Origin of the sequence: Dyadobacter sp. OTU695 (assembly GCF_038440355.1) — a bacterium.
Taxonomy (GTDB): Bacteria; Bacteroidota; Bacteroidia; order Cytophagales; family Spirosomataceae; genus Dyadobacter.
On the sequence record NZ_JASATN010000009.1, the window covers coordinates 230,687 to 287,654 of the forward strand.

The 56,968-nt window shown below is 48.8% G+C and carries 54 protein-coding genes (2 of these 54 cut by a window edge); 27 read left to right on the forward strand and 27 right to left on the reverse strand.

Translation table 11 applies throughout. The features are described 5' to 3' along the window. Positions 1–519: the start of a deoxyguanosinetriphosphate triphosphohydrolase gene (locus AAHB90_RS18245; RefSeq protein WP_342086630.1), read on the reverse strand. It extends 828 nt beyond the left edge of the window; only the first 519 of its 1,347 coding nucleotides appear in the window; it begins with the start codon at positions 517–519; its stop codon lies off the left edge, out of view. 144 nt (positions 520–663) lie between these two features. On the opposite strand from AAHB90_RS18245, the gene AAHB90_RS18250 reads away from it, so the two are divergent. Genes AAHB90_RS18250 through AAHB90_RS18275 form a run of 6 tightly spaced genes read left to right on the forward strand, consistent with a single transcriptional unit; the run spans position 664 to position 4,374 of the window. Beyond that, positions 664–1,716, forward strand: coding sequence for a DUF3500 domain-containing protein (locus tag AAHB90_RS18250; RefSeq protein WP_342086631.1), 1,053 nt, complete (start codon positions 664–666; stop codon positions 1,714–1,716). 51 nt (positions 1,717–1,767) lie between these two features. Next, complete coding sequence (locus tag AAHB90_RS18255) at positions 1,768–2,004, forward strand: hypothetical protein (RefSeq protein WP_342086632.1); 237 nt, start codon at positions 1,768–1,770, stop codon at positions 2,002–2,004. Beyond that, positions 1,989–2,288, forward strand: coding sequence for a type II toxin-antitoxin system RelE/ParE family toxin (locus AAHB90_RS18260; protein WP_342086633.1), 300 nt, complete (start codon positions 1,989–1,991; stop codon positions 2,286–2,288). The genes AAHB90_RS18255 and AAHB90_RS18260 overlap by 16 nt, the downstream gene beginning before the upstream one ends. A gap of 6 nt (positions 2,289–2,294) precedes the next feature. After that, positions 2,295–2,960 (forward strand): pseudouridine synthase, encoded by a 666-nt coding sequence (locus tag AAHB90_RS18265; RefSeq protein ID WP_342086634.1) that lies wholly within the window; start codon positions 2,295–2,297, stop codon positions 2,958–2,960. 50 nt (positions 2,961–3,010) lie between these two features. Further along, on the forward strand, positions 3,011–3,382 hold the full coding sequence (locus AAHB90_RS18270) for a YccF domain-containing protein (protein WP_342086635.1): 372 nt from the start codon (positions 3,011–3,013) through the stop codon (positions 3,380–3,382). Continuing rightward, a complete protein-coding gene (locus tag AAHB90_RS18275; RefSeq protein ID WP_342086636.1) occupies positions 3,379–4,374 on the forward strand; it encodes an NAD(P)H-quinone oxidoreductase in 996 nt (331 codons plus the stop codon). The genes AAHB90_RS18270 and AAHB90_RS18275 overlap by 4 nt, the downstream gene beginning before the upstream one ends. On the opposite strand, the gene AAHB90_RS18280 is transcribed toward AAHB90_RS18275, so the two are convergent. Next, the gene (locus AAHB90_RS18280; RefSeq protein ID WP_342086637.1) at positions 4,349–5,011 is read right to left on the reverse strand and encodes an alpha/beta fold hydrolase; all 663 of its coding nucleotides are present in this window, start codon (positions 5,009–5,011) and stop codon (positions 4,349–4,351) included. The two genes, AAHB90_RS18275 and AAHB90_RS18280, sit on opposite strands and share 26 nt — an antisense overlap. Before the next feature lie 163 nt (positions 5,012–5,174). Further along, positions 5,175–7,139, reverse strand: coding sequence for a TonB-dependent receptor plug domain-containing protein (locus AAHB90_RS18285; protein WP_342086638.1), 1,965 nt, complete (start codon positions 7,137–7,139; stop codon positions 5,175–5,177). A 67-nt stretch (positions 7,140–7,206) separates the two neighbouring features. Between AAHB90_RS18285 and pdxR the strand changes: the two genes are divergently transcribed. From pdxR to AAHB90_RS18305, 4 genes are all read left to right on the forward strand, one after another. After that, entirely contained in the window at positions 7,207–8,694 is a 1,488-nt protein-coding gene (pdxR, locus tag AAHB90_RS18290; protein ID WP_342086639.1) for a MocR-like pyridoxine biosynthesis transcription factor PdxR, read from the forward strand. Between the two features lie 84 nt (positions 8,695–8,778). Then, entirely contained in the window at positions 8,779–10,131 is a 1,353-nt protein-coding gene (locus AAHB90_RS18295; RefSeq protein ID WP_342086640.1) for a D-arabinono-1,4-lactone oxidase, read from the forward strand. A 61-nt stretch (positions 10,132–10,192) separates the two neighbouring features. Beyond that, on the forward strand, positions 10,193–10,867 hold the full coding sequence (locus tag AAHB90_RS18300; protein WP_342086641.1) for a TetR family transcriptional regulator C-terminal domain-containing protein: 675 nt from the start codon (positions 10,193–10,195) through the stop codon (positions 10,865–10,867). A 2-nt stretch (positions 10,868–10,869) separates the two neighbouring features. Further along, on the forward strand, positions 10,870–12,171 hold the full coding sequence (locus tag AAHB90_RS18305) for an ABC1 kinase family protein (protein ID WP_342086642.1): 1,302 nt from the start codon (positions 10,870–10,872) through the stop codon (positions 12,169–12,171). Positions 12,172–12,201: 30 nt separating this feature from the next. Here AAHB90_RS18305 and AAHB90_RS18310 read toward each other — a convergent pair whose 3' ends face one another. Further along, the gene (locus tag AAHB90_RS18310; protein WP_446717914.1) at positions 12,202–13,344 is read right to left on the reverse strand and encodes an AI-2E family transporter; all 1,143 of its coding nucleotides are present in this window, start codon (positions 13,342–13,344) and stop codon (positions 12,202–12,204) included. A gap of 23 nt (positions 13,345–13,367) precedes the next feature. Further along, entirely contained in the window at positions 13,368–13,820 is a 453-nt protein-coding gene (locus AAHB90_RS18315) for a GNAT family N-acetyltransferase (RefSeq protein ID WP_342086644.1), read from the reverse strand. Positions 13,821–13,955: 135 nt separating this feature from the next. Here AAHB90_RS18315 and AAHB90_RS18320 point away from each other — a divergent pair, with 135 nt between their 5' ends. Beyond that, positions 13,956–14,903, forward strand: a complete 948-nt coding sequence (locus AAHB90_RS18320) for a 3',5'-cyclic-nucleotide phosphodiesterase (protein WP_342086645.1) — start codon at positions 13,956–13,958, stop codon at positions 14,901–14,903. Positions 14,904–14,932: 29 nt separating this feature from the next. Here the strand turns inward: AAHB90_RS18320 and AAHB90_RS18325 are convergent, their stop codons facing one another. The 4 genes from AAHB90_RS18325 to AAHB90_RS18340 form a co-directional block, all read right to left on the reverse strand. Next, positions 14,933–15,832 carry a DUF72 domain-containing protein gene (locus AAHB90_RS18325; RefSeq protein ID WP_342086646.1) on the reverse strand — a complete coding sequence of 300 codons (900 nt, stop codon included), beginning with the start codon at positions 15,830–15,832 and terminating at the stop codon, positions 14,933–14,935. 78 nt (positions 15,833–15,910) lie between these two features. Further along, positions 15,911–16,426 (reverse strand): phosphoheptose isomerase, encoded by a 516-nt coding sequence (locus AAHB90_RS18330; RefSeq protein WP_342086647.1) that lies wholly within the window; start codon positions 16,424–16,426, stop codon positions 15,911–15,913. 238 nt (positions 16,427–16,664) lie between these two features. Next, on the reverse strand, positions 16,665–17,876 hold the full coding sequence (locus AAHB90_RS18335) for a glycoside hydrolase family 130 protein (protein ID WP_342086648.1): 1,212 nt from the start codon (positions 17,874–17,876) through the stop codon (positions 16,665–16,667). 28 nt (positions 17,877–17,904) lie between these two features. After that, the gene (locus AAHB90_RS18340; RefSeq protein WP_342086649.1) at positions 17,905–19,734 is read right to left on the reverse strand and encodes a sodium:solute symporter family protein; all 1,830 of its coding nucleotides are present in this window, start codon (positions 19,732–19,734) and stop codon (positions 17,905–17,907) included. Positions 19,735–19,963: 229 nt separating this feature from the next. Here AAHB90_RS18340 and AAHB90_RS18345 point away from each other — a divergent pair, with 229 nt between their 5' ends. Next, entirely contained in the window at positions 19,964–20,848 is an 885-nt protein-coding gene (locus AAHB90_RS18345; protein ID WP_342086650.1) for an AraC family transcriptional regulator, read from the forward strand. A gap of 117 nt (positions 20,849–20,965) precedes the next feature. On the opposite strand, the gene AAHB90_RS18350 is transcribed toward AAHB90_RS18345, so the two are convergent. The 4 genes from AAHB90_RS18350 to AAHB90_RS32820 all read right to left on the reverse strand — a co-directional run bounded on the left by AAHB90_RS18350 (position 20,966) and on the right by AAHB90_RS32820 (position 23,173). Next, positions 20,966–22,033 (reverse strand): branched-chain amino acid aminotransferase, encoded by a 1,068-nt coding sequence (locus tag AAHB90_RS18350; RefSeq protein ID WP_342086651.1) that lies wholly within the window; start codon positions 22,031–22,033, stop codon positions 20,966–20,968. Between the two features lie 143 nt (positions 22,034–22,176). After that, positions 22,177–22,737: a cob(I)yrinic acid a,c-diamide adenosyltransferase gene (locus AAHB90_RS18355; protein ID WP_342086652.1), complete on the reverse strand. Its 561-nt coding sequence runs from the start codon at positions 22,735–22,737 to the stop codon at positions 22,177–22,179. Between the two features lie 9 nt (positions 22,738–22,746). Further along, a complete protein-coding gene (locus AAHB90_RS18360; protein ID WP_342086653.1) occupies positions 22,747–22,905 on the reverse strand; it encodes a hypothetical protein in 159 nt (52 codons plus the stop codon). Beyond that, positions 22,883–23,173 (reverse strand): BrnT family toxin, encoded by a 291-nt coding sequence (locus AAHB90_RS32820; RefSeq protein WP_446717913.1) that lies wholly within the window; start codon positions 23,171–23,173, stop codon positions 22,883–22,885. Before AAHB90_RS32820 ends, AAHB90_RS18360 begins: the two co-directional genes overlap by 23 nt. A 109-nt stretch (positions 23,174–23,282) precedes the next feature. Here AAHB90_RS32820 and AAHB90_RS18365 point away from each other — a divergent pair, with 109 nt between their 5' ends. The 3 genes from AAHB90_RS18365 (at position 23,283) to AAHB90_RS18375 (ending at position 25,713) form a co-directional block, all read left to right on the forward strand. Further along, a complete protein-coding gene (locus tag AAHB90_RS18365; protein ID WP_342086654.1) occupies positions 23,283–23,795 on the forward strand; it encodes a hypothetical protein in 513 nt (170 codons plus the stop codon). Between the two features lie 8 nt (positions 23,796–23,803). Then, positions 23,804–25,075, forward strand: coding sequence for an S-adenosylmethionine:tRNA ribosyltransferase-isomerase (locus AAHB90_RS18370; RefSeq protein WP_342086655.1), 1,272 nt, complete (start codon positions 23,804–23,806; stop codon positions 25,073–25,075). Positions 25,076–25,155: 80 nt separating this feature from the next. Further along, complete coding sequence (locus AAHB90_RS18375; protein WP_342086656.1) at positions 25,156–25,713, forward strand: Uma2 family endonuclease; 558 nt, start codon at positions 25,156–25,158, stop codon at positions 25,711–25,713. Positions 25,714–25,718: 5 nt separating this feature from the next. On the opposite strand, the gene AAHB90_RS18380 is transcribed toward AAHB90_RS18375, so the two are convergent. Continuing rightward, the gene (locus tag AAHB90_RS18380) at positions 25,719–27,500 is read right to left on the reverse strand and encodes a family 43 glycosylhydrolase (protein WP_342086657.1); all 1,782 of its coding nucleotides are present in this window, start codon (positions 27,498–27,500) and stop codon (positions 25,719–25,721) included. A 148-nt stretch (positions 27,501–27,648) separates the two neighbouring features. Here AAHB90_RS18380 and tyrS point away from each other — a divergent pair, with 148 nt between their 5' ends. Beyond that, positions 27,649–28,944, forward strand: a complete 1,296-nt coding sequence (tyrS, locus tag AAHB90_RS18385) for a tyrosine--tRNA ligase (protein WP_342086692.1) — start codon at positions 27,649–27,651, stop codon at positions 28,942–28,944. Between the two features lie 26 nt (positions 28,945–28,970). Here the strand turns inward: tyrS and AAHB90_RS18390 are convergent, their stop codons facing one another. Beyond that, complete coding sequence (locus tag AAHB90_RS18390) at positions 28,971–30,191, reverse strand: NAD(P)/FAD-dependent oxidoreductase (RefSeq protein WP_342086658.1); 1,221 nt, start codon at positions 30,189–30,191, stop codon at positions 28,971–28,973. A 495-nt stretch (positions 30,192–30,686) separates the two neighbouring features. On the opposite strand from AAHB90_RS18390, the gene AAHB90_RS18395 reads away from it, so the two are divergent. Then, the gene (locus tag AAHB90_RS18395; RefSeq protein ID WP_342086659.1) at positions 30,687–30,962 is read left to right on the forward strand and encodes a hypothetical protein; all 276 of its coding nucleotides are present in this window, start codon (positions 30,687–30,689) and stop codon (positions 30,960–30,962) included. Positions 30,963–30,965: 3 nt separating this feature from the next. Here AAHB90_RS18395 and AAHB90_RS18400 read toward each other — a convergent pair whose 3' ends face one another. Beyond that, positions 30,966–31,781: a metallophosphoesterase family protein gene (locus AAHB90_RS18400; protein WP_342086660.1), complete on the reverse strand. Its 816-nt coding sequence runs from the start codon at positions 31,779–31,781 to the stop codon at positions 30,966–30,968. 121 nt (positions 31,782–31,902) lie between these two features. Between AAHB90_RS18400 and AAHB90_RS18405 the strand changes: the two genes are divergently transcribed. Further along, positions 31,903–32,355 (forward strand): regulatory protein RecX, encoded by a 453-nt coding sequence (locus AAHB90_RS18405; RefSeq protein ID WP_342086661.1) that lies wholly within the window; start codon positions 31,903–31,905, stop codon positions 32,353–32,355. Positions 32,356–32,483: 128 nt separating this feature from the next. Here the strand turns inward: AAHB90_RS18405 and AAHB90_RS18410 are convergent, their stop codons facing one another. After that, the gene (locus AAHB90_RS18410; RefSeq protein ID WP_342086662.1) at positions 32,484–33,479 is read right to left on the reverse strand and encodes a ribonucleoside-diphosphate reductase small subunit; all 996 of its coding nucleotides are present in this window, start codon (positions 33,477–33,479) and stop codon (positions 32,484–32,486) included. Between the two features lie 255 nt (positions 33,480–33,734). Here AAHB90_RS18410 and AAHB90_RS18415 point away from each other — a divergent pair, with 255 nt between their 5' ends. Then, positions 33,735–34,529 carry an FkbM family methyltransferase gene (locus tag AAHB90_RS18415; RefSeq protein ID WP_342086663.1) on the forward strand — a complete coding sequence of 265 codons (795 nt, stop codon included), beginning with the start codon at positions 33,735–33,737 and terminating at the stop codon, positions 34,527–34,529. 143 nt (positions 34,530–34,672) lie between these two features. Continuing rightward, positions 34,673–35,608: a glycosyltransferase family 4 protein gene (locus AAHB90_RS18420; protein WP_342086664.1), complete on the forward strand. Its 936-nt coding sequence runs from the start codon at positions 34,673–34,675 to the stop codon at positions 35,606–35,608. Here AAHB90_RS18420 and AAHB90_RS18425 read toward each other — a convergent pair. Together AAHB90_RS18425 and corA are read right to left on the reverse strand one after the other, a co-directional pair. Then, a complete protein-coding gene (locus AAHB90_RS18425) occupies positions 35,595–36,581 on the reverse strand; it encodes a glycosyltransferase family 2 protein (protein WP_342086665.1) in 987 nt (328 codons plus the stop codon). The two genes, AAHB90_RS18420 and AAHB90_RS18425, sit on opposite strands and share 14 nt — an antisense overlap. Positions 36,582–36,964: 383 nt before the next feature. Then, a complete protein-coding gene (gene corA / locus AAHB90_RS18430) occupies positions 36,965–37,909 on the reverse strand; it encodes a magnesium/cobalt transporter CorA (RefSeq protein WP_342086666.1) in 945 nt (314 codons plus the stop codon). Between the two features lie 114 nt (positions 37,910–38,023). Between corA and AAHB90_RS18435 the strand changes: the two genes are divergently transcribed. The 4 genes from AAHB90_RS18435 to AAHB90_RS18450 are packed head-to-tail and all read left to right on the forward strand — an operon-like array spanning position 38,024 to position 40,451. Then, entirely contained in the window at positions 38,024–38,461 is a 438-nt protein-coding gene (locus tag AAHB90_RS18435) for a DUF6934 family protein (RefSeq protein WP_342086667.1), read from the forward strand. 5 nt (positions 38,462–38,466) lie between these two features. After that, entirely contained in the window at positions 38,467–38,628 is a 162-nt protein-coding gene (locus AAHB90_RS18440; RefSeq protein WP_342086668.1) for a hypothetical protein, read from the forward strand. Between the two features lie 37 nt (positions 38,629–38,665). Then, on the forward strand, positions 38,666–39,853 hold the full coding sequence (locus AAHB90_RS18445; protein ID WP_342086669.1) for an MFS transporter: 1,188 nt from the start codon (positions 38,666–38,668) through the stop codon (positions 39,851–39,853). After that, positions 39,843–40,451, forward strand: coding sequence for an IMPACT family protein (locus AAHB90_RS18450; protein WP_342086670.1), 609 nt, complete (start codon positions 39,843–39,845; stop codon positions 40,449–40,451). The genes AAHB90_RS18445 and AAHB90_RS18450 overlap by 11 nt, the downstream gene beginning before the upstream one ends. On the opposite strand, the gene AAHB90_RS18455 is transcribed toward AAHB90_RS18450, so the two are convergent. The 3 genes from AAHB90_RS18455 to AAHB90_RS18465 all read right to left on the reverse strand — a co-directional run bounded on the left by AAHB90_RS18455 (position 40,448) and on the right by AAHB90_RS18465 (position 45,779). Next, a complete protein-coding gene (locus tag AAHB90_RS18455; RefSeq protein ID WP_342086671.1) occupies positions 40,448–40,612 on the reverse strand; it encodes a hypothetical protein in 165 nt (54 codons plus the stop codon). The two genes, AAHB90_RS18450 and AAHB90_RS18455, sit on opposite strands and share 4 nt — an antisense overlap. A gap of 110 nt (positions 40,613–40,722) precedes the next feature. Continuing rightward, positions 40,723–42,486 (reverse strand): RagB/SusD family nutrient uptake outer membrane protein, encoded by a 1,764-nt coding sequence (locus tag AAHB90_RS18460; protein WP_342086672.1) that lies wholly within the window; start codon positions 42,484–42,486, stop codon positions 40,723–40,725. 35 nt (positions 42,487–42,521) lie between these two features. Then, positions 42,522–45,779, reverse strand: coding sequence for a SusC/RagA family TonB-linked outer membrane protein (locus tag AAHB90_RS18465; RefSeq protein ID WP_342086673.1), 3,258 nt, complete (start codon positions 45,777–45,779; stop codon positions 42,522–42,524). A 315-nt stretch (positions 45,780–46,094) separates the two neighbouring features. Here AAHB90_RS18465 and uvrA point away from each other — a divergent pair, with 315 nt between their 5' ends. After that, complete coding sequence (uvrA, locus tag AAHB90_RS18470; RefSeq protein WP_342086674.1) at positions 46,095–48,947, forward strand: excinuclease ABC subunit UvrA; 2,853 nt, start codon at positions 46,095–46,097, stop codon at positions 48,945–48,947. Between the two features lie 157 nt (positions 48,948–49,104). Here uvrA and AAHB90_RS18475 read toward each other — a convergent pair whose 3' ends face one another. Together AAHB90_RS18475 and AAHB90_RS18480 are read right to left on the reverse strand one after the other, a co-directional pair. Further along, positions 49,105–49,842: a LytR/AlgR family response regulator transcription factor gene (locus AAHB90_RS18475; protein WP_342086675.1), complete on the reverse strand. Its 738-nt coding sequence runs from the start codon at positions 49,840–49,842 to the stop codon at positions 49,105–49,107. Further along, positions 49,839–50,909: a sensor histidine kinase gene (locus AAHB90_RS18480; RefSeq protein ID WP_342086676.1), complete on the reverse strand. Its 1,071-nt coding sequence runs from the start codon at positions 50,907–50,909 to the stop codon at positions 49,839–49,841. Before AAHB90_RS18480 ends, AAHB90_RS18475 begins: the two co-directional genes overlap by 4 nt. Before the next feature lie 356 nt (positions 50,910–51,265). Between AAHB90_RS18480 and AAHB90_RS18485 the strand changes: the two genes are divergently transcribed. Further along, positions 51,266–54,178: a TonB-dependent receptor domain-containing protein gene (locus tag AAHB90_RS18485; RefSeq protein WP_342086677.1), complete on the forward strand. Its 2,913-nt coding sequence runs from the start codon at positions 51,266–51,268 to the stop codon at positions 54,176–54,178. A 64-nt stretch (positions 54,179–54,242) separates the two neighbouring features. Here AAHB90_RS18485 and hemC read toward each other — a convergent pair whose 3' ends face one another. From hemC to AAHB90_RS18500, 3 genes are read right to left on the reverse strand one after another with little or no spacing between them, the layout of a single operon-like run. After that, positions 54,243–55,175, reverse strand: a complete 933-nt coding sequence (gene hemC / locus AAHB90_RS18490; RefSeq protein WP_342086678.1) for a hydroxymethylbilane synthase — start codon at positions 55,173–55,175, stop codon at positions 54,243–54,245. A 33-nt stretch (positions 55,176–55,208) separates the two neighbouring features. Then, on the reverse strand, positions 55,209–55,568 hold the full coding sequence (locus AAHB90_RS18495; protein ID WP_342086679.1) for a helix-turn-helix domain-containing protein: 360 nt from the start codon (positions 55,566–55,568) through the stop codon (positions 55,209–55,211). Continuing rightward, on the reverse strand, positions 55,546–55,752 hold the full coding sequence (locus AAHB90_RS18500; protein ID WP_342086680.1) for a type II toxin-antitoxin system HigB family toxin: 207 nt from the start codon (positions 55,750–55,752) through the stop codon (positions 55,546–55,548). The genes AAHB90_RS18495 and AAHB90_RS18500 overlap by 23 nt, the downstream gene beginning before the upstream one ends. Before the next feature lie 184 nt (positions 55,753–55,936). Here AAHB90_RS18500 and AAHB90_RS18505 point away from each other — a divergent pair, with 184 nt between their 5' ends. Continuing rightward, positions 55,937–56,968, forward strand: partial view of a DUF2652 domain-containing protein gene (locus AAHB90_RS18505; RefSeq protein ID WP_342086681.1) — the 5' portion only. Its footprint extends 48 nt past the window's final position; the window shows 1,032 of its 1,080 coding nt (coding positions 1–1,032); its start codon is at positions 55,937–55,939; the stop codon falls past the right edge of the window.

The following is a 56,968-nucleotide window of genomic DNA, read 5'->3' on the forward strand; positions in this document are numbered from 1 at the left end:
CTTGCCCGCATACGGATGCGTGAGAATGCGGACCGCATTGGCATTGCCCTCAAAGTGTGCAAGATCGGCCCATTGCGCTTCGCTGACCTGATTTTTATATTTCAAACCATCACCGTCCGTAAAGTAATGCGAAATGGCCGCCTCGCCCGAATGCCCGAATGCGGGGTTGCCAAGATCGTGTGCAAGACAGGCGGCCGAGATGATATTGCCGATCTCGCTGATCAGCGGCAACTCGTCGTCGATATGATGGTTCCTGGTTTTGAGATCATTGTAAAACATCCGCCCGAGCGACTTGCCTACGCTTGCCACTTCGAGGCTGTGGGTAAGCCTGTTATGGACAAAAATGCTTCCTGGAAGGGGGAAAACCTGGGTTTTGTTCTGCAACCGGCGAAAGGGTGAAGAAAAGATCAGCCTGTCGTAATCGCGCTGGAACTCCGAGCGTGCCTCTGTCGGATCGGAATTGTATTTGTCTTCGCTGCCCCAGCGTTTCGCCGAGAGCAATTGTTCCCACTTCATCATATTGATTCAAATAAACGGCAAAACTAATGGCTTTCGGGGAAATTGCGCAGGGAAGATCGGGTAATACCAATTTCAGGTAGAAACCGTCCGCACGCAGGCTTTTAGTGGAGTGATAAACAGGGATTTATTTCAAACCGAAACAATATGAAAAAGCTAGTATGGTGTTTGTATGCAGGAATTATTGCAACTGTTTTGACCGGCTCATCTGCGTTGGCTCAGAAAAGCGACGAGCTCGCCCGTGAAATGCGCGGGACGGTAACTACTTTCCTGAAATCCCTTACTCCCGAGCAGCGGCAGGAAACGGAACTCCCCTACGCCGACCTGGCGCGTTTCGACTGGAATTTTACGCCGCGCGCCCGTAAAGGTATTACTTTCAAAACCATGACCGCTGCCCAGCGAAAGGCCGCGATGGCAATGGTTCGCGCCGTACTTAGCCAGGAAGGTTACATCAAGGCCGAGCAAATTATTGATCTGGAAAATGTACTACGGGTGGTAGAGTCCCGGCCTGCCAACGATACTTACCGCGACCCTGAGAACTACGCATTCCTCGTGTTCGGCACGCCGGGCAATGAGCCCTGGGGCTGGCGGGTGGAAGGGCATCATTTGTCGCTGCATTTCTCGTCGGTCGACAACCAGGTTACCTATACGCCCAGCTTTTTTGGAAGCAACCCCGGCCAGGTAATGGCCGATGTGCCACAGAAAGGCAGGCGGATCCTCCAATCTGAACAGGATTTGGCCTTCGAGCTGCTCCACAGCCTGGATTCTCAGCAACTCACAAAAGCAAATCTCGGCGCGAAAGCGCCCAACGAAATATTTACATCCAATACCAGAAAAGCTTCGCTCGCCAAAATGGAAGGCATTGCGATGGGCGAGTTGAATGCTGCTCAAAAAGCTGCATTTAAAAAACTCATTATGGCCTACCTGCAACGGTATCACGTCACGCTCAAAAACCAGCAATGGGCGGAGCTTGAAAAGAGCGGACTTGATAAAATCCACTTTGCCTGGCTCGGCGACCAGCAACCCGAAATCGGTACCGGTCACGGCCATTACTACCGCATCCACGGCCCGACTTTCCTGATCGAATTTGACAACACACAGAATGGCGGTAATCATATTCATTCCGTGGTAAGGGATTTGACGAGTGACTTCGGGGAAGATTTGTTGCAGGCGCATTATGAGGCAGGGCACAAGAAGTGAGGAAGCACAAAGGAAAAACTCGTATATTCGGATAAAACAAATACGAAAAAGATGTCAGCAACAGGGTTGAAAGAGCGATTGATCGACAGGATCAAAGAGATCGATGATGAGGAAATTCTGGCCGAAGCGTACCGGTTGTTGGGAACGGATTCCGATTTGGAAGAGCCCTACAAATTAAATACAGGGCAAAGGGCGGCCATCGACGAAGCACGTGAACAAATAAGAAAAGGGCAATACTTGACCAATAACCAAGCCAACAAAGAGATAGACGAATGGCTAAACAAGTAATCTGGTCTGCCAGAGCACACACTGATAGAAAGGAAATATTGGAGTATTGGATTCATCGGAATAAATCCAAAACGTACAGCCGAAAGCTCAATCACCTCTTTAATGAGGCTGTTCAACTGGTAGCAATGTATCCGAAAATAGGTAAGCGAACTGATGTTGAGTTCGTTCGTATCAAGATCGTTCGCGACTATTTTATCATTTACGAGGAAACCGACTCGGACATACATATTCTGACGATTTGGAATAGTCATCAGGATCCGAAAAATTTGGAGTGGGAATTTTAACTATCTATGACTCCAACACCGCACCGTTACTTCATTATCAATAAGCCGCCCAATATGGTTTCTCAGTTCGTCAGCTCGCATGAGGTGCGGTTGCTGGGGACGCTGGATTTTGAGTTTCCCGAGGGGACGCATGCGATTGGCCGGCTGGACAGCGCTTCGGAAGGATTGCTGATACTTACTACCAATAAAAGAGTTACTAACCTGCTTTTTCTGGGCGAGGTGCCGCACAAGCGTACTTATTGGGTGAATGTAGGCCATATTGTTCCGCCCGAAACGGTAGAATTGCTACGTACGGGTATACCCATACGTGTGAAAGGTGGAGGCTATTACACGACCGCTCCGTGCGAAGTGGAAATTATCGACCGGCCAGCGGTTTTAGGTAAACATAAGAATGAAACTCAGCCCGAAGTCCCGAATACCTGGCTGAGCATTACACTTACGGAGGGCAAGTACCATCAGGTCCGCAAGATGGTGCGAACGGCCAATCACCGGTGCAAACGCCTCATCCGCGCCAGTATCGAGGATTTGGAGCTGGGTGATCTGCCGCCAGGCGGGGTCAGGGAGATCGGGGAAACGGAATTTTTCAGGTTGTTGAAAATAGAAAACTGGAAATCACCGATTTCGCCCGGTGATTTTCTGGTGGAGCCGTCTATCGAAAATCCTGCATACTAGTTGTCCGTAGCGCTAGTTTTAATCCACATTCACATTAAACTGATCGCGTCATGAATCTCATTGGAAACATTATCTGGCTTATTTTCGGCGGATTTGTCGTTTTTATCGAATATATGGCGGCCGGGCTGGCGCTTTGCCTCACCATCGTCGGTATTCCATTCGGGATCCAATGTTTCAAAATCGGCATCATGACGCTCTTTCCATTTGGCCAGCATGTGCGGGAAGTGCCTGGGAATTCAGGTTGCTTATCGATGGTTTTCAACATTATCTGGATTTTCCTGGGAGGAATCTGGATCGCGGCTACCCATTTGATTTTCGGGGTCTTGCTGGCTATCACCATAATCGGTCTGCCTTTCGCGAAGCAGCATTTCAAGTTGATGAGCCTCTCTTTTACGCCTTTTGGTAAGGAAATTTATTCATGAAAGCGATCGTGATAACCGGGCCCGGCGCACCGGAAGTGCTGCAAATTCGGGAGCGAGAAAGGCCGCAACCGAAGGGTACGGAAGTGCTGATCAAGGTATACGCGGCGGGGATAAACCGGCCCGATGTCTTCCAGAGAAAAGGAAATTATCCTCCTCCACCGGGCGCGCCGCAGGACATTCCAGGCCTGGAAGTGGCCGGGCTGATCGAAGAAATTGGTGCCGGTGTGACCGCATGGCAGCCGGGCGATCGGGTGTGCGCATTGCTCGTGGGCGGAGGCTACGCGGAATATGCGCTCGCACAAGCGGCACATTGCTTGCCCATACCCGATGGATTCGACCGTTGTTTCGCCGATGCGGCTTCATTGCCCGAAACGGTGTTCACGGTTTGGCATAATGTATTCCAAAGAGGGCGATTGCAGGCGGGAGAGCGGTTTTTGGTACATGGCGGCAGCAGTGGTATCGGCATTACCGCCATTCAGCTAGCCAAGGCATTCGGGGCAGAAGTGTTTACCACGGCAGGTTCTGATGAAAAATGCGCGGCGTGCGAGGCATTAGGAGCTGATATTAGTATTAACTATAAAACTGCCGATTTCGAAGAAGTGCTGAGAGAGCTGGGCGCCGACGTGATCCTCGATATGGTCGGAGGCGATTATATTCCCAAAAACCTGCGATTACTGCGCGAAGAAGGCCGGTTGGTTTTTATCAATACCATGAAAGGCAGTAAGGTCAAAGGCGCCGACGAGGTGGATTTTGGCTTGATTATGCGGAAGCGGCTGACCGTCACCGGCAGCACGCTGCGAAACCGCGACCATGCATTCAAAGCGGCATTGACCGCCGAAATTCAGAAACACGTGTGGCCAATTTTGGAAAAAGGCCTCTTCAAGCCGGTGATCGCACGGACGTTTCCGCTGGCCGAAGCCGCGCAAGCACATGCATTCATGGAAACGAGCGACCATATCGGCAAAATCATTCTGGTGAATGAATGGTCGTGAGCCGGTGGTTGAGAATTTTTGAAATCTGGTCGGCCTGGGCGTAAACCATTAGATGGCCACCTCCTTCAATGATAATATCTGGTTTTACGATGAGGATCGGGATCAGCTTATCGGCCGTTCCGTGAATGTGGAACAGGTTTTCGACACGATCTTTACGGTCCCAGCCGCTCATCCGGACCAAGGCCCATTTCAGGAACTTGCCGTCGGTATCGTGCAGGATTTTTTTGAGCAGTTTTTTCAGTTCCGGCGTATCGGCGCCAAAATAGTTGTAGGTAATGCGGTTAGCCGATTTTAACAGAGGTACCGACAAGGGCGACATCAATAAAAAACGGATCATTACCTGATAAAACTTCGAAAGCGGAACGCCTGTCGACATGCTCGAAATAAGCGTAACCTGTTCCGGGCAGGCAATGTCGGCGATTTCCGAAGCAACAACCCCGCCGAAAGATAACCCCACGAGTTGAAAAGGCTGGGAGGTGTCGATTTGCTTGCTCAGCCGGGCTGCATAATGTTGCAACGACTCCTTTTTCAAGGGCCTGACCCATTTGATATACTTCACATTCAGCCTCGGATCAAGTTTGAGTTTGGCAAACACACGCTCGTCGGCACCGAGGCCGCTGATAAAGTAAACATTCATTTTCCTTGCGGGAAGATCAACCGCGGTGCTATCAGCAGCGGTGACAGCTGTTGGGCTTGTAAATGAAAGAAGTGACAATAGAAGACAGGAGTTACGTATACTCGAAAACATAAATGGGTGCTTTCAATTTGAATATACGAACTCCTGCAAAAACAATGCCGCGTTACTTCACAAAATTGAAACGTACACCGCCCATCAGCCATCTGCCGGGCATTACGGAGCCAAGTATATCGCTGTATTGCTTGTCAAATGCATTATCTGCCTGAACAAACACGGCCAGCTGACGTTTCAGGAAGGCATATTCGGCCCTGACGTTGAGTAAAAAGTAATTTTTTGAAATAGCGGCTTCGATGGCCAATGCTTCACGTTCCGCCCGTTTTTTGTACAATCCATTTACGCTCATGGAAAAATTGCCGACCTGGTAAATGGCCGAGAAGTTGGCGAGGAATTTGGCGTGCGACGAAAGGTAAAAAGACTGGACCTGGCTCTTGTTGTCGCTGTCGAGCCAGGTAAGACCTGCGTTGAAAATCAGCTTCTGGTTATCAGAAATGGCGTTTGCCGATTGTATATCGAGTTCGAAACCGGTTGTATTCACCTCGGCGATGTTTAATGCGAGTCCGAATGTACCGGTCGGCGAGAGGTTATCCTTACGTGGCATTTGCGCGTAGGGTGTCGTCACGTAATCGATCAGGTCTTTCTGGCGGCGCTGGAAAAACGTACCCGAAACTTTAAGTTGTGAGGTGGGGCTGCTGGTAAGGAACCAGTCGGCACCTGCTTCGTAGCTGAACGATCGCTCGGCCTTCAGGTCGGGGTTGCCGACGCTGCCACCGGTGACGAGTTTTTTTGCGTAGTTATTGAAACGTTCCGTGAAATCGGCATCGCGGATGGTTTTGCCGGCGCTTGCCCGCAGCTGCCAGCTTGATTTTTTGTAGGATAAATTGATTTGGGGTGAAACTTCGGTGCCAATGCTTTCACGCCAGTCCATGCGAACGGAAGGCGTTACGGTAAAATGCTCACCAACACTTTGCACGACTGAAACGAATGGTGCGAGCTGGTTCAGCGTGTGGTTGCCGCGGTCGTTGGATTTAATGTTGCGCTGCTGGAAATTGACGCCTGCGATCAGGTTCGTACCGGGAGTAAGCGCTTGCTGTAAAGTAGCCAGTCCCTGCCATAGTTTCGATTTGCTGCTGTTCGCGATGGAATGCGGGTTAAAAAGGTAGGTGTCCTGCACCGATTTATATCCCCCATCGATTGAAAAGGCTGTTTTGTTCTTTTGGTAGCTTAACCTGACCTGGTTCCACGACATTTTGACCTTTTCGCTGGCTGTGTCGGATTTCAGTACTGTGTAGAAGTTCTGAGCTGCGAAATCCCGGTGGTCGTAAGCGCTGCGAACAGCCAGGTTCCAGCTGGGAGAAATCGCGTAACTCAGCGATAATGAGGCGGTATTGTTATGGAAATAACCTTTAATGCCCCGCTGCTGAACACCGGATGCATTGTTTGATAAAAATCCGCCTGAAACTGCCAGCCTGTTGCGCTGTACAAACGCGCCCACATTGGCGTTGAACAAGCCATATTCACCGACACCGATACCGCCGTTTACCTGGGTTTTCTGAACGCCGTTGTCTTCTCCGGCACCCGACATCCGGGCTGCATTCAGCCGAGCTGCGAATGTTTTGGAAATCACGTGAATAACCCCGCCAACGGCGTCGGAACCGTACAAGGCCGACGAAGCGCCTTTCAAAACTTCGATCCGCTCGATTTCGGCGGGTGAAATGGGGATGTAGCTATTGAAATGGCCGGTATTGGGATCGTTGAGGCGAATGCCGTCAAGGATTACCAGCACTTGCTGGAATGTGCCACCACGCAGAACGATGTCGCTTTGCGAACCTTGTGGGCCGCGTGCCTGTATTTCAACGCCCGGCACGTAGCGGAGCAGGTCATCGATGCTGTGCACAGGCAATTGCTGAAAGTACTCGCCTTTGATGACTGCAATATTCCGGCCCGTTTGCGAGGCCCGCTTTTCCACAAGCGAAGAAGTGACCGTCACCGGGTCAAGCGATATTTCCTGGGCCAGGGCCAGGTTTGCGATGAATAGTAAAAGAAGGGTACCTGAGTAATGTAGTTTCATAGGGGGAATGATTTCGATACAAAACTATTATCTTGCCGGCCCGTTTATATGCTCCGGTTTAAATCTAATGAGTAGTCCGGTTGAAATACCTTTCAAAAATGTAATCCTGCTGGACCGTGCGTCCGGCACGCCTGTTTACTTACAAATCGCGCACCAGATGATCAACGCCATTCAACGTGGCGTGCTCGTCACGGGTGTGCAACTGCCTGGTACACGGGTGCTTGCGGAGATGTTGGATGTGCACCGTAAAACCGTCGTAGCCGCCTACAACGAACTCGACGCCCAGGGGTGGATCGAGATGCTGCCCAACCGCGGAACTTTCGTGACGCGGAGGAGTCCGGTCATCCGGGGCAGCGCATTGCCCGCGAACGTGAGCGATCTGAAACAATATCCCCGGCAGACCGGCTTTGCATTTGAGGAAAGCATGCTGCTCGACAGGCCTGTTTCGCTTTCCCGCGTGGACCTCGAATTCACCGACGGCCTGCCGGATGTCCGGCTCGCGCCTATGGATAAGCTTGCGAAGGCCTATTCCAGTGTTTTGAGAAGGAATAACAACCGGAAATACCTTACCTACTCGCATGTGGAAGGAAACATGTGGTTCCGGGAGCGGTTGGCGACTTACCTGAACAACACCCGCGGCCTGCATATCGGCGCGGAGAATATCATCACGACTCGTGGCATCCAGATGGGTATTTACCTGGCTTCGACCTTGTTGCTGAAAAAGGGCGATAATGTTGTCGTGGGTGATCTGAGCTATTATGTTGCTAATATGATCTTCCAGCAGGCAGGTGCAAATATCCTTTCGGTGCCTGTCGATGATCAGGGTATTTCGGTGGAAGCGGTGCGGCAGCTTTGTGACCACACACCGATCCGGATGCTGTACATCACCCCCCACCACCATTATCCGACGACCGTCACACTGAGCGCAGAGCGGCGGGTGGAGTTGCTGAATTTATCGGTGAAATACGGGTTTATTATCCTGGAAGACGATCACGACTACGATTTTCATTACAACAGCAGCCCGGTACTTCCGCTGGCGAGTGCCGACGGGGCGGGTATGGTGGTGTACGTAGGTTCGTTTTGCAAGGCACTGGCGCCGGGGCTGCGTTCGGGCTATGTGGTAGCGCCGCAGAATCTGATCAGGGAACTGGGTAAAATGCGACGGATCATCGACAGGCAGGGTGATTTAATGATGGAACAAGCATTAGCCGAACTGCTCGACGAAGGTGAGATCCAGCGTCATATCAAGAAAGCCCAAAAGGTTTACCACCAGCGGCGCGATTTGTTTACCGAATTATTGGAAAGCGATTTTAATCCTTACCTGACATTTAAAGCGCCACCAGGCGGGCTGGCAATCTGGACCGAATGGCGGCGCGACATTAATCTCATGCGTGTGAGTAAGGAGTGCCTGCGTGAAAACCTGCATTTACCGCAGACACTGCTTTTTCAGACAGGCCGCCTCAGCGCCATGCGGCTGGGGTTCGGTAATTTCAACGAGAGCGAGTTGCGGGAGGCTATCTCCATTCTAAAAATGGCCCTGGAAAAGACGGGCTAATAACATTGGGCATCGGTTGGAATGCTGATTTATTCAATTAATTTGGGATAAATTCCTATTCGTGCACTTCAACCTGGCTACCGCATGAACAAACGTACTTTCATCAAACTTTCATCCGCATTAATGACGGCTCCCTTACTTTCCCCGCTGAGCGGCTGGGCTCATGGCGACAAGCTCCGCAACTGGGCGGGCAACCTGGAATACAGCACAGAAAAGCTGGATTCCGGCAAGAATTTGCAGCAGGTTCAGGCGATCGTCAGGAAATACCCCAAACTAAAAGTGCTCGGCACGCGACATTGTTTCAACGACATTGCGGATACGAAAGACCAGTTTATTTCGGTGGTGGATGCGGAAGTGCAGATGCAATTGGACACCAAAAATAAAACTGTGACCGTGAATGGCGGGCTGAAATATGGCCAGTTGGCGCCCTACCTCCACGAAAAGGGCTTTGCATTGCATAATCTGGCTTCGCTGCCGCACATTTCCGTCGCGGGGGCCTGTGCTACCGCTACGCACGGGTCGGGGGAAAAGAACGGGAACCTGGCTACGGCGGTGTCGGCGATGGAGATGGTAACTGCGGATGGTGAGGTCGTAAAATTGAACCGGGAGAAAGACGGGGAGAAGTTCAACGCGGCTGTCGTTCATTTGGGGGCATTGGGAGTTGTGACGAAGCTTACGCTCGATGTCCAGCCTACATTTTTCATGGGTCAGGTTGTGTACGAGAATTTGCCATTGAACCAGTTGAAAGAGCATTTTGATGAAATAGAATCCAGGGGGGACAGCGTAAGCCTGTTTACAAACTGGGCTACCGATGACATCACGGAAGTTTGGATTAAGTTTAAAACAAATAGTAACAAACCTTTGAAAGCATTACCGGAGAAGGAAATGTTCGGGGCGAAACTGGCCACCAAAAACATGCACCCAATCCCCGAACTTTCTGCCGAAAACTGCACGGAGCAAATGGGCGTGCCGGGACCGTGGTACGAGCGGATGCCGCATTTTAAAATGGGTTTTACACCCAGCAGCGGCAAAGAACTGCAAACGGAGTACTTTGTGCCGCGGAAGAATGCAGTGGATGCGATTTTAGCCATTTCCAAAATGGGCAGCCAGATCAGCCCGCATCTGTTTACCTCCGAAGTACGGACCATTGCCGCAGATAACCTTTGGCTGAGCCCCTGCTATAAACAGGATTCGGTTGCGATCCATTTTACATGGAAACAGGATTGGCCGGCCGTGAGCAAGCTGTTGCCGGTGATCGAAAAGGAACTGGCACCTTTTAATCCGAGGCCGCATTGGGGCAAGTTATTCACCATCTCGCCGGGTTTGCTGGAAAAACGATATGAAAAACTGCCGGAATTTAGGGAGCTTGCTGCGCAAATGGACCCGAAAGGGAAGTTTCGTAATGCGTTTTTGAATTTGAATGTGTTTTCGAATTAAATAGCTGCCAGAAGCGTTTACCTAACGTGACTCATCTTCCATAAGTAAACAAATACTTCTGATGGCTACCAAAACGAAGGCGCTACCACCAGCAAGCGTGGACCTCACTGCCGACAAGATTACCGAGTTATACATGCATTACTGCCTGGAAAACCACAAGAAGCCGGAATCGGTGTACCTGTTTTCCAAAGAGCACGGTTTCGCTGAAAGGGATTTCTACAAATTCTTCACTTCCATCGATTCGCTTGAAAAGCGCGTTTTTGTGAGTTTTCATAACCTGGCCGTGAACCTCATCAGCCAGAGCGGCGAGATCGAAGGAGCAGGTTTTCGGGACAAACTTTTAGCTTATTATTTCACATTGGTTGAAATCCTGACTGCCAACCGGAGCTATGTGGTTTTTGCATTGAAGGAGGAAAAGAACAAGCTGAACGGTATTCTGAAGTTGAAAGAATTCCGCAAGAGTTTTAAAGAATACATCCATGAGATCAGCGATGGCTACCTGAAAACCAGGAGCGAGCGCATCCGGAAAGCACAGCAAGATGCGCTGGAAGAGGGTGCGTGGATTCAACTCTTGCTTACTTTGAAATTCTGGATCGATGATGAATCCGTTGGTTTTGAAAAGACGGACCTTTTCATCGAAAAATCGATCCGAGCTACATTCGACCTGATCGATACCACGCCGTTGGAAAGCGTGATCGATTTCGGGAAGTTTCTCATTAAAGAAAAATTGAAGTAGGAATGGAGACAATTGACAGCATACCTACTTCTAAAATACGACGTGCCACCCGGCTTATTTCGACAGGCGTCAAGATCGGGGGAAATTACCTGAAATATTACGGCGAGAAGATCACCAGCCCGGAAACGGCCAGGGATAATCTCAATAACAACAATGCCGAGGATATTTACGATAGCCTCAAAAGTTTGAAAGGCAGTGCTTTGAAACTCGCTCAAATGCTGAGTATGGAGAAGAATTTCCTGCCGCAGGCTTACGTAGAGAAGTTTTCGCTTTCGCAATTTTCAGTACCGCCACTTTCGGCGCCACTGGTCGTGAAGACGTTCCGCAAATATTTCGGGAAGTCACCGCTGGAACTGTTTGATACTTTCAACCCCAATGCGATCAATGCAGCGAGTATTGGCCAGGTGCATAAAGCTACGCATCTTGGCAAAGAGCTGGCTGTGAAGATCCAGTACCCGGGTGTTGCGGAAAGCATTTCGTCGGATCTGGCGCTGGTGAAGCCCATTGCGATGACAATGTTCAACATTCAGGCCAAGGATTCGGACAAGTATTTCAAGGAAGTGGAAACGAAGCTGACCGAGGAAACGAATTACATTCTTGAAATAGCCCAGAGCACCGAAATCGCCGAGGCTTGCGAGCATATCCCGAACCTGCGGTTCCCGAAATACTACCCGGAATTTTCTAGCGAGCGTGTGATCACGATGGACTGGATGAGTGGCAAGCATTGGTCGGAGTTTTGCAAGACAAATCCTGACCAGGACACCGCTAACAAGATCGGCCAGGCATTGTGGGACTTCTACATGTTCCAGGTGCATCAGCTCCGTAAAGTCCACGCCGATCCGCATCCGGGTAATTTCCTGATCGACGAAAACGACAACCTCATCGCCATTGATTTTGGTTGTATTAAAGAAATCCCCGAGGAATTCTACGTACCTTATTTTGAGCTTGCCGAGCCGGAGAATCTGAACAATCCCGCGGTTTTTCATGCCAAACTGGTCGAACTTGAAATTCTGACGGACAAGGACACTCAAGCCGAAACCGTTTATTTCTCGAATTTATTCCGGGAGATACTCGCATTGCTCACGCAGCCGTTCCATTCCGAAGTATTCGATTTTTCGGATGAGGAATTCTTTTTGAAACTGGCCGCATTGGGCGAGAAATATGCCAATGATAAAGAGCTGCGTAAAATGAATATGAATCGCGGATCCAAACACTTTATTTACATCAACCGCACATTCTTCGGACTGTTCAGCCTGTTACATGACCTTAAAGCGGTGGTGGATACCAAGCAATTTGTAAGCTGACACCCGTAATCATAACCAGTCGTGATAATTTCACGGCTGGTTTTCTTCGTCAGGGTTGTCGGCTGCCGGGCCGCCGGGCGACTTTTTCAGGTTTACGAAACGGAAAAGGTTGTTATTTGCCTGCTCGGGCGTCTGGTCACCGAGCAAAATACCCCAGGGTTCCAGTCCCGGTACCCGATCAAAAATGACTTTCATCATCGCTATTGCCGGAATCGAAAGGAACATTCCCGACAAACCCGCGAGCGCCCCGCCTACGAGCACACCTACGATCGATACCAATGCATTGATCCGCACTTTGGAACCGACTATGAACGGGACGAGAAAATTATTGTCGATCACCTGCACGGCGATGAATACACCTACAACACCGAGTAGCACATCGACCTGGGGATGGCTGATAAATGTGACCATTACTGCCAGAGCGGTAGCCACGAGGCCGCCAATGTACGGCACCAGGTTCAGGATCGCCGCCATCACACCCAGTAAAATGGCATACTGCACGTTCAGTACGAGCAAACCGGCGGAATTCAGCACGGCCACCGCGGTGGTTTCGAGCAGCAATCCGACCATGTAACTCTGGATGATCGATTTAATTTGTCCCAGGATTTCCAGCACGCGATGCTTTTGTTCTTCCGCGAAAAGGACTACCGAAAAATGGATCAGCATGGCCCGGTAATAAAGCAATAGAAAAGTGTAAATAGGAATGAGGATCAAAGTGCCGAGCGGGCCTGTTACCGCGCCGAGTGTTTCCGGACCCTGAAACGTTTCCAGCGTTTTACTCTGCGCATTTTTCAAATATTCGGCTTGCTGGCGGTAGCTCACACTGTATTCCCGGCGAATCCACCGGCGCGCGTCGCGGTACACGTGATCGATATTCCTTTTCAACTTGGGCCATTCATCCGAGAAATCGGCAACCTGCATCGAAATGAGCACGGTAACTGCCGAAACGATCAATACGGCAATGGTTAGTGCCAATGTGATGGCGATCAGTTTTGGTATTCCTATTCGCATAAGCCACTGTTCAAGCGGCCTGAGCAGAACAGCCAGCAAGCCTGCGAGTGCTAACGGAACGATAATGTCCTGGCCCAGGTAAATTGCAACCATGATGATGCCGATAGCCAGGAGGGTCAGGGAGAATTTTTGGTAGAAGGGAGGAGAAGAAGTTTCCACTATGTGTCAGTTCGCGTAGTAAAAGGTTAAGATAGGATTTTCCCCAAACAAACACTCCGCGATTCTTCCGGAAATTCCCCGAAATGCGGTATGTCGTTGTATCCTAACTTCCGGTACAACGCAATGGCCTCTGGCTGGCCTTTCCCCGTTTCGAGGATGATGGTGTCGTAACCTAGCTCTTTTCCCCAATTTTCAAGCGCTTCAACTATGAGCGAAGCAATGCCTTGGCCGCGGAAGCCGGGCGTCACAAACATGCGTTTGAGCTCAATGCGCCCGGCGTCGAATTGCTTGAAACAGCCGCAGGCGACGGCGACGCCATTTTCGTAAACCAGCACGACGGTTGACAGACCGGTAATGCGGTTATATTCTTCGTAATCCTCTTTTTTGGTGTTATAAATGCTGCAGAGTTCGGTATCGAGCTCATTGGTGAGATTTTGAAAATCGGGGTTATCGCTGGTGGTGCGGATGATTTCGGGCATCGGCTCAGGTATTTAAACTTTCGAGTGTGCGAAGATAGGCATTTGCATTGTTCGACTTTTATTTGACGATCTTCCGAAACGCGATGTAGTTTTGCGTCGCGGGCGTTTCAGGGCCGTTTTAATCCTTCGAAGAATATGCGAAAAATAATTGCCGCTTTCCTGTTATCAGTCCTGTCTCCGCTGGCGTTTGCGCAAAAGGGTTTTAAAGTAGTTCCGTTAGGTGTGAAGGGCGGTACCGCGGATGGGAACCTTTCCGCATACATGCTTGCCCCCGCGGGCTCGGATGCTTATGTGTGCCTGGACGCAGGAACAGTAAGTAACGGTATTGACAAAGCGATCGGGAAGAATGCTTTCGACGTGAATGCGGAAACGGTTTTGAGAAAATATATCAAAGGCTACCTCATTTCGCATCCTCATCTGGATCATATTTCGGGAATGATCATCAATTCGGTGGATGATACCGTGAAGCAGGTTTATGCGATGGAGCATTGCATTAGCGTGATGAAAGCGCATTACTTCAACTGGCAGAGCTGGCCCAATCTGACGAACGACGGTAATGCACCCGCGCTGAACAAATTTCGTTATCAGCCAATGCGCGAGAATGTGGAAACGCCGGTTGTGGGAACAGAAATGACCGTCAGGGCCTTTCCGCTGATCCATTCCAGGCCGTATCTGAGCACTGCTTTTCTGATCAAAAGCGGGGAGTCTTATGCGCTGTATTTCGGCGATACCGGGCCCGACAGCGTCGAGAAGACGGACCATATGCAGTGCGTCTGGACGGTCGTGGCGCCGCTGGTGAAGTCAGACCAGTTGAAAGGAGTCTTTCTGGAAGTTTCCTACCCAGATGCGCAGCCCGACCGCCAGCTGTACGGGCACCTGACGCCGAAATGGTTCATGAAGGAGTTCGGGGTGCTGGCAGAACTGGCTGGAAAAGAGCATTTGAAAAACCTGAATGTGGTCGTTACGCATATTAAACCAACCGGAAATAACGAAGAGACAATACGCAGGGAATTAAATGCCGAGAATGCCCTTGGGCTGCGGCTGATTTTCCCTGAACAAGGTGTAAAATTCGAATTGAAATAATAGCAAAAGGCGGGACGACCCGCCTTTTGCTATTTGAATAAGGTAACCTGCCCGCTCGCTACTCTCGGGTCGTAGGGCACTTGCAGTTCCATTCCCAGTTCTTTGTTCAGTTTTTGGATCAAATACGAGGAGAGCAAAGGTGATGCTTCCTCATGGTTCTGGTGGACAAAGAAATAGATATTCTGAATCCCTTCCTCGGTCCACAGTTTCAGCCTTTCGAACCAATCATCGAGGCGGGTGTAATCCGAATCGACATTGGCGCCGTTGTAGCGGATGAATGCGGTGGGGGTTGTGAGCCGCATGTGCAGCAAATCGCGCCGCCCGGCCGAATCGGTCACGATATGCGTGATGTTTTTCTTTTCCAGCAGACTGTAAAGATCTTCGCTGTTAAAAGAGCCGTCGTACCAGCCCGTATGGCGCAATTCGAGTGCCAGCGGAAAGCCCGAAGGCCATTCTTCGAGATAGGCCTTCAATATTTCCCAGTTTTTAGGGCCGAAATTGTCGGGCATTTGCAGGAAGAGCATACCGAGTTTATCCTGCAAATGGGCAATGCCGTCGAGGTATATTTCGGTCGGTTCCTTCGCGTCTTTCAGCCTCTTCCAATGGCTGATACCCTGATGCAGCTTGGGAAAGAACTTGAAACCCGCCGGTGTCTTGGCATACCAGGTTTCGATAGTTTCGACCGGGAAGTTATTATAAAAGGTCGCGTTCAGTTCAATGCTGTTGAATTGCGTCGCGTAATACGCCAATTCGTCTTTGGTACCTTTTGGGTAAAAACCCTTAAGGTCGGTTTTGTTCCATTTGGCGCACCCGATGTAAATCCCCGGTTTTCCGGCTTTCGCCGCATTCAGCAATGCTTTGTTGGCGGGAGCTTCCGGCGGCAAACTGAAATCGATGTTATCGGGATTTTCAACTTTTCCGAATTTCATGACTGGCTTGGGTTAGGATGAATAATTACAAACCTGGCAAGCCAGTGAGACTTGCCAGATGTTTGAATGATGACGGGATTATCTTCCGAAATCATCCTGAACACGAACGATGTCGTCTTCGTCGGATGGGTTGGAAGGATCTGTATGCTGCCAGATTTCAGCCACGAAACCCCATTCGTTGACGCCCACCAGGCGGTGGCGCTCACCTTTTTTGAGGTTAATGACCGTACCGATCGGCAATTGCTGCAATTCGGTTTCTTCGTCGGTATCGCTGATCACAATGCCGGCGCTTCCACCGATCACTTTCCATATTTCGGCGCGGCGGTGGTGATATTGCCACGAAAGGCGTTTGTTGGGAGCCACTACGAGAATTTTAGGGCTTAATTTTTCATAACCTGCAAAGTCGGCCAGAGACAAATGCGGGAAAAATGTGGAGATGAATTTCGGTGCCTGGGTTTCGTCGAGCACAAAGAAACCACCCCATGGACGTGAATGGTCTTTCGCTACAACCGTGAAGCCTTGCTCATCAATAAACTGTTGTACTTTTTCGAAAACCTCATTTTTATCGGCATCGGCCGTAAACGATTGTATCATAACAATAGTAATTAGTGAATCAGGTGAATTTCAAAATTAGGATAAAAAACAAAAAGATGCCCCAAAATATTCAGGGCACCTTTTGAATTAAATCTACTAATTTATACTATTTGTCCCACCATACCTTCGTGGTAAAGTCATCGGGTAAAGTAGCGCCTGTCTGGGATTAAGTTCAAATTTTACTTGAATGATCTTTCATCAGCGTTCGGCGGCTTATATACGTCGTTGTTCGGGTGCCTTAAGACATCGAAATCTTGCCGCTCTCTGAATAGCCAACGGAGAGAAATCGAAGGTTCCGCCGGATCAGCGCGGCGAGGGTGTTGCGGGAAGTGGCGGTAGTGAGACCATCGGATGGCGTATGGAGAACGTAGTCGAGAAGCCGTTCTACCGATGTGGTGGCAACATGCAGCCGCGTGTCGGAAGCGCCATAGTAAATGAATACAGAGCCGTCGTCATCAACGATCCAGCCGTTTGAGAATACAACATTGGAAACATCACCGATGCGTTCGGCACCTTCGGGCGCGAGAAAATAGCCTCCGGGCTTGCAAATGACTTTTGCAGGATCGGCAAGGTCCGTCATGAACAGGTAAAGCACATAACGCAAGCCGGCGGCGGTTTGCCTCACGCCGTGGGCGAGGTGCAGCCAGCCGAGCCGGGTTTTAATAGGGGCAGGCCCCTGGCCGTTTTTCGCTTCGTAGACTGTGTGGTATCTCTTCGGGTCTATCACGGTTTCGGCGGTTATCTGCGCATGCTCGATCTGGGAAGCCAAACCAAGTGCGATGCCTCCACCTCGTCCGGCCTCGATGAACGAATCCTGCGGACGGGTATAGAACGCATATTGGCCGCCGATAAACTCGGGGTGCAAAGCCACGTTCCGCTGCTGGGGTGATGGCGTTTTCAGGTCCGGAAGCCGTTCCCAGGTACGCAGGTCCCGTGTACGTGCGATCCCGCATTGCGCGATTGCCTGCGATTCGTTGCCCGGGGCGGCGCAGGGGTCTTTACGTTCGGTACAAAACAGCCCATAAATCCAGCCATCTTCATGTGCAGTGAGCCGCATATCGTAAATATTGACGTCCGGGTCGGAGGTTTGGGGCATATCAAGCGGAAATTCCCAAAATTCGAATCCGCCAGTACCGGTAATGCTTTCAGCGACTGCAAAAAACGACTTCCGGTCGTAACCTTCAACCCGCACGATTAGCAGGTATTTTTCATTGAGCTTAATGGCCCCGGCATTAAAAACCGCATTGATCCCAAACCGCTTCATGAAATAGGGATTACTGCCGGGGTCGAGGTCGTATTCCCAGAAAACCGGTACGTGTGCTGCCGTGAGTACGGGGAATTTGTAGCGGTCGTAAAAACCGTCGCCAGAGTCCAGCATTTGGTTGGGTGTTTCGATCAGTCGCCGCCTTTCACTTTTGATGCGCTGAAAACGCTCTTCGAAGATAGTCATGGTTGACTTTGTCAGAATTGTTCGATAATCACCGGTGGGGCAGATGTTTGTACCAGGTCTTCCAGAGAATAGCAGAGAGTATCAGAAAAACAGCCGTCGAAATGAAAGTTTCGGCTGGCATTTTAAGAATACCAAAGACTGGTACGGCCGTGATGGCGGTTTGCGCGACGATACCGGCGGCAACGTTGAAAAGATCTCTTGTAAACTGCCTGTTAGGTAAAAACAACGGGTCGCTTTTACGGACTTCCTCGCGGACCGGTCCCCAGAATCCCCAGGGGTTTACTGTCCGGTAAAATGTTTTGAGGACTTCCATATCGGCCGGTTTCGTAGCCAGTGACCCCACTACTGCCGCAACAGCCGAAATAGCCAGAATGAGCGGGAAGTAGTAGAGCGGCAAAGCTCCTGCAAAAATATACGGGCAAGCCAGTGCGCAAACGATACCGGCGGCCATTCCCCAGAAAAAGCCGGCACTGTTGAACCGCCACCAGTACCATTTGAGCACATTGGAGGCAATATATCCTCCGTACAAGGCTGACACGATCCATTGTAGAATGCTGTTGACATCCTTGGCCAGCAACCCTAGCAGAATACTGATGGTCACGATCACAATGCCGGAAAGGTAACTTACGCGACTGATCTGCCGGTTACTTGCATTAGGATTGAAAGACCGCAGGTAAATATCATTGACAAAATAGGCTTGGGCAGCATTGAAAGTGCCCGCAAATGTACCCATGAACGCACCCATCAGGGCGATTAACACCAGGCCTAGCAAACCCGAAGGAATGTAAGTATTGAGTACGGCCGGAAGTACTTTCTCAAAATCGGTATCAATGGCCGCCGAAATATTGGGTTGCCGGAAATAAAGCAGCGCAAAAACGGCAATGCCGGTAATAAAAAGGTACCGTGCGGGTAGCAGCACGATGTTGACGATCATACTCATCAGCGCCGCTTCCCTCGGGGAACGGGTCGAGAGGATTTTCTGCATGTCGTAGTTCGGGGCGGGGCCGGCGAGGCTTGCCAGCACACCTTTGGCGACCATTAATGTGAAGAAATAGCCGAACGGAGCAAAGCTGTCGTTTTGCAATTTTCTGGCGGCGGCGGGTAAATGGCCCGCCCAGTCGAGGCCTAGTTCTTTTCCGAAAAAAAGGTCGGTCCAGCCGTGTGGTACAGGCAGGCTGGAAACGCCCGGTAGTGCCGTATAGGCCATGGCGGCCACCGATACGCACACGACTACCATGATCAGGTAATGCAGCATGTCGGCCCATACGATGCTTTTCATGCCACCCAGCAGGGCGTAGCAGGCAGTAAACAGGGTGAAAAGGACGCCATAAAAATGAGCAGTGTAACGAATTGGTAAGTTGAATGGAAGAAATGTCCTGAGGATCTCCCAGGGAATAAAGATTTCGATGAATTTTCCAAGTCCTATAAAACCGTATGCCATAAAACTCATGCAGGACAGCAATGCGAAGACGATAATGATCTTATGGGAAAGCCCTGTCCCGTGTCGGTCGCCGAAACGGAACAGCATCCATTCCGCGCCGGTGGATGCATTGGAGCGCCTTAGCCACATCGAGAGGTATACCATCATGAATATCTGGTTAAATACCGGCCACAACCACGGTAGCCAAATGCTCTTCACGCCATACACTACCATAATGGCGACCATCCACGCTGTGCCGGAAAGGTCGAACATACCCGACGCATTGGAAATGCCAAGCATCCAGAACGGCATGGATTTCCCTCCCAGCAGGTAGTCGTTTTTACTTTTTGACGCCTGCCGTTTCAGGTAAATACCAATCAACGTGACCGTAATCAGGTAGAGTAATATGACGAGGAGGTCGATTGCTTTGATTTTCATCGGTGAGTCAGCAAATCGATCGGCGCCTGACACAAACTTATTGACAAAACCGGGGCAGGGTATAGTACTTTTTTATCCATGATTAGACCAATACTAACAGTTTATAGGATTACAGGAAGGTTGAAGAATGGTATTATTGACAATTAATATTTAAATTGTTACCTCATTATCACATAGCGGATCGATACGGGCCGCCTTGTCAATTTAACTTAAAAATACAATTTAGCCTATGAGTGAAATCTACAGAGAAATTACCCCACTTACCCAGTACGATTGTTTTACTGTCTTTGACCGAAAAAAGACCGTCTTCGACTTCCCGCTACACAGCCATGAGGAGTTTGAGCTGAATCTGATCCTTTCGGGAAAAGGCGTGAAGCGGGTGGTTGGCGATCATACCGAAGTGATCGACGACGCCGAACTGGTGCTGGTGGGGAACAATCTGCCGCATGGCTGGCTTACTAATGCCTACCGGTGGCATGAAGGCATGCCTGAGATCAAGGAAGTGACCGTGCAATTCCACCGCGATTTATTCGACGACAAGTTCCTGGAACGCAACCAGCTGTTTTTTGTTCGCTCATTGTTGGAAAAATCGGCGAAAGGAATCGCGTTTTCGAGGGATACGATCGAGCGGATCAAGCCGAGACTTATCAGCCTGGCACAAAAGAGCGGTTTCGATTCCATGCTAGAGCTGATGTCTATCCTGCACGACTTGTCCGTTTCGCGTGATATGCGAACGCTTTCCAACAGCACTTTTACGGATGAGAATGTTAATTACAACAGCCGCCGCATCGAAAAGGTATTCGCCTTTATGCGCGACAACTATAACAAGGACGTGGATCTGGCAGGTGTGGCGAAGCTGGCGGGAATGTCGGAGGTGTCGTTCAGCAGGTTTATCAAAAAGAGAACGGGCAAGACATTCGTTGAAAGTCTGAACGAAATCCGGCTGGGGCACGCGTCACGGTCACTGATCAATACTACTCATACAATTTCGGAGATCGCCTACAAATGCGGGTTCAATAACCTTTCTTATTTCAACCGGATTTTTAAAAGCAGGAACGGCTGCACGCCGAAGGAGTTTCGGGACAACTATTCCGGGACGCGGACATTTGTGTAGGGAGTTCATGAGTCTAGAGTTTATGAGTTTAAAGTTTAGGGAGTAAAAAAGTAAAGAGTTCAAAGCGCGGGTTAGCCCTACTTTGAACTCTTTACTTATAAACTCTCAACTCATAAACTAGACTTTCAACATCCAGCCGAAGATATCTTCTTCCTTGCCGGTGCGGAGGTTGGTCAGGTAGGTTTTTACTTTATTCACGAATGAATCTTCTTTGATTTCTGGCAGGGCGTAATCCACGCCTTCGTACGCGATGGTTGCGAACGGAGAAATGACTACGGCAGTTCCGGCACCGAATGCGGCTTCGAGCTTACCGGCTTTCAATGCGTCGATGATCTCTTTTACAGTGATACGACGCTCTTCCACGGGAATGCCCCAATGCTCCGCGATAGACACGATGCTTTTGCGGGTGATACCGTCGAGCGTGGTTTCGGAAACGTGCGGGGTAAGCAGTTTACCGTCCAGCATGAACATGATGTTCATCGTACCCGATTCCTCGATGTACTCGTGATTGCGGGCGTCGGTCCAGATCAGTTGGTCGTAACCTTCCTGCTGGGCCAGTTTTGCCGGGTAGAGCGAACCTGCGTAGTTACCTGCGCATTTGGTAGCACCCACGCCGCCTTCGGCAGCACGGATGAAACGCGTTTCCACTTTCACACGCGGAGGTTTCGCATAATAGGTGCCTACCGGGCTTGTGAAAATGATGAAATAATATGAATCCGATGGTTTGACGCCGATATAAGGGTCGGTAGCAAACATGTACGGACGGATGTAAAGCGAGCAACCGGGCTGAGATGGCACCCAACCGGCGTCCAGTCGAAGCAGCTCGGTAAGGCCGTTCATGAAGATCTCTTCCGGGATCTGCGGCATGCAAAGGCGCTCGGCGGATTTGTTAAGGCGTTTCCAGTTATCGATGGCACGGAAAAGCAGCACTTCACCTGCATCGTTTTTGTAAGCTTTCATCCCCTCAAAAATAGCCTGACCGTAATGTAGCGCGGCGGTAGCAGGACTAAGTGAGAGGTCGCCGTAAGGGACGATACGCAGGTCTTGCCATTGTCCGTTTTTGTATTCGGCGATAAACATATGGTCGGAGATGTTCCGTCCAAAAACGAGGTTGTTGAAGTCAACCTCCTGCAAACGGGATTGGGTGGTTTGCTGAACTTCTATTTGTACTGTGTCGGCTGTCATGATGCCAAAAAATTTAATTTTTCAAACGCTTTCCGAAGCTTATACTTTGAAAAAAGGCAGGATTTGGAGATCCCGGCGCATTCTTCCTAAGTCCCGCAATTTAAAGAATTTAATCTATAAATAATTGATATTTAGTATAACAATTATTTTTGCCGGGAAACCCTCGGCTGCCACGTAACTTCTTCAATTCCCAGCTCGTGGGTCATGGCGCGGCAGAGCATAAATAGGTAATCGGAAAGTCGGTTGAGATAGCGAATTACAACAGGTTCTACTTCCTCACCCTGCTGCAAGTGGATTACTGCGCGCTCGGCCCTGCGGCAGACCGTCCTTGCAATGTGCCCGAAAGAAACTGACTGATGCCCACCCGGCAGGATGAACGACCGCAACGGAGGCACTTTTGCATCGATCGCGTCCATTTCCTTTTCCAATAGCGTAACGTCTTCGTCGTGCAAGTCCGGTAGTATTTTCTTCTTTTGATCGGGCTCCGAAGCGAGGTGCGAGCCGATCGTAAACAGGCGATCCTGTATTTCTTTGAGTAGGTCTTTCCGGCCTTCGTTCACGGGCAGGTCCCGAAGCATTCCGATGTAGCTGTTCAGTTCATCGACCGTCCCGTACGCGTCTATGCGTACGTGCGCCTTACTCAGGCGCGTGCCGCCAATAAGGGCGGTGGTGCCTTTGTCACCGGTTTTGGTGTAGATTTTCATGCGGTGGAATTAAGCCTTTGCTTTCTTTGCGGACTCGGCTTTGATGAGTTCTTCCAGGGTGTATTTTACAGTCTCCTTGTTAAGGAAATCTTTCTCGATTTCACGCATTTCTTCTGCGGTATGACTGTTTTTGATAACGGCGATTTTATTTGCCTTTAATGTTTTCATGGTAGTATCGGATAGTCTGTTTGTTGGCAGGCCAGCAGCTTATCGGCCTGATCAGTCCTTCGTTAGTCGTAAATACAACGACTTTTATTATCTGCGAGTTTCCCTTGCCTATGGCGTTGAAGCGTTGCTCGCCGGCTAATCTTGTTCCTTCCCTTATAACCAGAAACGGGTCGTCAAAGACACTTTCGACCTCGTCCACTGTATTTTTTCTTTCAGGATGATCTCCGCTAATATGTTTTAGGTTGTTTGAATCCCATTCGAATTGCATTGCCGGAATTGATAATGTGTGTTAATACAATTAGGTTTTGGAAGCTCCCCGACCTAATTTTGCACCCGATTTACTATGGCGAAAAGACCTCTATTTAGGTTACCAATTCATGAAAGTTACAACATTTGCAATAAAGATCTGGCGCTGGGCTTCTTTATTATTCGTTATCGGGGCGCTTGTCTGGACCTATTCACTTTTCCCCGAAATGGTCGCTGTCGACTTCGCAGATAGCGGCCTGGCGGAACGCTATGTCGATAAGGAACACGTTTTTTACATTGTAATGGGGCTTTTTCTCGTGAACAACGTACTGATCACCGGCATTGCACGGCATATCCCGAACGTGGACCCGATGAACCTGCCGATCCTGAAGCGTAAAGAATGGGCGCAACACCGTTCCGAACTCAACGAGCACCTTACCAATTGGTTGTTTTGCCTGGTGGCCGTGATCAACACCATCGTAGGTTTCAGCTTGCTGGCATTAGCGACGATCAATAGTACCAGCTACAAAATGGACGTATTCGATTTCTCCTGGCTCTACTATGCCAGCCTTGCACTCGTGTTGTTCGTTTTCCTGCTTCCGTTGCGCCTCCTTTGGCCTCCGGTGCACGACGATAAATTGTAATGCTGCCGATGGAAGGTAAAAGGACAGATAACGCAAATTCGGACGCATTATGGCGGCGAGCGGCTGAGGCGATTGATTTGCAGCGCTACACATACGAACTGCCTGACAATCGCATCGCAAAATACCCGATTGAAACCCGGGACCAGTCGAAGCTGATGGTCTACCGGGATGGAGAAGTCAGCCATTTACGGTTTACAGACATTACCTCGCAACTACCGGAGAACACCCTGCTGGTTTTCAACGATACCAAGGTAATCCCTGCGCGGGCACATTTCAGGAAGGAAACCGGGGCGGTTATCGAGGTCCTGCTACTGCATCCCGAGCTGCCTACCCGCGTGATAAACGATGCCATGCTGGTGAAGCATTCCTGCGTTTGGGAATGTATGATCGGAAATAAAAAGCGTTGGAAAGCAGGCGATACGCTCGCCAGCATTATCCAGGTGAATGAGTTGCCTGTCAGTTTGCAGGTTTCCTATCACGACTATGAGCAGAATCTCGTGCGATTGACCTGGGACGCGGATGTCACCTTTCTAGAATTGGTCAAGGCATTGGGTGAAATTCCATTGCCGCCTTACCTGAATCGCGATACCGAGGAGCCCGACAAGGAAACTTACCAGACCGTTTATGCGCACCACGACGGGGCCGTTGCCGCTCCGACAGCCGGATTACACTTCACGCCGCGCGTTTTCGATGCGTTGGCCACAAAAGGCATCCGCAGGTCATTTCTGACATTGCACGTGGGAGCTGGAACTTTTCAGCCCATTAAAGTGGAAAAGGTCATCGAGCACAGGATGCATTCCGAGCAGGTGGTGTTTACAAGGACGCTTATCGATGAATTGCTCCAATCTGTCACTCACATTGTCCCGGTGGGCACCACGTCCCTGCGGTCGCTGGAAAGCTTGTACTGGTTTGGTGTGAAGCTTTTCAAAAAAGAAACGACGGTTTTCAACATCGAAAAACTCTATCCGTATCCGTGGAATGAAGAAGACCTGCCTTCTGCAAAGGCATCGCTTCAGGCCATTGCCGACTACATGGACGAGGCGGAGCTGAATGAGGTGGTAGGTGAAACGGAGATATTCATTTTTCCTGGTTACCGTTTCAGATTATGCCGCGGGATAATTACTAATTACCACCAGCCAGGCTCTACACTCATTCTCCTCGTCGCGGCATTTGTTGGAAACGACTGGGAAATGATCTATTCCGAAGCATTAAAGAATGATTACCGCTTCCTAAGCTACGGCGATTCCTCGCTCCTCTGGCTAAATGACGATGCTTCCTAGTTTCATTTGATGATCTTATCCTGCAATTTGTTGTTAAAAAACAGTAAATTATGGGATGTGTTAAGCTAATTGACCGGAGGATGACTGTCGAGGAATACTTCGAGCTGGAGAAAAAAAGCGAGATCCGCCATGAGTACTATGATGGCGGGATCTACGCTATGGCAGGTTCGACTTTGAACCATAACCGAATTGTTGGGAAAGTCAGGAACCTTTTAAGCAGCCATTTTTTGCCGCGCGGATGCGACGTATTTTCTGAAAACGTCAAAGTAAAAGTTTCAGACATTTATTACCCTTATCCCGATGTCGTGGTCACCTGTGCGCCGGTTGACATTTCCGGGACCTACGTCGTTCAGCAGCCTACCATTCTGGTCGAAGTAGTATCAAAACACTCGGAAACGAGAGACCGAAGGTTTAAACTGAGACAATACAAAACGATACCTTCTCTGAAATATTACCTGTTGGTTTCTCAGCATGAATATGACGTCGAATTGTATTCACGGTCGGAGGGGAATGATCTCTGGACCTGGCGCTCTTTTGAAAATTTGGAAGATGTAATCCGCTTTGAGGCATTCAATCATGAGATCGCCCTCAAAGCGATTTATGAAAACATCATTTTTGGGCCAGAAACCGGGCAATAAAGCACCTATTTCACCGACACAACCTTACTTACCGCCGAAACGCCATTTTCATTAAATGCCTCAATAGCAAAATAGTAAGGTACGCCCACATTCAGTGCCCGGAGTTCAAAAGTATCCGGCTCGTCGTTCCAGAACTGGTGGGTCTGGTAAAGCTTGTCGGGCGCAATGCCCCATAGCACATTATAGCCAACGGCCCCCGGTACTTTCTCCCATTTCAGATCTGCATTTCGTGCGTCCTTTTGGCGGACAGCAGTGAAGTTCGCAGGTGTTTGCGGTGCTTCCCCAAAGCCATTTCCGAAAATCCGGAATTCGCTGATGGCCAGTGTCGGCGAAGCCACGTACACGTGCTCGTAGCGCACATAACGCGCACGCACGGGTGCCGAGAGCTCGATATAGGCGCACGGACGGTCGCGCTTGGGCTCTTTCGTGAGGTCGCTTGCGAGGTCCCATTTTTTGCCGTCTTTCGAAGTCCAGATCTTGAATTGCGTGTATACTTTTTCAGGTTTGTTGTCGAAAATGTCGGATTTGTAATCGGTATAATTGACTTGAATGGCTTTCACTTCCTGCTCGGCCTGCAAATCGATCGTCAGTGTCTCGCCGGGCTTGTTTTGTTTCGCAGCCCAGAATGTCCGTGGATTCTCGTCAGTAATTTTTGCGGCGGCCATGGTGTCAAGCGTGGAGGAAGCTGTTGCAGGCTTTTTGTAAGACAATAACATCCACCCGGTGAAAAGCTCGTCGCCTTTGCCTGTCCAGGTTTTCGTAGGCATCTTGTGCGGGAAATCCCCGAAGCGCGTGTTGGCAAACATCTGTCCGTCTTTGTCGAATCCGGCGGCATAGCGCACGATGCGGCGTTCCATGGCCCAGTTCAGGCCGATCCAGGACGTTCCCGTGTTCCAGTAGTTGCCGAAATTGTCCTGAAATGTGTTGCCATGCCCGGCGCCCGTCGCGAAACCGCCCGGTTTATAGGAAACCGGGTTGTAAGGTGCATAGGTAAATGGCCCCAGCGGTTGATCGCTTACATACGTGCCATTAGCATACACATTATATTCCGTACCCGGCGCACCATATTGCAGGTAGTATTTGCCTTTGTGTTTCGTCATCCAGGCACCTTCTGTAAATGGTTTGAATGGGTCCGAATGATTGGGCCCGAAGCGTTCCCAGCCGTGCTCATATTGGTTCAGCCAAAACATGGACTGGTACTGTCCCTTGAATGCGAGCCGTTTGGAATAGTCCAGTTCCGAGCCGAAAATGGGATACACATTTGAAGAACCCCAGTACATATACCATTTATCGGTATCCGGGTCGTGGAATAATGCGGGGTCCCACGGGCCGATGTCCTTTGGTAACCGGGGTGTCCAGCGGTTATAGAATTCCCAAATGCCTTTTTCAGGCGCAACAGAATAGAGTATTGGCCGCGATTCGAAGGTAGATTGGAATAAAAACAATGTATCATGTACAGAAACCGCCGCGGGCGCGCACATGTCCTCGAAAGGCCAGCGGTTGGCGGTCAGGTATTTCCAGTTGATCATGTCTTTGGAATGCCAGTACCCGCCCGAAATGGTCACAAAGAGAAAATACTCGCCTTTGTGGTTGATAATCACCGGGTCGGCGCCGGAGCGGTAGCTGATATTGTCGTTGAGCTGCTCGAAGTTGTATTTGTAATCGATGTCCATCGGATTACAGTAGGTGCTCTGGGCAATAACCTGCATTGCATTAAGACAGAGTAGTAACCCAACGAATATTCCGAAAACGCGTAACCTCATGATTTTGATGATGATAGGGTGCATATTATTCTTTTAATCATGCAAAATTACCTGTTTTTGACTTAATAATCTTCCACGTGCGCAAAACCATCCTGTCTTTAAGAAGTTTTAAAACTGATAACCTTTACCTTTGCGGTCGATTTTGAAATAAGCAACAGTTTTTAGAATGGCGATTGATTTTATAGAGGAACTACGCTGGCGGGGCATGCTGCACGACATGATGCCGGGGACGCACGAGCAACTTCAAAAGGAGATGACTTGCGGTTATATCGGTTTCGACCCGACGGCTCCTTCGCTGCACATCGGTAACCTGGCTACCATCATGCTATTGGTGCATTTCCAACGGGCAGGCCACAAGCCGATCGCATTGGTGGGTGGTGCTACGGGAATGATCGGCGACCCTTCTTTCAAGGCGGCCGAGCGGTCGTTTCTCGATGAGGATACACTGCGGATCAATCAGGAAGGTATCCGCAAGCAGCTCGAATCATTTCTGGACTTCAATTCCGGCGAAAATTCGGCGGAAATGGTCAATAATTACGACTGGTTCAAGGATATCAGCTTTTTGCAGTTCCTGCGCGATGCCGGTAAGTATTTGAGTGTGAATTATATGATGTCCAAGGATTCTGTGAAAAAGCGTCTGGAAACCGGCATTTCTTTTACCGAATTCTCATACCAGCTTTTACAGGGCTACGATTTTTATCATTTATATAAAAACAAAAATGTCCGGCTGCAAATGGGCGGTTCGGACCAATGGGGCAACATTACGACCGGTACGGAGATTATCCGCCGCAAGGAAGGTGATGATGAGGGCTATTTCAAAGCATATGCGTTGACTACGCCGCTCGTGACCAAGGCCGACGGTTCGAAATTCGGAAAAAGCGAGGGCGGTAATATCTGGCTCGATCCCGAACGGACATCACCTTACCAGTTCTATCAGTTCTGGCTCAATCAGAGCGACGAGGACATGCCGCGTTACCTGCGGGTTTTCTCGCTGAAAGGCCGTGAGGAAATCGAGGCATTGGAGACAAGCCACGCTGCCGAGCCGCATTTGCGCATTATGCAAAAGGCGCTGGCATCCGAGCTGACGATCCGCATTCACTCGCAAAAAGCGTACGACCTGGTGTTGAAAGCATCGGAAGTTTTGTACGGCAAGGCGACATTGGAAACGCTTCAGAGCATTGCGGAAGATGAGTTTGAAGCAGTATTCGAAGGCGTACCACAAACGGAGATCAACCGTCAGGAATGGGACGAATGTGCCAACATTACCGATCTGGTTTCAACTGCAACGCGTTCCGAAGTGTATGCTTCCAAAGGTGAGGCACGCCGTGCGATCCAGCAGAATGCGGTGAGTGTGAATAAATCAAAAGTGACTTCGGCGGAACAGCCGCTAAGCGATTTCGCATTGCTGCAAAACAAGTTTTTGCTGATCTCGAAAGGAAAGAAAAACCACCTGATTAAGGTAAGTTAATATTTTTTGAACGGCTTGGCGGGCGATTATGACTTGTCAAGCCGTTCGAAACTGAAAATAGCGGCGTCCTTATTTTTCTTTCCTGCGATAAGGTCCGTAATGATCCCGGCGGCGATAATGCTGAACAGAATGCCGTTCCCGCCAAATCCCAAAGCGAAATACGTGTTCGGGTGCTCTTTCACCGCTCCTATAAACGGTAACCCATCTTCCGTCTCCGCAAAAGTGCCGCACCAGGTATAATCAGTCACAAACGGCAGATCGGGAAACATGCTCCGCGCATTCTTTTCCAGTTCTCTGGACTTTCGGTTAAGCAGTTTGTCCCTCTTTACAGCGCTCTGGAACATTTCGTCCTTGCCGCCGATCAGCACGCGGTTGTCCTCAGTTGTCCTTAAATACAGATAAGGCCTGGCGCTTTCCCAAAGCAACGCATTCTCGTACCATAACTCTTTCTTTTCGGGCATGGGCTTGCTCACGATCGCGTAGGAAGAATGCAGTCGCACGAAGTTGTGCGATATCAGCTTTTGGGATTCATAACCGGCCGCGACGATCAATTTTTTCGTTTTTACAATACTTCCATTGTCCAGCACCAGCGTAACGCTGCCGCGCTCATGTCGGATGTCGGTAATCTCGACGGTGTCATATACACGCGCGCCTTTGTGAATGCATTCCTGCAAGAGCGCATGTGTGAGCGCGTAGGCATCTACCTGCGCGGCGTCATGCGAAAGGATCGCCCCGCTTTTGCGAATACCTGGGAAATGGGAGCGTAATGTGGCCTGGTCCCACCATTTGACATTGATACCGATCTTTTTGCGCGCCTCATATTCTTTTTCCAAAAGCGGCAGATCATCCTTATTGGAGGCATAATACACGCTTTTCACGGACGAGAAGCCGGTTTTAACCTGCAATGAATTCACAATTTCGCGCGCTTTGTGAATGGCCTCTATGCAAAGGAGATAACTGCGTACGGCATGTTTTTCCCCAACCAGGCCGATCAGGTCCGTCAGCATGGTATCAATTTCGTATTGAAGCAATGCCGTGGAGCCGGATGTGCTCCCCATTCCGATATGCCGTTTTTCCAGTACAACTACCGGGAAACCAGCCTGCGTAAGATGCCACGCAAGCAATGCGCCGGTAATGCCGCCGCCCATAATCACTATTTCCGCTGTTAGGTTTTCTGATAAAGCTGGGTAAGCATGCAGCGCCCCATTTTTGTAAAACCAATGAGGTTGCCCACTGAGTAGATCCATCGAGTGTTTTTGTTGACTGAATGAATCAGGTGGTTAAAATTCTGTACCAGGGCGTTTTGGGTGAAGCGGTATTTTAGGTCTATTCAATCTATGATGGAATGATCTAATGCATTAACAGGGGACCCGCAGAGCCTTCTGTTTTTTGCGAGAGTTTCATTATCTTTTTTAGTTTTGAAAATAAGTAACAAATAATTTGTAAGATTTTCATACAAATACTATATTTAAATGTCAAAATCATTTAGTTCTATCGAGGAGGCATTTGCCTGGTTTTTGGAAAACGTATATAAAAATTTACCTGCTGACGAAAAAAAGGGTGAACTGGTCAGCGCATGGCGAAGCTTTACATTCAACCAGGGAATTTCTCAGAAGAGAATGATCTCAATTTTAGAGCGATATGGATTCGACGTCAAAATTTTAGTGACTTATAAAAAGTAAATTTTTTTGTACTGAATTTGTAAGATTTTCCTACATTTTTCACTATATGTCACTATCGAAATGATCATCAGATCCGAACTAAACGATGAGTTCAAATCTTTTACAGATGCCGAAGCTCAAATGCTCTCTCAGCAACATGAAATGCTAAGCGAATTTTTCAAACGGGATGGCAGCGCCGAAATTGTAGACTCCCTAAACACGTTGGTAGAGGTGTTTCTGTTCACAGAAAATATGGAAAATGTGACGCCCGAAATGCGCATACACATTGCGAATCAACTTCGGGTGGTGACGTTGATTACAAAGCTGGGTGAGACGATCGTCAAATGGAAGTCGTAATCTTCAACTTTTTCCGTTAAACGTGTTCAAAATCGGCGCTGCGGTCGGGTTGTATTGATAGGATTGCCAGGTGTGGTCATTGTAGATTTCAACAATGCGGTAACCTTTGTAGGCGGTTCCCCAGTTGCCGCCGAAATGGCCGTCGAAAAAATAAGGCTTTTTGCCGTAGATTTTGGTGCTATCCTGGTCGTGGTCATGGCCGTTGAAGATCGCCTTCACGTTTGGAGTGTTTTCGAACAGTTCGATCACTTCCTTGCATTCGATACCGTTGACGGTCCATTTGGCCGGGGTAATGTGCAGGAAAACGAAAATCCCCTTTTTGTCCTTGTATTTGGTGAGCTCGTTACGAAGCCAGTTGGCGTCAGGACATACGTATTCGCCTTTTTCATTAGAAGTGTCGCCTACCACGAACGCATATTCTCCCTTGGCAAAACTGTGGTTGGTAGGGTAGCCCCAAGTGCTTTGCCACACATCCAGCCCCACTCTGTCGTGGTTGCCCCGACTCACATAAAAGGGCACACTCAGGTTCGAGATCGTATTCTTGAAATCGTATAATAATGTCGGATCGTCGTGGATGAGGTCGCCGTTCAGAAATAGAAAATCTACACCTTTTTGTAACTTTTCGCGGTTTACCCAGCTTACCAGATCGGAGTGGAAAGTCTTGAACTCGGTGTTAGCCTGTCCGTAATGTCCGTCGGAAGCGACGATGAACCTTAGCGAGATATTAGCAGCAGGTTGCGCTTTTACGGGTTCCGACAAATAGGTGATTCCGGATAATGCAGGCAGGAGTTTAAGAAAAGACCGTCTCTGGAAAGTCATGATTTAACGGGTTTGGATGAACTGGGAATAGGGGTATCTTCTACCTTCAAAAATAGCTATTCGTCCGTGATATTTCCTTAATCTTGCGTGTTGTTAAGAATATTTAATAAAACCTGATTACATGGACCGGCTTATTCTGCAAAAAGCTGCTTCCTATTGCGCCTATCAGGAGCGGACGCAGGACGAGGTGAAGCAGCGTTTGAAAAAATGGAATGTGTGGGGTGATGAGGCCGACGAGATCATCGCCGAGCTGATTTCCATGAATTATCTCAGTGAGGAGCGCTTCGCAAAAACATACGCCGGGGGCAAATTCAGGGTCAAGAACTGGGGGCGCATGAAAATCAGGCAGGAGCTCAACCGCCGCGGGCTCAGCACGTATAGCATTGAAAAGGGAATGGGCGAAATCGGCGACGAGGACTATGCAGCCGGATTGCGGGAACTGCTTTCGAAGAAGCGGGACCTGCTGTCAAAAACGGAAACGGACCCTTTTAAATTAAAACAGAAATTGGCCAGGTTCGCGCTGGGAAAGGGGTATGAAAGCGAACTTGTTTGGAAGGAATTGGGGGAGCTGTAAAGGTTGTTGTAATAGGCAGAAACGATGTCACGCGGAGCGGAGTCGAAGGGTAATTGCATCACGCAAATGTCCTTCGACTCCGCTTAGGGTGATAGTAACACTCCGAGCGAAGTTCTTTCTTTAATTTATTAGAAATCAGAGTCGAACGAAATTCTGTGGGCTGATTCTTTATCTTTCACACCGCTCATCACACCCGCTTTCTGATACTCTCCCACTCGTTTTTCGAAGAAGTTGGTTTTGCCCGGAAGCGAGATCAGTTCCATGAAATCGAATGGATTGGCTGAACCGAACTGTTTCGGGCAGCCTAATCTTTCGAGCCAGAAATCGGCGATATATTCGATGTATTGCTTCATCAGATCAGCATTCATACCGATCAGCGACACCGGAAGTGCCTCGCTCACAAACTCTTTTTCGATTTCCACCGCATCCAGCATGATTTCGATCACGCGTTCCTGAGGTAACTGGTTGATGATATGCTTGGTATAAAGCAAGCAGGCGAACTCGCAATGCAGGCCCTCATCGCGCGAAATCAGCTCGTTTGAGAAAGAAAGTCCCGGCATAAGGCCGCGTTTTTTCAGCCAGAATATCGAACAGAACGATCCCGAGAAGAAAATCCCCTCGACTGCCGCGAAAGCGATGATGCGTTCCGCAAAAACAGGGCTGTTGATCCATTTCAATGCCCAATCGGCTTTTTTCTGCACGCAAGGAATAGTCTCGATTGCCCGGAGGAGCCTGTCCTTTTCAACCGGATCTTTAATATAAGTGTCGATCAGCAGCGAATAGGTTTCGGAGTGGATGTTCTCCATCGCGATCTGGAAACCGTAGAAGCATTTGGCTTCCGCATATTGCACTTCGCTAAGAAAGTTGACAGCCAGGTTTTCGTTGACGATTCCATCGGATGCCGCAAAGAATGCCAGTACGTGAGAAATGAAATGCCTCTCTCCATCGCTCAGATTCTCCCAGTCCTTCATATCCTGCGACAAATCGATTTCCTCGGCCGTCCAGAAAGAAGCCTCATGACGTTTGTACATTTCCCATATATCGGAATGTTTGATCGGGAACAAAACAAACCGCAAGGGATCTTCGGTCAACAGGGGTTCCTGTCTGGTAAGTTCTTGTGACATAGTTAATTAGCGTATTTTACTGGAATCAGAATGATATAACGTTATTACTTGCCGTTGGCTCTGACAGCCGGGCCGGAAGAAAACAAAGCTACACGCTTTGAGGCAAAATTCAAACAAAGTCGCCGACTTGAAACCGTTAGAAAACCCATATAGCGTCGGCTGGTAATTATTACAGTGACATGAATGACCCTTCGGGTATAATGCAGTTGGGCGACGCTTTGGATGTCTACCCCGAAAATATTAAAATAACAACCTATGCCCGTCAAAGGCCTGAGGAGGTACCTCAATTTGTTCCGGAATATCCGTAACCCCTCCGAATATCTCTTGGATAAGTTCCGCAACCGTGGCAGGACGCTACACTTTGTCACTAAACCCAACAAACTCGGGTTCGAAGTGCCGGCAAGTCTCTATCAGATATTCAAAGAGATATTTATGGTCGACGTGTACAACATCGAGGCGCTGAGGCGCGTATTGCCTGATGATCCGCTGGTCATCGATATCGGCGCAAACGCCGGTTTTTTTGATATATTGCTTTTATCTAAGACAAAGAATGCCCAAATTTATGCGTATGAGCCTCTAAGCAGCAATGTCGAACGAATGCGTTCTGCTGCCCTCTCCAATGACAGGTTTGATAAAAGCGTGATCATCAATCCTTTTGCCGTGACTGGAACTCCCTGCGAGATGTTGCGTCTATACGCGCAGGATACGGAAGATAATCAGGTAGTCGCTTCATCGTTAAAAGGGTTTGACATTGGTAATACAAAAGAGCTGTGGACTCCTGCGATTTCGCTATCGGAAATTATGACAGGAATACCTAAGATGAATATAGATTTGTTGAAAATGGATTGTGAAGGAAGCGAATATGACATTATTTTAAACACACCGGCGGATATTGTACGCCGCATTGAGCGAATGCTTATTGAAGTGCATGATATTGACAGCCAGTTCAATATAAAGACATTTAGCCAATATCTTTCTGTATTGGGATATGATGTGAAATATACATCAATTAACAATTTTTGTTATGCCCTGGAAGCATGCAAAAAATGAATGGTCAATTTATGTCGAAAAGAATTCTGATTGATTGTGAAAGGATGAGGCACCCTCATACCGGGCTTTATCATTACTGCCTTCAATTGGGGAATTCCATTTTGAAAAAAGTAGGGGAGGAAAGCGAAAATATAGCTTTTTATTTGCCAACATCCGCGGAGCATGCTTTCGGGGAGAATGCTAATTATGTTTCCCAGCATTTTATTCACAAACTGTTTTTTCCGGATACCAAATCGGTTGATATCTGGCATTGCACTTACCAGGGATCCAGGTATTTCCCATTTGGGAAGAAAGTTTCCATTGTCTTAACGGTTCACGATCTGAATTTCCTTTATGACGGGAATCGTTCTGAAAAACGTATAAAAAAGTATTTAAACAAATTGCAGCTTAAAATCGATAGGGCCGACCATATTGTGGCCATTTCGTTTTATGTGCTGGAAGATTTAAGGAAGTATCTGGAATTAGGTGACAAGCCCACTTCTGTAATTTATAATGGTTGTAATATCGAAGATACCGGAGCCATTATCAAGCCTGAAAATCCGGTAGAGCAACCATTTTTATTTACGATCGGTACAATTGTTGGGAAGAAGAATTTCCATGTACTACCTGCATTGCTGGCGGGGAATGATTTCCGGTTGGTTATTGCAGGCATCGAAAGCAGCCAGGAATATAAGAAGACGATTATCAGGGAGGCACAGAAGCTGAATGTGCTGGACAGGCTGATTTTTACCGGACCGATCTCCGAGAATGATAAAAAGTGGTATCTCAGCAACTGTGCTGCTTTCGTCTTCCCATCGATTGCGGAGGGCTTTGGGCTGCCTGTAATTGAAGCGATGTATTATGGGAAGCCTGTGATCCTGTCGCGCTGCACGTCACTGCCTGAGATCGGTGGGGATTGTGCCTATTATTTCGATAATTTCGAGCCCGAGCATATGCGTAAAGTCCTGAATGAGAGTCTGGAACATTATGATAAAACAAAGCCCAGGGAAAGAATCAAGGACAGGGCCAGATTCTTTTCCTGGGACAGGGCAGCTTCGGAATATCTTGAGTTATATCGGAGCCTTGCTAATTCAGTTTAATTACCTGCTGGTATTTTAGCATCATCCGGAAATTATTGATTACATCGATAATACCGATATCCGAGTGATGTTTCTTCATTTCCCTGTTGAATGCGACTTTCTTCGCTTGCAGGTTATCCCGGTTTTTAAAGAAATCCCAATAGGCTTCCACTTTGAAGAATTGGAGTGTCAGAAGTCCGAGCAATACGTCACAAAGCAGGATTTGTAAATGCCATAATTTCAAATCCATACCTTGCAAATGGAGGTAGTGAACGTAATAACGGTTCCTGAAATGGATCCTTTTAATTGCCTTTTTATGATTATGGTTCTTGGTGCTGGCTGAAACTTCGTGACGGCATACAGCATCATGTTCATAATAGCATTTCCAGCCCAATCTCCATGCCCGGATCGAAAGTTCCTGGTCTTCGCCATAATACGGATTGAACATTTCATTAAATCCGTTAATAGCTTTGAGCTTCTGCGTATCCATTAATGCGATAGCGCCTGACAAATAAAATGTAGGTGTAAATGCATTGATATTTTGTAAGTGAAAGAAATCCGAGGATTTTATTTTTCTTCCCGAAATCTTAGGTTCTCTTGCCGCTTCGCGAATCAAATCGTCGTTCATACCGATGACTCGGCCCATTACACCAAAAGTGTCCTCCAATTCGAAATACTTGTAGAGTTTTTCCATGTAGCCGGGTTCAAGGGTTACATCAGTATTCAGAAGGAAGATCAGGTCATTGGTGGCGTGCTGAATGCCTATATTACAAGTATCCGAAAATCCTGAATTGGCCTCTTTGCGGATCAGTGTGATTTTATCGCTGTAATGTTCTTCTAAATATGCAACAGATTCGTCCGTAGATGCATCGTCGATTACAATAATCTGAACATTTGTTTCGAGATTTTGAAGGACCTTATAGTTATGTTCGAAATATTTTTCGAACAGGTGTTTGCCGTTATAATTGGGAATAACTACTGATATACTTTTCATATACAATCGGTTATCAAGTTAGTTGAGAGTTTTATTAATACCCGATTCTTTAATACTTCCTCGAACAGGATGGCATTCATGATCTTTTCCTTTGGTGAAATTATATAGCTCATTTCCATACCCTTGCGGATACTTTTTGTACAAATATCAAGCCAGCGTTTGTGGGAGTCACGCAGCCTGGTCTTATGACTCTGTTGTTAGGGAAATGGTTGGAAGAGGGTCGATTGCGCCAGTATAAAACCTGGCTGTCGAAATATAACTTCTATACTAACACTATGGCGAAATATTTATTGTATTCACTGATAACAATAAAGATTACATTAAAATTATACCCCGCGACGTATAATCATGGAAAAAAGTAGGGGCTTAATTCAAATTCTCCCCTAAATCCATTTTTTTCTTCTGAAAAACCAAAGAACAACAAGGGATGAAAAGACCATCAGCAGCAACGAAACCCAGAATCCCCACGGCTGGCTGGTAGACGGTATGTGCTCGTAATTCATGCCGAAAATGCCGGCGATCAAAGTCGGTGGCATGAAGATGATCGTCACCACGGTAAATATCTTGATGACCTGGCTCTGTTCAAGGTTGATCAAACCCATAAAAGTATTCTGAAGGTATTCAAGCCGCTCGAAATTGAAGGTGGTGTATTCGAGGAGGGAATTAATGTCTTTGAGGATAATACGGAGGTGCTCTTTGCGGTCCTCTGGGAAATACTGGCTTCTGAGGATGCCGGAAAGTACACGCTGTTTGTCGATACTCGTTTCACGAAGCATCATCGTAATCTCTTGCAAACCGCTAATGCGGATCAGGACTTCCTGGCGCGTCTTTTGCTCGTGCGTGAGGTCCTTGCTGATCGCGGAAATATCCTTGGAAATGCCTTCCAGTGCATCGGCGTCCGCCTCAATGCGGGTTTCGAGCAGCAGTAGCATAAAATCGACCCCGCCCTGGATGCCGTCCGGGCTGACTTTCATTTTTTTGACCGTATCGGCAAAGGTTTTCGAATCGCCCCGACGATAAGTAAAGAGCACGTTCTGGTTGAGGATGAATGAAACCGGATAAGTTTCATAGCCTTCACGGTCTATTTTCAGGAAGTTGGAGTTGGCGTTGATTGTCTCGTTCTGCTCAAAAAAACGAGAACTGCTTTCGATTTCTACGATTTCCTGAGGTGTCTGAAAGCTGATATTGCACTTATTTTCGACCCACTCCTCCTCCTCTGCACTGGGAGACTGCAAATCGACCCACACCAGGTTCGGGACTTTCCCCAACTCGCGAATATCGTTTTCACGCTTAATGACTCGGCCGTCTTTGTAGAATATGCGTACCATGCGTTAAAGTTGGGAAAAAAAGTCATACGCTTAACCGTTCGTTCATTGGTGTCGCGTCAGCTTGGAGCCCTCATCGGTTAAAACTAACTTGTATTCGCTTAATAACACGCACTTGTGAATCAGAAATTTTATCCCTTAAGAGCCTCGGAGAATTTTTTGTCCTTTCAGTTTGAAAGTCAGTCCGAAGAACGCACTATCGCAAAAGCAGTAGAGCTGGTAAGAATAGGAGTGAATGTATATAACCTGGCATTCGGCGATTTGGCTGAGCATGGAGATTTGAATGACCAAGTCGTCAGTAACAACGGCGATATGCATAAAATTCTGGCGACGGTAGCTCAGGCAATCATCTTGTTTTTCAAAGCCTATCCCGGAGAGCAGGTTTACTTCACAGGAAGCTCACCAGCAAGGACACGTTTGTACCGCGCAATTTTGAACCGGGAACGTGAAAACTGGTCTATGGTTTTTGAGGTAAAGGGTGTATTGAATGGTGAACCAATTCCGTTTAAAAGTAGCAGTGATTATGATGGATTTTTAGTGAGCTGTAAAAAATGAAGAATATGAAACCAAAAACAGAGAGCATTCTCGACCTTTCAAAGGTCACTGTGGATCCGAACTTGAAAAGTCACCGCAATGACCCTTTCGTCGTTCGCAAGGTCGAAGAGGCGAAGCGCATATTGGGGCCTTACCTTGATCGAATCGCGGCCGATAAGTCAAAGTAATTTCCCGTCTTTCTGGAAAGTGTCGTAAATTTGTGCGATGCAAAATACAGCTTCTCCCGGAATATTAACGACGCAGTTCTGGTTGCTGGGCCTTAGCTCGTTTCTCTTCTCTTCCAGCTTCAATATGCTGATACCCGAGTTGCCGGCCTATCTTTCGAGCATGGGAGGGGCAGAGTACAAAGGTGCAATCATCGGTTTATTTACATTGACGGCAGGTCTTTCCAGGCCATTCAGCGGCCGACTTACCGACCGAGTCGGCCGGGTTCCCGTGATGGCATTCGGGTCGCTGGTGTGCTTTGTGTGCGGGTTTCTATACCCTATTTTCACGACGGTAATGCCTTTCTTGCTGCTAAGGCTCGTACACGGTTTCTCGACGGGCTTCAAACCAACCGGTACCGCTGCCTATGTAGCGGATATCGTGCCTGTCAACAGGCGCGGAGAGGCCATGGGCATACACGGCATGTGCATGAGCGTAGGCTCTGCGTTCGGGCCTGCGATAGGTAGCATGATCAGCGAGGAGTTTTCTTTGAATGCCCTTTTTTACACTTCATCCTTGCTGGCATTTCTTTCCATTGCGATCCTTTTAAATATGAAGGAAACTTTGGAAGAGAAGCAAAAGCTTTCCTGGAAATCATTTCAAATTACTCGACGGGATATTTTCGAACCCGATGTGTTCAGCCCCGCGCTCATTACATTTCTTTGCTATTTCGGATTCGGTGCTGTTGCGACGGTCACGCCGGACTTCAGCAATTACCTGGGCTTGCAGAACCGCGGGTTGTATTTCATGATGTTTACAATCTCGTCGATCATGGTCCGCCTCTTTGCCGGTAAGATATCCGACCGCCATGGCCGCATGCCCGTTACGATAGTTGGGTGCTTGATCCTGATCATAGCGATGATCCTGACGGGTTTTGCCGAATCCGTGGTGATGTTCCTCACAGGTGCTGCATTCTTTGGAATAGCGATGGGCATTCTGTCACCGGTTCTTTCAGCCTGGACAGTTGATTTGAGCGGAGATCATAACCGCGGCCGCGCGATCGCGACGATGTTCATTTCTTTGGAGGCAGGTATTGGCCTGGGTGCATTTCTTTCGGCAGAGCTGTTTGAAAACCAGCGCCAGAACCTCCCACTGGTATTTTTCTGTATGGCGGCATTTGCCTTGGCGGCCCTGTCCTATACGGTCGTTATTTATCAGTTTAAAAAGCGCCGCGCCCGTGTTATTTGACGATACTTACCAATGCATTGCTGAACCAGCTGAAGGCTTTTTCAAAGATAAAGGAAGCAAATTTCTGGCTTACGCTTATCCCGTCGATAGCGATGCACAAGCCAAATCGCACCTGAACGATCTTCATGAATTGCATCCCAAGGCAGTCCATCACTGCTATGCCTACCGCCTGGGCGCGGATAGGATGAGCTATCGCATGAGCGACGACGGCGAGCCGTCGGGAACGGCAGGGCGCCCCATTCTCAATACCTTATATTCAAGGAACATTACGAATGTGCTTGTAGTGGTTGTGCGGTATTTTGGGGGGACGTTGCTTGGGGTACCGGGGCTGATCAACGCTTACAAAACAGCCACAGAAGCAGCCCTGGACCTGGCGGAAATTGTCACGCGGCACTATTTCAGTGTTTACAGACTGTCATTCCAATATCCGCAAATGAACGATGTCATGCGGATCGTCAAAGAGCTGGAATTGCCCGTGCGTGCGCAGGCATTTGAAATGCAATGCACAATGGAGGTGGAAGTGCGCTCGACGCTCGTCGAGCGGTTTGTGACACGCTCAGAAAAGATTGAAGGCTTGTCCGCAGAACTGGCCGATTAGTTGTTGTCACGAAGCATTCGCACGAAATCGTCCTCGTATTCCTTGATCGCTTTCAACAGTTCTTGTAGCTCCTTTTCCTCCGGTGTGCCTTTTTTTGCATCGAATATCTCGTCGGCCCGTTCCGAGGCTTTTTCGTATTCGCTTTCGTTTTTGATTTTCATGATTGAAGATGTTGAATGTTTTCTCAAAAGTATTTCATTGTTGACAATGCACAAAAAAGCCGGCACGAAGGCCGGCTCTTTTGGGGGTACGTTAGTGGGTTATACCGGTATTAATATCCGGGATTTTGAGTTAAAGTCGGCTTTCCGTCTTTTTGGCTGTTCAGGATTTCGTCCTGTGGCAAAGGGAAATACAGGTTTTTCTGTGTGAAAGTTTTACCTGCCATGTATCCCCGCTTGTTGAACGCGCGTCCTGACGGCTCTTTGCCCGGCACAGCTTCTTCTGCCGCATATTTGTTCAATACTTTTTCGGCGATACCCCAGCGTACGAGGTCGAAGAAGCGGTGGCCTTCCATCGCGAATTCGAGGCGTTGCTCCATCCGTACCGCGTTTCTTGCATAATCAGCACCTTTTGCGGCGAAGGTTCCTGCGGGATAAGGCTCTACTTTGTAGGTGACGGTTTCATCCTGTACGGAGCCGGTTTTGGCGCGGACGCGGATTTGGTTCACCAGATCCTGTGCCACTGCCAGGTTGCCCAGTTCGACTTCGCATTCCGCCAGCCATAACAGCACATGCGACAGCTTGATCAGGCGATAGTTGTTGTTAACGTTCCGTTTGCTGGTCGAGTGGGTAGTGCTGTTTTCCTCTGCCAGATAGTACATCCATTTTTTACCTGTAAACGGACCAGCATAAGCCTGGTCACGAATCCAGGTAGAGCCTGGCATTGGGCCCCAGTCGAGGAAGTTCACTCCACGGCGACCGACAGTCCAGTCGAGGCGGGGATCAACGGGTACTGTTTTGTCCAACGTAAATGCCGCCGAGGCAACGATTCCCTGATCGTTTGGCAAATCCACTTTATTGTAAGTATCCAATGTGCCGTCGGCAGCTGCTCCGATCATAGGAAGACCGTTTTCAGTTTTGAAAGCATTCACCAGGTTATGAGATGGCTGGTAAAAACCGCAGCATCCACGTCCCGGAGCAGTAGCGGAATAAGGCCAGTTCAGGTTGTCCCCCGCGTTACCGTTGTTACCATTCGTTCCGTCGTTTACAGAGAATTGTACTTCCATAATCGACTCGGCGTTGTTGTTGCCCGTTGTACGATAGTTATCATGGTAATTAGCCACGAGTTTTTTACCGGAGTTTTTAACAATATCATCCAGCAATTCTTTGGCCTTAGCCCATTTTTTCTCGAAAAGATATGCTTTGGCCAGATATGCCTTAGCCGCCCATTTGGTGGCACGTCCCTTCTGCGCCTGAGTGGCAGGAAGGTTGTCAGCCGCAAACTGGAAGTCAGCTTCGATTTTACCCCAAATATCTTCGGTATTAGGGACTTTTGTCGAATTAGGGTCGCCGGCGTTGTAAATCTTTTCGTCGATATAAGGCACATTGTTCCACATTTTCTTGGCTTCAAAGTGGTAGTGGCCACGCAGGAAGCGTGCTTCTGCAACTACCTGGGTCTTTTCTGCATCGGTCATGTCCTTTACATTCGGATTCGCGGCGAGCTGGATCACCTCGTTAGCACGGGCAACGCCGTCATAGGAATGCCACCATTTACCCAGGAAATAAGTGTTGTCAGAAAGCCAGTTGTATTGTTCGATGAACGATTGCTCGGGCTGGTCACCGGCGTCGGTACCTTTCACGGCATCATCGCTGCTGATACCACCGAAAACGTAGTTCGAAATCGTCGACTGGCGGCCTGTGTTACCAGCTCCCACGCCATCGAGCAGCGAGTAGGCCCCGATGAGCAGCGCATTCACACCATTTTTGTTAGCGAGCTGTTCCAGCGACGCACGTCCCTGGGGTTTCAGATCAAAGAAATCGTCGGAGCAGGAGAAGCTCAGGCCGACTAACATGCATATTAATAATGTCTTTTTCATTGTATGGTTCTATATAATGAAGATCAATGGATAAACTAGAAGTTGAAACGCAAGCCGCCGAGGAACGATTTGGCCACTGGGTAGGAGCCTTCATCGACACCCATATGGGTATCCTGGTTGTTTTCGCCCGATCTTCTCAGGTTAATATCCGGGTCAAGTCCTGTGTATTTGGTAAATGTGAACAGGTTCTGTCCCTGAACGTAGATTTGTGCCGATCCCAGTTTCAAACTTTTCAGCCACGATGAAGGCAAATTGAATGTCAGCTGAATGTTTTTCAGGCGGAAGTAAGAGCCGTCTTCCAGGAAGTAGGACGAAACTTGCTGGCTGGTCGCATCGCCCGAGTTCAGGCGTGGCAGTTTCGCATCATCGCCCGGTTTTTTCCAGGAATCGTAGAGCATCGTTTTGGAGCGGTTGCCCTGGAATACGTTGAAATCCGTCCAGTACTTCACATAATTGAAGATCTGATTGCCTTGCACGCCCTGTCCGAACAATGTAAGATCGAACCATTTGTAGCCAACACCTACGTTAATACCATAGTTGAAATCGGGGTGCGGGCTGCCGATGATCGTACGGTCAGCAGCGGTAATAACACCGTCGCCATTCACATCGCGGAATTTGAAAGTACCTTCTCTCGTATAGGACCCGAACTTAGGGGCAGCATCGGCTTCGGCCTGATCTTTGATCACACCATCCACAAAATAACCGTAGTAGCTCGCGATAGGCAAACCGGCCTTCGTGGCAGACATTGCCGGCAGACGTGTTGTAAAACCGAAAATGGTCGCATTCGGGTCATTGTTCAGTTTCAGTACCTCATTTTTGTAGTGTCCGAAGTTCACGCCGACCATATAGTTGAAGTCACCTTTTTTATCCCGGAACGTCAGGCCAAGGTCAACACCACGGTTACGCACTTCACCGATGTTGGTGTAAGGGATCGTACCTGTACCGGCCGTTCTCGGAATCGCGACTTGCGTCAGCATGTCGGAAGTAAGGCGGTTGTAAAGGTCGAGAACCACTTCCAGTTTGCTATTGAACAAAGTAGCGTCGATACCGATGTTGGTTGAGGTATTGGTTTCCCACTTACCATTGGAGTTTCCGAACTGAACAAGGTCGAAACCACCTACGATAGAAGTACCTGTGCCGTTAATGTCATAGGCGTTGTTCTGCGGGTCAGCGGCGTAGAGCGTGTAAGCATTATATACGTTAGGGATGAGCTGGTTACCGGTTTTACCCCAGCCAAAGCGGATTTTTAAATCGTCAACGAATTTAGCCGGCTTCATGAATCCCAGCTCGGTCATACGCAAACCCAGTGAGAATGCAGGGAAGATACCGTAGCGATTGGCTTGCGAGAAGCGGGACGATCCGTCGCGTCGTATGGTTACGTCGGCTAGAAGGAGCTCTTTGAATGAATAATTGACCTTTCCGAATTGGGAGAACAGCGCACTTTCTGTTGGGCCGGGGCCTGCATTGCTCAAACCGGCTGCCGAACCTGCATCGAGAAAGCGGTAGTCGAGGTCGTCGAATGCAAATCCGCTCCGGCTGGCGCGGAATTCACCGGCGTAGGTTTTTACCGCTTCCGTACCGGCCAGGATATTGAAGCTATGCACGCCGAATGATTTGGCATAGTTCAAGGTATTGAACCAGGTGAACGAACGGTCAACATTATTGATCACGTTCAAGCTGTTGGCATTTCTTGCTTCCGCAGCTTCGATATCGCGGTGGAAGTATTCCGAGCGGTTGAACTGGTTGTATTCGATACCAAGGCTCGTACGTGCATACAGGCCGGGAAGGATGTCGATCTGCGCGAACACATTACCGAATGCGTGCGTACCTTTTGTGAGGTTGTCTTTCTCACGGTACAAACGGGCCAGTGGGTTGGGTGCGTTACCGAGGTTACTGCCGCGGCTTCCTGCAAATCCGTTATAATCGGAAGTATTGGTTCCGCCCAATGCTTTCGGGCCACCTGTAATGTCGAATACCGGGATGATCGGGTGTACGCGGATCGCGAACATGATCGGGTTACTTTCGTCATTGTTGGTAATCCCTTGTCTTTGGTCGTAAGAGAATGTAAAGTTCTCACCCACAGTTACAATGCCTTTTTTGAATTCGGTATTGGCCCGTAGCGAGTATCTTTTGTATTTGGTATATCTCAAAATACCATCCTGCTTGAAATAGTTGGCCGATAATGCATATTTCGCCACTTCGGAGCCTCCGGAAGCGCCGACCTGGAAGTTGGCGATAGAAGCCGGGTCGAAGATCACATCCTGCCAATCAGTACCTTCCTTGTTGGCTTTCGTGATGTTGAACGCGGTTTTACCAAGGGCCGGGTCGGCGATGTCGTTGGTGTAGGTGTAATTGCTGGGAAGCTCACCATACACGTTCGGATAAATGTAGTCTGCGATGGTCTGGTTGCCGTTCTCGTCGAATTTGTATTGTGCGGAAGGCGATGTTACCGAAGGGTTTTTTCCCGCACCGAGGTCAGCTTCATAAAGATACTGTCCTAACTCTTTCGTATTCAGCAAATCCAGCATTTTGCCCGGGCGCTGTGAGCCGGCGTAAAAATCGAAAGTAATATTCGGCGCGCCGGTTTTACCTTTTTTGGTAGTAATGATTACTACCCCGTTCGCCGCGCGTGCACCGTAAATGGATGCCGCCGAAGCATCTTTCAATACCTGCATCGACTCGATGTCGTTCGGGTTGATCTGGTTCAATGTACCTTGCGTAGGCACACCATCGATCACGTACAGCGGGCTGTTGTTGTTGATCGAACCGAAACCGCGGATACGGACCATGGTACCTCCACCGGGAGAGTTATCGTTGCCGACAGTCACCCCGGAAGCACGGCCTTGCAGCATTTGCGTTACGCTTGCGCTGGGAACTGAGGTAAGTTCTTTGGGATTGATAACGGTTACGGCACCGGTAATGTCCTTTTTACGCTGTGCAGCGTAACCGGTTACAACCACTTCGCTCAGGTTCTTGATATCGTCTTCCATCGACACATTGATGTTTGTCTGATTTCCAACGGTTACTTCCTTTTTAATTAAACCGATCGAGGAGAAGACGAGGATCGCATCGGCGCCTTTGGCATCGATTACGTAGCTGCCTTCGGCATCGGTGACAGTGCCGACCGCCGTTCCTTTCAGTTGCACGTTCACACCGGGAATGCCGGTTCCATCAGAAGAGGAGGATACTTTACCCTTGACCTGATGATCCTGGGCGTAGGACAGATGAGCTGCTATTGCGAACAGCATAATCATGACACCCCGGAAAAGCGGGACTAGTAAATGTTTGTTCATAAATTAAGTTGGGGATGATGTTAAAAATGTATTACTAAATGTCAATATAATGTCAAATATAGAGATATGGCTATTCTATTTGTCAATATTTTTATAATTAATATAAATGTACAAATGGTTACAAAATAATTTTTCTTTGAAAAATCTTATTATGCAATCGTTTGCATGTTACCGGGAATTATTGGAAAGAATCAATATTAGGGCCGTATATGCAGCTGGTTGAGAGCGAGAAAATTTGCAACTCAAAGTGTATTTTTGTGGTTATCAGAATTACAACTTCATTTACAGACTAACTCACAAACTTTCATCAGGATTTTGGAATATTTAAATGGCCTCGAAGTGGCGGAGCAGGACCTCATCGAGGTACAAGGCGCCCGGGAACACAATCTTAAGAACATCGACGTAGCCATCCCGCGCAACAAGCTCGTGGTTGTTACGGGTATCAGCGGCAGCGGCAAATCGTCGCTCGCGTTCGATACCATTTATGCCGAAGGACAGCGCAGGTATATGGAAAGCTTCTCGTCCTATGCGCGCGGCTTCATCGGCGAAATGGAACGGCCGGATGTCGACAAGATCAGCGGCCTTTCGCCGGTAATCAGTATCGAGCAGAAAACGACCTCACGGAATCCACGATCGACGGTCGGGACGGTGACGGAAATCTACGACTTCCTGCGCCTGCTCTACGCACGTGCGGGCGAGGCGTACTCGTACGTGACGGGCCGGCGGATGATCAAACAATCTCAAGACCAGATTGTGAACCAGCTTATGACCCAGTTTTCCGGGCAAAAAATCGTATTGCTGGCACCGGCGGTAAAAGGCCGGAAAGGGCATTACCGGGAGCTTTTCGTGCAGATTGCCCGCCTGGGTTATACCAAAGTACGCGTCGACGGGGAAGTACAGGACATTACGCCGAAAATGCAGCTCGACCGTTACAAGGTCCATGACATCGAAATCGTGATCGACCGCGTGATCCCGAAGAAGGAGGAAGAAGACCCGCAGTCGCGGTACCGGATGAGCCAGTCGGTGGCGACGGCCATTAAGCAGGGCAAAGGCGCATTAATGGTGCTGGACGCCAAAGGCAATACCTACTATTTTTCCCAGAATCTGATGGATCCCGAGTCGGGGATCAGCTACGATGATCCGGCACCGAACGCGTTCTCGTTTAACTCGCCTTATGGTTGGTGCCCGACCTGCCAGGGCCTGGGCATTATCGAAGAGATTACCGAGGACTCCATTATACCCGACAAATCATTGAGCATTAGTCGGGGAGGTATAGCGCCAATGGGTGAATACCGGGAGGCCTGGATATTCAAGCAATTGGAAGTACTCCTTAAAAAATACAAAATCACGCTCACGACCCCGCTGGAAAAATTTCCCGAGGAGGCTTTGAAACTGGTACTTTATGGAAGCGAAGAGGCCGTTCCGGTGCCTTCCAAGAAATATCCGGGTACCGAATGGGAAACGAAATTCGACGGGATCATCAACTTTTTGAAAAGACAACAGGAATCGGGGAATGAAAAAATTCAGGATTGGCTGAAAGATTTCATGGTGACCCAAACCTGTCCGGAATGCAAAGGCAAGCGCCTGCGAAAGGAGTCTCTGCATTTTAAAATTGATAAAAAAGACATTGCCGAGCTGGCCGATAGCGACATCAGGGACCTGGCTGAATGGCTCGTCGGATTGGAAGACCGCCTGGAAGAAAAGCAGCGGGTGATCGGCCATGAAGTTTTGAAGGAGATCCGGAAGCGCGTCGGGTTTATGCTCGATGTAGGATTGGATTACCTGACGTTGAACCGCTCGTTGAGGACATTGTCGGGGGGCGAGGCGCAGCGGATTCGTTTGGCGACGCAGATTGGCACGCAGCTCACAGGCGTACTTTATATTATGGATGAACCGAGCATAGGCCTGCACCAGCGGGATAATGTGCGGCTTATTAATTCCCTCAAAAGCCTGCGTGACCTGGGTAATACGGTGCTTGTAGTGGAGCACGATAAGGACATGATGCTTGCCTCGGACTATATCCTCGACATCGGCCCGGGCGCGGGACGTCACGGCGGAAGTGTGGTAGGGGCCGGTACGCCGGAGAAATTTCTTCAAAATGGTTCGTTGACGGCCGATTACCTGGCCGGCCGGGAAGCGATCGCCGTTCCTAAAAAACGCAGGAAAGGCAAGGGTGATTTTATTGTACTGAAAGGATGTACAGGCCATAATTTGAAAAATGTTTCGGTATCGATTCCCCTTGGGACGATGATCTGCGTGACGGGTGTGAGTGGTAGTGGCAAATCGTCGCTGATCCACGAAACGCTGTTTCCGCTGCTGAACCATCATTTTTATAAATCGAGAAGGGAGCCGCTTCCTTACAAATCCATCGAAGGGCTTGAACATATTGATAAGGTGATCGAGGTGGACCAGTCGCCGATTGGTCGCACGCCGCGCTCCAACCCGGCTACTTACACCAACCTTTTTACAGACATTCGTACACTTTTCGCGGAGCTGCCCGAGGCGAAGATCCGTGGCTATAAGCCGGGACGTTTTTCATTCAATGTGAAAGGCGGCCGCTGCGAAGATTGCGAAGGCGCGGGTATGAAGAAGATCGAAATGGATTTCCTGCCGGATGTACACATCAACTGTGAAACCTGCAAGGGCAAACGCTTCAATCGCGAGACGTTGGAAGTGCGTTTCAAAGGCAAATCCATCGCCGATATTCTGGATATGACCGTGGAGTCGGCATTGGAATTTTTTGAAAACCAGCCGAGATTACTGCGCAAGGTGCAGACATTGAATGACGTGGGGTTGGGTTACATTACCCTTGGCCAGCACGCTACCACATTATCCGGCGGGGAGGCGCAACGTGTGAAATTGTCGGAAGAGTTATCGAAAAGGGATACCGGCAAAACCTTGTATATTCTTGACGAACCTACAACCGGTTTGCACTTCCAGGACATCCGGCATTTGCTCAATGTTTTGAATAAACTGGTGGAAAAAGGGAATACCGTACTCATAATCGAACACAATCTCGACGTAATCAAAGTAGCCGACTATATCATCGATGTAGGTCCCGAAGGCGGCGCACAAGGCGGCCGCATTATCGCGGAAGGCACGCCCGAGAAAGTGGCGAAGGTGAAAGGCAGCTTTACAGGCTACTTTTTACAGGAAGAATTGAAATAATAGTATTTTTAGCATACAAAAACACCCTGCATTGCGATCAGTGCAGGGTGTTTTGTATTTAACGTATTTCTATTTTATCCCAAAATGGCAATGATTCCGACTTATCGGAATATGCAAGCCGCGCTTCGTATGAGCCGGAAGGAAGGTCGTATGGCAGTTACATCCACTTGCTCAGAAACTGGTTGAATGGCTCTTTGTACTGATCGCTCACCGGGATGGAAGTCGCACCGATCTGAATGGTATTCCGGGTAACCGCACTAATCTTGTCCAGATTGACGATGAACGACCTGTGAATGCGCATGAACTTTGAAGCGGGCAGCTTCTCTTCCAGCGCTTTCAGGCTTGTAAGCGATAAAATGGGTTTCGGATCCGATTTGAGATGGACTTTTACATAATCTTTGAGTCCCTCCGTGTACAAAATGTCGTCGTAGGCGATCCGTACCAGCTGGTATTCGACTTTCAGGAACAAATACTCGTCCTTAGGCTCCGACGAACCCGCCGACGAGGCTTTTTGAACCAGCTCTACGTAAGCCTGCGCTTTGGATGCAGCACGGAGGAACTCTTCATAATTAAAGGGTTTTAGGAGATAGTCAATGGCGTCTACGCGAAAACCATCGAGCGCGTATTGGTTAAATGCGGTGGTAAAAATGATCCTTGGGGCCTTGCTACCGGCTTTTTCAAGCACTCTTGCCAATTCGATGCCTGTCAGGTCCGGCATTTGAATATCCAGGAAAATCACGTCGATAGGCTTGCTATTGATCATCTGCAGTGCCTCGACCGCGCTGGAATATCTGCCTGCCAGGTTCAGAAACGGTGTTTTTTCGATAAAAGCGCACACCAATCCAAGTGCAAGCGGCTCGTCGTCTACGGCAATGCATTCCAATGTTACGCTCATGCCGTTTCCAGTTCGAGATGTACTTCAAACTCTTTCTCCTCTTTGTTTTCGGTTACCTCCAACTGGTATTTTCCGGGGTAAAGCAAATCGAGGCGGCGTTGGGTATTGGCGAGGCCAATGCCATTGCTTTCGTCCAAAATGGCTCTTTTGTCCGTGAACAACGTATTTTTCACTTCCACAAAAATCTTGTGGCCTTCCTGACGGATCTGAATATCGATCCGGCTGGGCTGAACGGCACTTACACCGTGTTTGAACGCATTTTCAATAAAGGGTAGGAATAGCATCGGTGCGATAGAGACATCGTGGAGCGGGTTGGGCGGATCCAGGTGCACGGTCACCTTGTCGGTCAGGCGCAGCTGCATGAGCTGGATATAATCCTGTGCAAATGCAATTTCCTGGCTCAACAGCACGGTGCCATGCTGGGTCTCATACAATACGTAGCGCATCATACGCGAGAGCTTGTGCAATGCTTCGCGCGCAGCTTCCACGTCGATCACAGTGAGTGCATAAATGTTATTCAGGGTGTTGAAAAAGAAATGCGGGTTAATCTGTGCCTTCAGGAATGAAAGTTCTGAGTTGATCTTTTCCTTTTCCAGGTTCTGGCGGTACTGCTTGTCGAGCTGCGCCGTGCGTACGGCGGCGATGCTGGTGCTGAGCCCGATGATCATCAGGGCGGTCATCAGCGAGAAATAGTCAAGCCGGTCGTGGCGTTTCTTGTCGCCATTCGCTTCCCGCGCCAGTTTGAAGGCACGGTCCATCTGCTCGCCGTGGTTGATCGCCACCTTCACCTGTTCGATCACAACCGCCAGCATGACAACGGATACGATATTGAAAAGGATAAATTTCAGATACCGGTTTTTAGCCAGGAAATTGGGAAACCAGTAATAATAGTTGAGGTAAAATATGGTTACCAGCAGCGTAAACAATACTGCTTGTTTAATCCAGAAGCTTATAGGGAATTCGATCTGCCAGCTGAGGGGTTGCCACATTAAAAACAAGGCCAGAAAACTCCATCCAAGTAAATGGAGGAATAACGGTGGGTATTTCCGGGCGGCTCGCGTATCCATTTAACAATTAGTTAGTTTCAATGTGCTCTGAACGCAACACATCACTGCAATCTTACGCGGAATTTACGAAACCACCTATTTCAATCGATCAATGTACCCCGAATACCGACCGGCGGCGCATGGCAATCTATAAACGGATCACGCGCCGGGAGCGGTTTTTGTAATGGGTATAACCCTTGCCGGGAACCGGTACGGCATTGCGGCCCGGTTCTTGAACCGTCCGTCGTTTCCTTGGTTGTATCGTTTGAAAATGCCCTTTGATCGGCATAACCGTCCTATCTATCTATTCCTTTTTTTTTACAGATATATTGGTTGTTATTTTGAAATTCGAAAAGTAGACATTTAAAACCCAAATCATGAAAATTGTTTTACATCTAACATTCCTGGCTTTGTTCTCAGGTCTTACATCAGCGGCATTCGCCCAGTTTCCGGGCGGTGGAGGTGGTGGTGGGGGCCGTGGCGGTGGCGGAGGAGATTTCCGCGGAGGCGGCGACAGGCAGCGTCAGACGGTGATCCCAGGAACAGCGGAAGACACTCCTAAGGGTAGCGGGAAGATCACGGGCGTACTCGTCGATTCAACCAGCAAGAAGCCTGTTGAATTTGCAGCATTGTCGTTGGTCGATATCAAAACGAACAATCCTATCGATGGTACAACCACCGACGAGAAAGGGGAATTTACCCTTACCAAAGTCGCGTCGGGTAACTTCAAAATACTGATTTCCTTTATCGGCTATAAAACCAAAACAATCAGTAATGTCAAGATCGACCGCAAAACGGAATTGAACCTGGGAACCGTTACATTAATACCGGATGTGGTACAGCTCAATGAGGTGGAAGTGGTAGGTATGGCGCAGATGATCGAGGAAAAGGTTGACAGGCTGGTCTACAATGCCGAAAAAGACATTACCAGCAAAGGCGGAGATGCTTCCGACGTGATGAAAAAAGTGCCGATGCTGACCGTCGATTTGGACGGAAACGTCTCGCTTCGCGGTAGCTCTAACGTACGTGTTCTGATCAATAATAAGCCTTCGACCATTATCGCTACCAGTGTGGCTGACGCATTGAAGCAGATACCTGCCGATATGATCAAGTCGGTGGAGGTGATTACTTCGCCGTCTGCGCGCTACGATGCGGAAGGTTCTGCGGGTATTATCAATATCATTACCAAAAAGAGCACGATCCAGGGCGGTACGCTTAACCTCGATACAGGTATCGGTAACCGCGGTTCGAACCTGGGCTTGCGCGGTAATTATCGTGTAGGTAAAATGGGTTTCAGCCTCGGAGGCTTTGGAAGGTTTAACTATAATATGCCGGGTAAATCGGAAAACCTGCAAATTGGTAAAACAAGCCCGTTCTCGGTGCGCCAGACGAGCGATTCCAAGAATAAAATGGCATTCGGCTCTTATAATTTCGGCTGGGACTGGGAAATCGATTCCAAAACCTCGCTATCGGCCGGGTTGCGTTATGGAATGCGGAATGCCAAAGTCGATCAGGAACTTTACACGTATAATACTGTAAACGATACCACACGCACCAGCTTCCGCGACGTAAACAGCAAGGACCTTTCCGGTACCTGGGATGTGAATGTGGATTATATGAAAACGCTGGGTAAAGCAGGGCAGGAATTAAGCATTTCGACCCAGTACAGCCGTAACAACCGTACCAATGATTACGACGCCGACGTGTATTCCCTGAGCAATGCGCAATTGAAAGAATTACTGGGCGCGCAAGGCAACAACAACAGCAGCCATAACCAGGAAAGCACCGTTCAAGTTGATTATCAGACTCCTGTGAAGGACAACCAGATGTTGGAGTTTGGCGGTAAAGGAATTTTCCGCCAGGTGGTAAGTAACTATGATTATTACAGCGAGATCGGACAAGCACAACCAGCCAGCAACCTGAATTATGATCAGAATGTGGCTGCCGGATATTTATCCTATACTTACACTACCAAAAGCAGATTTACCGTGAAAGCCGGGACGCGTTACGAATACACGAGCATCGACGCGCAGCAAGGCGAGGCAGGAGATCTGAAATTGCCGGCATATGGCAACCTGGTACCGAGCATTAACCTGTCGCAGACATTCGGAAAAGGGCAGACAATTAAGTTGGCCTACAACCGCCGTCTGCAACGCCCGGGTATCCAGTTCCTGAATCCTAACCTGAACGCAGCCAACCCGCAGAACGTAACAGTAGGTAACCCGAACCTGAAACCGGAACTCACCGATCAGATTGAATTGGGTACGAGCTTCTTCAAAAACTCGCTGTATATCAACGTTTCAACATTTGCACGTTTCACCAACAGCTCGATCGAAAGCATTCGTACTACCAGCGATCAGGGGGTGATCACGACGACTTATGGAAACATCGGTTCGAAAAAGAACTACGGTGCCAACATTTTCGGAAACGTAACATTCTTCAAAAGATGGCAACTCGGTGGTGGTTTTGACTTCTATTATGCCGACCTGTCGAACAACAGCCCCAATCCTGCATTGCAGAACTCCAACAGCGGTTTTGTATTGAGCGGTCGTATGCGTACAAGCCTTACCATCAAAAATGGCTGGGGCTTGCAGGCGGGCGGGTTCATGCGTGGCCGCGACGTGCAGTTGCAGGGTACGCAGGCCGGTTTCAGAATGTACGACTTCGGAATCCGTAAAGATTTCAAGAACAAACGCGGAAGCATCGGTTTTGCCATGGAGAACTTCCTGGCCCCTTCTTTCAAAATGAAGACGAGTCTGGAATCAAGTACATTTACCCAAAACAACACCAACTACCTGTTTAACCGCGGTTTCCGTGTGAACTTCTCCTACCGCTTTGGTAAAATGACGTTCGTGGAGCAAAAAACACGCCGGAAAAAATCCGTAAACAACGACGACCAGAAAAGCGATGGCGGTGGTAATATGGATACAGGCGGTGGCGGTGGTGCACAAGGCGGTGCTCAAACACCGGCTGTTACACCAGCGGCAGGCGGACGTGGTAATGGAGCAGGTGCTCCCGGGATGGCCCGCCCGCAAGGTGCGCGACCTGCTGCCGACAGCACAGGCCGTCCGGTTCGGCAGGGCAATTTCCCTGGACAAGGACAGCCAGGCACTCGTCCGGACTCGACCATAAAGCGCGATTCGACACAATTCAGACCGGATTCTACCCGAGTACGTCCTGACAGTAGCAAGGTTAAACCTGACAGCACCGTACGCCCGGCCGTTCCGGCGGATTCCACGGCGTTGCCTGCGAAGCCAGCTACGCCTGCTGATACGACTAAAAAAGATTAACAGACACTTATAATTGAAGAAGCCCGGCTGATATCAACCGGGCTTCTTTTGTTTTAAGTAAATTTTATAGCGAGCTGTTTTGCTGCTTAATGCTTGCCAGAATGCGGTCGGCACCTGCGGCGAGTAATTCTTCCGCGAGAGACGTTCCCAGTTCCTGCGGAAATGCGTGCCCGCCGCTTGCTGCTTTGCGGATGAGTTCGGCGCCGTCGAGGCTGATAATGCCGCCCGTCATGTGGATTTCCTCGTCGTGCAATGTTGCCAGTCCGAATACCGGAATGCTGCAACCGCCTTGAAGGCGTTTCAGGAATGCGCGTTCAGCCAGCAGACAGATTTCTGTCGGTGCGTGGTTGAGGAGTTCACGGAGTTTTTCTTTTTTATCTGAATCAAGCGAAACGGCGCATTCGATGGCGACGCTGCCTTGCCCTACTGCCGGGGTAAATTCGTCGAGAAGCAAATGTTCGGCAATTTTGTCGTCGTATTCCATGCGATGCACGCCCGCATATGCGAGCAGGAGCGCGTCGCATTGGCCTTCTTCCAGCTTGCGAAGGCGTGTTTGCAGGTTCCCGCGCATGTCCACGGTTTTGATATGCGGGTAATAATGTTTGAGAACCGCCACCCGGCGTGTCGACGACGTTCCTACCGTGAATGACTCGCCGCTTTTCAGTGACAATGTTGTATCGTGGCTTACAAGCACATCATTTGCATGCTCGCGCTCGGTAAATGCGACTATTTCAAATGCGTCGTCGAGGTGCGATTGCAAGTCTTTGGCGCTGTGGACGGCAATGTCGATACCACCGCTTCGGAGCTGGTCTTCCAGTTCTTCTGTAAAAACCCCCTTGCTGCCAATTTTGGAAAGCGACCGGTCAAGGATCTTATCACCTTTTGTTTCTATAATAACGATTTCCGTTTCAATCCCGCCCTGCTGCAAAAGCGCCTCGACATAATACGCCTGCCAAAGCGCCAGCTTGCTCCCGCGGGTCCCTATTTTTATATGCATAATCAGTTAAACAATGTGAGGCCTGCTAATGTCTTAATAGGCCTGTATTAAAATTTCCGCAGGGATATGAAGCCTTTCGCTCAGCCTGCGGATCATATTTAAATTCAATTTTCTTTTGCCAGACAATATTTCTGATTTCCGTGAACGGTATCCCAGTATATCCGATAGTTCGTTTTCAGATACGCCCATCTGCTCCAACCGGAAACGAATAGCTTCCAATGGGCTGGGTTTTGGGATAGGGAAATGCACCGTTTCGTACTCTTTCACTAAAATCGAAAGCACTTCCAGTTCATCCGATTCGCTTGAATCCGGCATGATATCGGTCTGCATCAATTCATAAATGCGCGCCAGATAGTTTTCGTACTGTTCTTTATTTTTGATTGGTCCGATCATAGCTCACTTTTCTTGCGTCGATTCTATCATACTCTTCATGAGATCCAAACCAGATAACAAACACGATTTGCAACCTGAATTCAATATCGACAATCAGTCGATAATGGTTGCCATGAATATTGAATACAACGAATGCGCATCTCTTCCGCAAAGATAAGGGATTGTTACCATTTTGGTTACGCATTTTGGCTTAAAATGGAGCGTTGATCGTTGCAGTTCAGAAGGAACCAGTCCGGGCTGCGAAGGTATGGTATTACTGATAAACCAGCCAGTGAAATCTTACAGTTCCTGAGTTCAGCACTTTGGATTTCGCTTTTAGTACAACGACTGAAAAAATACCGTAAATTCAGCTTGTCAACATAATTACCATGGAAAATAAAGGCTTGATATTCATTCCCGACATCAGCGGCTTCACGCGGTTCATGCATGAAACAGAGATTGAGCATGGCCGGCATATTATTCAGGAGTTGCTGGAAACGCTGGTGAATGCGAACCAGATCGGCCTGGAGATTTCCGAAATCGAAGGGGATGCGATCCTGTTTTTCAAATTCGGGAAGGCGCCGGAGCTGGAAGCGTTGTACAAACAAGTGGAGAAGATGTTCTGTGATTTTCACAAATACCTGATCGCTTATGACAACCGCCGGTTTTGCCAATGTAAGGCCTGCATTTCGGCGGTAAATCTCACGTTGAAAGTGGTGGCGCATTACGGCGAGTTTACGACTTATCAGGTCAAGAATTTCAGGAAACTGATAGGGAAGGACATTATCGTCGCGCACCAGCTTCTTAAAAACGATATCGAGCAGCACGAGTACTGGCTGGTAACGCAAAACCTGCTGAACGGGCAGAATCCGGATGATTTTACGGATTGGATGCAATGGTACCCGGGCTCTAAAACGACTGAAAACGAGCAGATACCTTTTCAATACACCCAAATAGGGTCGCTGAAAGACAGCATTCCGCCCTACGAACCGCCCTCATTGGAGCCGAAGGAGAAGGTGAAAATGCTGTCGGTTTCAAGAGAATATGATACGGACATAAAAAAGGTATTCTTCACCGCCGGTCACCTGGAACTGCGTCACCGCTGGCAGGACGGCTTAAAATCCATTGAAGAGCTCGATCATTTTCTCCCGGGCATAGGCTCGCGCCACCGGCGTATTCGTGAGGACGGCGAAACGATCATGTATGCCAGCGGCTTCTCGTACGATCCCGAATCGCGGGTCGTTTTCAGCGAATCCGACGAAAAGCTTACCAGTACGGTCTGTTTTGTGCTCGAAAAGCTGGCCGAAAACCGTACGCGCCTCAGTTTGGAATACTATCTTAAAAAAGACCCGCTGAAACAACTTGCATTCAGGTTTTTCAACAAGGACAAAATGGAATCCGAATTCCGGAAATCACTGGCA

Excerpts from the sequence above, each read along its gene's own strand:
- AAHB90_RS18250 (WP_342086631.1), top strand. The coding sequence starts at position 664 with ATGAAAAAGCTAGTATGGTGTTTGTATGCAGGAATTATTGCAACTGTT.
- AAHB90_RS18255 (WP_342086632.1), top strand. The coding sequence starts at position 1,768 with ATGTCAGCAACAGGGTTGAAAGAGCGATTGATCGACAGGATCAAAGAG.
- AAHB90_RS18260 (WP_342086633.1), top strand. The coding sequence starts at position 1,989 with ATGGCTAAACAAGTAATCTGGTCTGCCAGAGCACACACTGATAGAAAG.
- AAHB90_RS18265 (WP_342086634.1), top strand. The coding sequence starts at position 2,295 with ATGACTCCAACACCGCACCGTTACTTCATTATCAATAAGCCGCCCAAT.
- AAHB90_RS18270 (WP_342086635.1), top strand. The coding sequence starts at position 3,011 with ATGAATCTCATTGGAAACATTATCTGGCTTATTTTCGGCGGATTTGTC.
- AAHB90_RS18275 (WP_342086636.1), top strand. The coding sequence starts at position 3,379 with ATGAAAGCGATCGTGATAACCGGGCCCGGCGCACCGGAAGTGCTGCAA.
- AAHB90_RS18280 (WP_342086637.1), bottom strand. The coding sequence starts at position 5,011 with ATGAATGTTTACTTTATCAGCGGCCTCGGTGCCGACGAGCGTGTGTTT.
- AAHB90_RS18285 (WP_342086638.1), bottom strand. The coding sequence starts at position 7,139 with ATGAAACTACATTACTCAGGTACCCTTCTTTTACTATTCATCGCAAAC.
- pdxR (WP_342086639.1), top strand. The coding sequence starts at position 7,207 with ATGAGTAGTCCGGTTGAAATACCTTTCAAAAATGTAATCCTGCTGGAC.
- AAHB90_RS18295 (WP_342086640.1), top strand. The coding sequence starts at position 8,779 with ATGAACAAACGTACTTTCATCAAACTTTCATCCGCATTAATGACGGCT.
- AAHB90_RS18300 (WP_342086641.1), top strand. The coding sequence starts at position 10,193 with ATGGCTACCAAAACGAAGGCGCTACCACCAGCAAGCGTGGACCTCACT.
- AAHB90_RS18305 (WP_342086642.1), top strand. The coding sequence starts at position 10,870 with ATGGAGACAATTGACAGCATACCTACTTCTAAAATACGACGTGCCACC.
- AAHB90_RS18315 (WP_342086644.1), bottom strand. The coding sequence starts at position 13,820 with ATGCCCGAAATCATCCGCACCACCAGCGATAACCCCGATTTTCAAAAT.
- AAHB90_RS18320 (WP_342086645.1), top strand. The coding sequence starts at position 13,956 with ATGCGAAAAATAATTGCCGCTTTCCTGTTATCAGTCCTGTCTCCGCTG.
- AAHB90_RS18325 (WP_342086646.1), bottom strand. The coding sequence starts at position 15,832 with ATGAAATTCGGAAAAGTTGAAAATCCCGATAACATCGATTTCAGTTTG.
- AAHB90_RS18330 (WP_342086647.1), bottom strand. The coding sequence starts at position 16,426 with ATGATACAATCGTTTACGGCCGATGCCGATAAAAATGAGGTTTTCGAA.
- AAHB90_RS18335 (WP_342086648.1), bottom strand. The coding sequence starts at position 17,876 with ATGACTATCTTCGAAGAGCGTTTTCAGCGCATCAAAAGTGAAAGGCGG.
- AAHB90_RS18340 (WP_342086649.1), bottom strand. The coding sequence starts at position 19,734 with ATGAAAATCAAAGCAATCGACCTCCTCGTCATATTACTCTACCTGATT.
- AAHB90_RS18345 (WP_342086650.1), top strand. The coding sequence starts at position 19,964 with ATGAGTGAAATCTACAGAGAAATTACCCCACTTACCCAGTACGATTGT.
- AAHB90_RS18350 (WP_342086651.1), bottom strand. The coding sequence starts at position 22,033 with ATGACAGCCGACACAGTACAAATAGAAGTTCAGCAAACCACCCAATCC.
- AAHB90_RS18355 (WP_342086652.1), bottom strand. The coding sequence starts at position 22,737 with ATGAAAATCTACACCAAAACCGGTGACAAAGGCACCACCGCCCTTATT.
- AAHB90_RS18360 (WP_342086653.1), bottom strand. The coding sequence starts at position 22,905 with ATGAAAACATTAAAGGCAAATAAAATCGCCGTTATCAAAAACAGTCAT.
- AAHB90_RS32820 (WP_446717913.1), bottom strand. The coding sequence starts at position 23,173 with ATGCAATTCGAATGGGATTCAAACAACCTAAAACATATTAGCGGAGAT.
- AAHB90_RS18365 (WP_342086654.1), top strand. The coding sequence starts at position 23,283 with ATGAAAGTTACAACATTTGCAATAAAGATCTGGCGCTGGGCTTCTTTA.
- AAHB90_RS18370 (WP_342086655.1), top strand. The coding sequence starts at position 23,804 with ATGGAAGGTAAAAGGACAGATAACGCAAATTCGGACGCATTATGGCGG.
- AAHB90_RS18375 (WP_342086656.1), top strand. The coding sequence starts at position 25,156 with ATGACTGTCGAGGAATACTTCGAGCTGGAGAAAAAAAGCGAGATCCGC.
- AAHB90_RS18380 (WP_342086657.1), bottom strand. The coding sequence starts at position 27,500 with ATGCACCCTATCATCATCAAAATCATGAGGTTACGCGTTTTCGGAATA.
- AAHB90_RS18390 (WP_342086658.1), bottom strand. The coding sequence starts at position 30,191 with ATGGATCTACTCAGTGGGCAACCTCATTGGTTTTACAAAAATGGGGCG.
- AAHB90_RS18395 (WP_342086659.1), top strand. The coding sequence starts at position 30,687 with ATGATCATCAGATCCGAACTAAACGATGAGTTCAAATCTTTTACAGAT.
- AAHB90_RS18400 (WP_342086660.1), bottom strand. The coding sequence starts at position 31,781 with ATGACTTTCCAGAGACGGTCTTTTCTTAAACTCCTGCCTGCATTATCC.
- AAHB90_RS18405 (WP_342086661.1), top strand. The coding sequence starts at position 31,903 with ATGGACCGGCTTATTCTGCAAAAAGCTGCTTCCTATTGCGCCTATCAG.
- AAHB90_RS18410 (WP_342086662.1), bottom strand. The coding sequence starts at position 33,479 with ATGTCACAAGAACTTACCAGACAGGAACCCCTGTTGACCGAAGATCCC.
- AAHB90_RS18415 (WP_342086663.1), top strand. The coding sequence starts at position 33,735 with ATGCCCGTCAAAGGCCTGAGGAGGTACCTCAATTTGTTCCGGAATATC.
- AAHB90_RS18425 (WP_342086665.1), bottom strand. The coding sequence starts at position 36,581 with ATGAAAAGTATATCAGTAGTTATTCCCAATTATAACGGCAAACACCTG.
- corA (WP_342086666.1), bottom strand. The coding sequence starts at position 37,909 with ATGGTACGCATATTCTACAAAGACGGCCGAGTCATTAAGCGTGAAAAC.
- AAHB90_RS18440 (WP_342086668.1), top strand. The coding sequence starts at position 38,467 with ATGAAACCAAAAACAGAGAGCATTCTCGACCTTTCAAAGGTCACTGTG.
- AAHB90_RS18445 (WP_342086669.1), top strand. The coding sequence starts at position 38,666 with ATGCAAAATACAGCTTCTCCCGGAATATTAACGACGCAGTTCTGGTTG.
- AAHB90_RS18455 (WP_342086671.1), bottom strand. The coding sequence starts at position 40,612 with ATGAAAATCAAAAACGAAAGCGAATACGAAAAAGCCTCGGAACGGGCC.
- AAHB90_RS18460 (WP_342086672.1), bottom strand. The coding sequence starts at position 42,486 with ATGAAAAAGACATTATTAATATGCATGTTAGTCGGCCTGAGCTTCTCC.
- AAHB90_RS18465 (WP_342086673.1), bottom strand. The coding sequence starts at position 45,779 with ATGAACAAACATTTACTAGTCCCGCTTTTCCGGGGTGTCATGATTATG.
- AAHB90_RS18475 (WP_342086675.1), bottom strand. The coding sequence starts at position 49,842 with ATGAGCGTAACATTGGAATGCATTGCCGTAGACGACGAGCCGCTTGCA.
- AAHB90_RS18480 (WP_342086676.1), bottom strand. The coding sequence starts at position 50,909 with ATGGATACGCGAGCCGCCCGGAAATACCCACCGTTATTCCTCCATTTA.
- AAHB90_RS18485 (WP_342086677.1), top strand. The coding sequence starts at position 51,266 with ATGAAAATTGTTTTACATCTAACATTCCTGGCTTTGTTCTCAGGTCTT.
- hemC (WP_342086678.1), bottom strand. The coding sequence starts at position 55,175 with ATGCATATAAAAATAGGGACCCGCGGGAGCAAGCTGGCGCTTTGGCAG.
- AAHB90_RS18495 (WP_342086679.1), bottom strand. The coding sequence starts at position 55,568 with ATGATCGGACCAATCAAAAATAAAGAACAGTACGAAAACTATCTGGCG.
- AAHB90_RS18500 (WP_342086680.1), bottom strand. The coding sequence starts at position 55,752 with ATGCGTAACCAAAATGGTAACAATCCCTTATCTTTGCGGAAGAGATGC.